The sequence below is a fragment of the Streptomyces sp. NPDC058697 genome, from assembly GCF_042715345.1.
Taxonomy (GTDB): Bacteria; Actinomycetota; Actinomycetes; order Streptomycetales; family Streptomycetaceae; genus Streptomyces; species Streptomyces liliifuscus.
The window spans coordinates 228609-285873 of sequence record NZ_JBHXSU010000011.1 but is presented as its reverse complement, the minus strand read 5'-3'; the positions used below and the strand labels follow the sequence as shown (position 1 = coordinate 285873).

General features: G+C 71.2%; 47 protein-coding genes and 1 pseudogene (2 of these 48 only partly in view). 18 read left to right on the top strand and 30 right to left on the bottom strand.

Annotated features, from left to right (window positions below; all coding sequences use genetic code 11):
* On the bottom strand, positions 1–164 hold the 5' end (the start) of the coding sequence (locus ACFWXQ_RS26305) for an SDR family oxidoreductase (RefSeq protein ID WP_383953473.1). It extends 658 nt beyond the left edge of the window; only the first 164 of its 822 coding nucleotides appear in the window; the start codon lies at positions 162–164; its stop codon lies off the left edge, out of view.
* 337 nt (positions 165–501) lie between these two features.
* Here ACFWXQ_RS26305 and ACFWXQ_RS26300 point away from each other — a divergent pair, with 337 nt between their 5' ends.
* Positions 502–750: a hypothetical protein gene (locus tag ACFWXQ_RS26300; RefSeq protein WP_383955113.1), complete on the top strand. Its 249-nt coding sequence runs from the start codon at positions 502–504 to the stop codon at positions 748–750.
* Between the two features lie 222 nt (positions 751–972).
* Here ACFWXQ_RS26300 and ACFWXQ_RS26295 read toward each other — a convergent pair whose 3' ends face one another.
* The 5 genes from ACFWXQ_RS26295 to ACFWXQ_RS26275 form a co-directional block, all read right to left on the bottom strand.
* Positions 973–2814: a hypothetical protein gene (locus ACFWXQ_RS26295; RefSeq protein ID WP_383955111.1), complete on the bottom strand. Its 1842-nt coding sequence runs from the start codon at positions 2812–2814 to the stop codon at positions 973–975.
* A 5-nt stretch (positions 2815–2819) separates the two neighbouring features.
* Positions 2820–3707 carry a carbohydrate ABC transporter permease gene (locus ACFWXQ_RS26290; protein ID WP_055613697.1) on the bottom strand — a complete coding sequence of 296 codons (888 nt, stop codon included), beginning with the start codon at positions 3705–3707 and terminating at the stop codon, positions 2820–2822.
* Positions 3708–3732: 25 nt separating this feature from the next.
* Entirely contained in the window at positions 3733–4710 is a 978-nt protein-coding gene (locus ACFWXQ_RS26285; protein WP_383955108.1) for a carbohydrate ABC transporter permease, read from the bottom strand.
* Between the two features lie 122 nt (positions 4711–4832).
* Positions 4833–6164 carry an ABC transporter substrate-binding protein gene (locus ACFWXQ_RS26280; protein WP_383955107.1) on the bottom strand — a complete coding sequence of 444 codons (1332 nt, stop codon included), beginning with the start codon at positions 6162–6164 and terminating at the stop codon, positions 4833–4835.
* Positions 6165–6431: 267 nt separating this feature from the next.
* On the bottom strand, positions 6432–7553 hold the full coding sequence (locus ACFWXQ_RS26275; RefSeq protein WP_383955105.1) for an ROK family protein: 1122 nt from the start codon (positions 7551–7553) through the stop codon (positions 6432–6434).
* 256 nt (positions 7554–7809) lie between these two features.
* Here ACFWXQ_RS26275 and ACFWXQ_RS26270 point away from each other — a divergent pair, with 256 nt between their 5' ends.
* The gene (locus ACFWXQ_RS26270; RefSeq protein WP_386269293.1) at positions 7810–8751 is read left to right on the top strand and encodes an N-acetylglucosamine kinase; all 942 of its coding nucleotides are present in this window, start codon (positions 7810–7812) and stop codon (positions 8749–8751) included.
* A 266-nt stretch (positions 8752–9017) separates the two neighbouring features.
* On the top strand, positions 9018–10880 hold the full coding sequence (locus ACFWXQ_RS26265; RefSeq protein WP_383950282.1) for a phosphatase PAP2 family protein: 1863 nt from the start codon (positions 9018–9020) through the stop codon (positions 10878–10880).
* A 125-nt stretch (positions 10881–11005) separates the two neighbouring features.
* Here the strand turns inward: ACFWXQ_RS26265 and tgmB are convergent, their stop codons facing one another.
* Together tgmB and tgmA are read right to left on the bottom strand one after the other, a co-directional pair.
* Positions 11006–11995: an ATP-grasp ribosomal peptide maturase gene (tgmB, locus tag ACFWXQ_RS26260; RefSeq protein WP_383950279.1), complete on the bottom strand. Its 990-nt coding sequence runs from the start codon at positions 11993–11995 to the stop codon at positions 11006–11008.
* A gap of 16 nt (positions 11996–12011) precedes the next feature.
* Complete coding sequence (gene tgmA / locus ACFWXQ_RS26255; RefSeq protein WP_033325990.1) at positions 12012–12203, bottom strand: putative ATP-grasp-modified RiPP; 192 nt, start codon at positions 12201–12203, stop codon at positions 12012–12014.
* Positions 12204–12713: 510 nt separating this feature from the next.
* Between tgmA and ACFWXQ_RS26250 the strand changes: the two genes are divergently transcribed.
* Together ACFWXQ_RS26250 and ACFWXQ_RS26245 are read left to right on the top strand one after the other, a co-directional pair.
* Positions 12714–13934: a serine hydrolase domain-containing protein gene (locus ACFWXQ_RS26250; RefSeq protein WP_383950277.1), complete on the top strand. Its 1221-nt coding sequence runs from the start codon at positions 12714–12716 to the stop codon at positions 13932–13934.
* A gap of 76 nt (positions 13935–14010) precedes the next feature.
* On the top strand, positions 14011–15810 hold the full coding sequence (locus tag ACFWXQ_RS26245; RefSeq protein ID WP_383950274.1) for a hypothetical protein: 1800 nt from the start codon (positions 14011–14013) through the stop codon (positions 15808–15810).
* 16 nt (positions 15811–15826) lie between these two features.
* Here the strand turns inward: ACFWXQ_RS26245 and ACFWXQ_RS26240 are convergent, their stop codons facing one another.
* The 6 genes from ACFWXQ_RS26240 to ribA all read right to left on the bottom strand — a co-directional run bounded on the left by ACFWXQ_RS26240 (position 15827) and on the right by ribA (position 23186).
* A complete protein-coding gene (locus ACFWXQ_RS26240) occupies positions 15827–17953 on the bottom strand; it encodes a tetratricopeptide repeat protein (RefSeq protein ID WP_383950271.1) in 2127 nt (708 codons plus the stop codon).
* 75 nt (positions 17954–18028) lie between these two features.
* Positions 18029–19207: a saccharopine dehydrogenase family protein gene (locus tag ACFWXQ_RS26235; RefSeq protein WP_383950269.1), complete on the bottom strand. Its 1179-nt coding sequence runs from the start codon at positions 19205–19207 to the stop codon at positions 18029–18031.
* Entirely contained in the window at positions 19200–20261 is a 1062-nt protein-coding gene (locus ACFWXQ_RS26230; protein ID WP_383950266.1) for a saccharopine dehydrogenase, read from the bottom strand. The genes ACFWXQ_RS26235 and ACFWXQ_RS26230 overlap by 8 nt, the downstream gene beginning before the upstream one ends.
* Entirely contained in the window at positions 20258–21412 is a 1155-nt protein-coding gene (locus ACFWXQ_RS26225) for an NAD(P)/FAD-dependent oxidoreductase (RefSeq protein ID WP_383950264.1), read from the bottom strand. The genes ACFWXQ_RS26230 and ACFWXQ_RS26225 overlap by 4 nt, the downstream gene beginning before the upstream one ends.
* Complete coding sequence (locus ACFWXQ_RS26220; RefSeq protein WP_383950261.1) at positions 21409–22386, bottom strand: ornithine cyclodeaminase family protein; 978 nt, start codon at positions 22384–22386, stop codon at positions 21409–21411. The genes ACFWXQ_RS26225 and ACFWXQ_RS26220 overlap by 4 nt, the downstream gene beginning before the upstream one ends.
* A gap of 140 nt (positions 22387–22526) precedes the next feature.
* Positions 22527–23186, bottom strand: coding sequence for a GTP cyclohydrolase II (gene ribA, locus ACFWXQ_RS26215; RefSeq protein WP_383950258.1), 660 nt, complete (start codon positions 23184–23186; stop codon positions 22527–22529).
* A gap of 39 nt (positions 23187–23225) precedes the next feature.
* Between ribA and ACFWXQ_RS26210 the strand changes: the two genes are divergently transcribed.
* Complete coding sequence (locus ACFWXQ_RS26210; RefSeq protein WP_383950255.1) at positions 23226–24017, top strand: creatininase family protein; 792 nt, start codon at positions 23226–23228, stop codon at positions 24015–24017.
* Between the two features lie 203 nt (positions 24018–24220).
* On the opposite strand, the pseudogene ACFWXQ_RS26205 reads toward ACFWXQ_RS26210, so the two are convergent.
* The 5 genes and pseudogenes from ACFWXQ_RS26205 to ACFWXQ_RS26185 all read right to left on the bottom strand — a co-directional run.
* Positions 24221–25261: pseudogene (locus tag ACFWXQ_RS26205) on the bottom strand (lysylphosphatidylglycerol synthase transmembrane domain-containing protein); the annotation flags it as partial.
* A 14-nt stretch (positions 25262–25275) separates the two neighbouring features.
* Positions 25276–26355, bottom strand: a complete 1080-nt coding sequence (locus ACFWXQ_RS26200) for a class I SAM-dependent methyltransferase (protein WP_383950252.1) — start codon at positions 26353–26355, stop codon at positions 25276–25278.
* Entirely contained in the window at positions 26352–27452 is a 1101-nt protein-coding gene (locus ACFWXQ_RS26195; protein WP_383950285.1) for a glycosyltransferase family 4 protein, read from the bottom strand. Before ACFWXQ_RS26195 ends, ACFWXQ_RS26200 begins: the two co-directional genes overlap by 4 nt.
* A 23-nt stretch (positions 27453–27475) precedes the next feature.
* Positions 27476–27874 (bottom strand): 6-carboxytetrahydropterin synthase, encoded by a 399-nt coding sequence (locus ACFWXQ_RS26190; RefSeq protein ID WP_189839644.1) that lies wholly within the window; start codon positions 27872–27874, stop codon positions 27476–27478.
* A 172-nt stretch (positions 27875–28046) separates the two neighbouring features.
* Positions 28047–29069, bottom strand: a complete 1023-nt coding sequence (locus ACFWXQ_RS26185) for a zinc-binding alcohol dehydrogenase (protein ID WP_383950249.1) — start codon at positions 29067–29069, stop codon at positions 28047–28049.
* A 144-nt stretch (positions 29070–29213) separates the two neighbouring features.
* Here ACFWXQ_RS26185 and ACFWXQ_RS26180 point away from each other — a divergent pair, with 144 nt between their 5' ends.
* Positions 29214–29999 (top strand): CDP-alcohol phosphatidyltransferase family protein, encoded by a 786-nt coding sequence (locus ACFWXQ_RS26180; protein ID WP_383950246.1) that lies wholly within the window; start codon positions 29214–29216, stop codon positions 29997–29999.
* A 147-nt stretch (positions 30000–30146) separates the two neighbouring features.
* Here ACFWXQ_RS26180 and ACFWXQ_RS26175 read toward each other — a convergent pair whose 3' ends face one another.
* A complete protein-coding gene (locus ACFWXQ_RS26175; protein ID WP_383949799.1) occupies positions 30147–31025 on the bottom strand; it encodes an oxidoreductase in 879 nt (292 codons plus the stop codon).
* A gap of 172 nt (positions 31026–31197) precedes the next feature.
* Here ACFWXQ_RS26175 and ACFWXQ_RS26170 point away from each other — a divergent pair, with 172 nt between their 5' ends.
* Positions 31198–32109, top strand: a complete 912-nt coding sequence (locus tag ACFWXQ_RS26170) for a helix-turn-helix transcriptional regulator (protein ID WP_383949796.1) — start codon at positions 31198–31200, stop codon at positions 32107–32109.
* Positions 32110–32173: 64 nt separating this feature from the next.
* Here ACFWXQ_RS26170 and ACFWXQ_RS26165 read toward each other — a convergent pair whose 3' ends face one another.
* Positions 32174–33634 (bottom strand): MFS transporter, encoded by a 1461-nt coding sequence (locus tag ACFWXQ_RS26165; protein WP_383949793.1) that lies wholly within the window; start codon positions 33632–33634, stop codon positions 32174–32176.
* Positions 33635–34000: 366 nt separating this feature from the next.
* On the opposite strand from ACFWXQ_RS26165, the gene ACFWXQ_RS26160 reads away from it, so the two are divergent.
* The gene (locus tag ACFWXQ_RS26160) at positions 34001–34579 is read left to right on the top strand and encodes a TetR/AcrR family transcriptional regulator (RefSeq protein ID WP_383949790.1); all 579 of its coding nucleotides are present in this window, start codon (positions 34001–34003) and stop codon (positions 34577–34579) included.
* Positions 34580–34585: 6 nt separating this feature from the next.
* Here the strand turns inward: ACFWXQ_RS26160 and ACFWXQ_RS26155 are convergent, their stop codons facing one another.
* Positions 34586–35686 (bottom strand): fatty acid desaturase family protein, encoded by a 1101-nt coding sequence (locus ACFWXQ_RS26155; protein ID WP_383949787.1) that lies wholly within the window; start codon positions 35684–35686, stop codon positions 34586–34588.
* Between the two features lie 174 nt (positions 35687–35860).
* Complete coding sequence (locus ACFWXQ_RS26150; protein WP_383949784.1) at positions 35861–36064, bottom strand: cold-shock protein; 204 nt, start codon at positions 36062–36064, stop codon at positions 35861–35863.
* Between the two features lie 487 nt (positions 36065–36551).
* Here ACFWXQ_RS26150 and ACFWXQ_RS26145 point away from each other — a divergent pair, with 487 nt between their 5' ends.
* The gene (locus ACFWXQ_RS26145) at positions 36552–36824 is read left to right on the top strand and encodes a hypothetical protein (protein ID WP_383949781.1); all 273 of its coding nucleotides are present in this window, start codon (positions 36552–36554) and stop codon (positions 36822–36824) included.
* Positions 36825–36910: 86 nt separating this feature from the next.
* A complete protein-coding gene (locus tag ACFWXQ_RS26140) occupies positions 36911–38104 on the top strand; it encodes a N(5)-(carboxyethyl)ornithine synthase (protein ID WP_383949779.1) in 1194 nt (397 codons plus the stop codon).
* Positions 38105–38173: 69 nt separating this feature from the next.
* Here the strand turns inward: ACFWXQ_RS26140 and ACFWXQ_RS26135 are convergent, their stop codons facing one another.
* Both ACFWXQ_RS26135 and ACFWXQ_RS26130 read right to left on the bottom strand, forming a co-directional pair.
* Entirely contained in the window at positions 38174–39385 is a 1212-nt protein-coding gene (locus ACFWXQ_RS26135) for an LCP family protein (RefSeq protein ID WP_383949776.1), read from the bottom strand.
* Between the two features lie 29 nt (positions 39386–39414).
* Positions 39415–41421: a bifunctional polysaccharide deacetylase/glycosyltransferase family 2 protein gene (locus ACFWXQ_RS26130; protein WP_383949804.1), complete on the bottom strand. Its 2007-nt coding sequence runs from the start codon at positions 41419–41421 to the stop codon at positions 39415–39417.
* A 472-nt stretch (positions 41422–41893) separates the two neighbouring features.
* On the opposite strand from ACFWXQ_RS26130, the gene ACFWXQ_RS26125 reads away from it, so the two are divergent.
* Positions 41894–43297, top strand: a complete 1404-nt coding sequence (locus ACFWXQ_RS26125) for an SWIM zinc finger family protein (protein ID WP_386269284.1) — start codon at positions 41894–41896, stop codon at positions 43295–43297.
* A complete protein-coding gene (locus ACFWXQ_RS26120) occupies positions 43294–45987 on the top strand; it encodes a DUF6493 family protein (protein WP_383949773.1) in 2694 nt (897 codons plus the stop codon). Before ACFWXQ_RS26125 ends, ACFWXQ_RS26120 begins: the two co-directional genes overlap by 4 nt.
* A gap of 107 nt (positions 45988–46094) precedes the next feature.
* Here ACFWXQ_RS26120 and fusA read toward each other — a convergent pair whose 3' ends face one another.
* From fusA to ACFWXQ_RS26105, 3 genes are all read right to left on the bottom strand, one after another.
* Positions 46095–48242, bottom strand: coding sequence for an elongation factor G (gene fusA / locus ACFWXQ_RS26115; protein WP_383949770.1), 2148 nt, complete (start codon positions 48240–48242; stop codon positions 46095–46097).
* Between the two features lie 274 nt (positions 48243–48516).
* Entirely contained in the window at positions 48517–49392 is an 876-nt protein-coding gene (locus ACFWXQ_RS26110) for a DUF429 domain-containing protein (RefSeq protein WP_383949767.1), read from the bottom strand.
* Between the two features lie 51 nt (positions 49393–49443).
* Entirely contained in the window at positions 49444–49866 is a 423-nt protein-coding gene (locus tag ACFWXQ_RS26105; RefSeq protein ID WP_383949764.1) for a PPOX class F420-dependent oxidoreductase, read from the bottom strand.
* Between the two features lie 218 nt (positions 49867–50084).
* Between ACFWXQ_RS26105 and ACFWXQ_RS26100 the strand changes: the two genes are divergently transcribed.
* A complete protein-coding gene (locus tag ACFWXQ_RS26100; RefSeq protein WP_383949762.1) occupies positions 50085–50447 on the top strand; it encodes a DUF952 domain-containing protein in 363 nt (120 codons plus the stop codon).
* A gap of 7 nt (positions 50448–50454) precedes the next feature.
* Here ACFWXQ_RS26100 and ACFWXQ_RS26095 read toward each other — a convergent pair whose 3' ends face one another.
* Both ACFWXQ_RS26095 and ACFWXQ_RS26090 read right to left on the bottom strand, forming a co-directional pair.
* Positions 50455–51510 (bottom strand): Gfo/Idh/MocA family oxidoreductase, encoded by a 1056-nt coding sequence (locus ACFWXQ_RS26095; protein WP_383949759.1) that lies wholly within the window; start codon positions 51508–51510, stop codon positions 50455–50457.
* A gap of 117 nt (positions 51511–51627) precedes the next feature.
* The gene (locus ACFWXQ_RS26090; RefSeq protein ID WP_383949757.1) at positions 51628–52410 is read right to left on the bottom strand and encodes a TIM barrel protein; all 783 of its coding nucleotides are present in this window, start codon (positions 52408–52410) and stop codon (positions 51628–51630) included.
* A 246-nt stretch (positions 52411–52656) separates the two neighbouring features.
* Between ACFWXQ_RS26090 and ACFWXQ_RS26085 the strand changes: the two genes are divergently transcribed.
* The 4 genes from ACFWXQ_RS26085 to ACFWXQ_RS26070 form a co-directional block, all read left to right on the top strand.
* Positions 52657–53709, top strand: a complete 1053-nt coding sequence (locus ACFWXQ_RS26085; RefSeq protein ID WP_386269279.1) for a LacI family DNA-binding transcriptional regulator — start codon at positions 52657–52659, stop codon at positions 53707–53709.
* Positions 53710–53945: 236 nt separating this feature from the next.
* Positions 53946–54398: a pyridoxamine 5'-phosphate oxidase family protein gene (locus ACFWXQ_RS26080; protein ID WP_383953368.1), complete on the top strand. Its 453-nt coding sequence runs from the start codon at positions 53946–53948 to the stop codon at positions 54396–54398.
* Positions 54399–54587: 189 nt separating this feature from the next.
* Entirely contained in the window at positions 54588–56984 is a 2397-nt protein-coding gene (locus tag ACFWXQ_RS26075; protein WP_383953364.1) for an ATP-binding cassette domain-containing protein, read from the top strand.
* Between the two features lie 18 nt (positions 56985–57002).
* On the top strand, positions 57003–57265 hold the 5' portion of the coding sequence (locus tag ACFWXQ_RS26070) for a molybdopterin-binding protein (RefSeq protein WP_383953362.1). Its footprint extends 130 nt past the window's final position; 263 of the gene's 393 nt are visible here — the first part of the coding sequence; its start codon is at positions 57003–57005; its stop codon lies off the right edge, out of view.

Here is a 57265-nt window from a genome sequence, read left to right as displayed (position 1 = left end):
GCGCACGTATCCGCATTGCGTGAGCTGATGACGACGCGGGCGCCCGCCTGGAGAAGGCCGCGCGCAATCATCATCCCAATGCCCTTGGTGCCGCCAGTGACAAGTGCGTACTTCCCACTCAGATCGAAAAGTTCTGTGTGAGTGGTGAATTGGTTGTCCGTCATTGGTATCCGTCCCTTCTGTCGTGTCGGAATGTGCCGACGCGGTCACGCATTCGGGGCAGCAGCTGAATTGAGCTGATGGAGGTAAAGCTGCAGTGCGTGTCCATGGAGTGCTGTCGGCGCTTTCGACTCACGCCAGGTTGACAGGCGTTTTGGACGTCGGGGAGACCCTGGTGATACAGGTACTGTCAGAACCCCCCTTCCCTGGTGCGCTGAGTCCGGATCACCCCGGCTTGATGCCGGTGGATGGTTCACCCAGAAACGAAGAAGTGCCTTGCGAACTGCGATGATGGGGTTTTTCTAGGACCACATCAGGCACGATCGACAAGGCACTTCCGAGATGCAATCTTCCCGTGCCGCGGCGGCGGTCTCATCCGCGTTCGATGACCCGAACCTGATCGCGTACGGCGGGCTGGAGCCGGTGGTGCGGCCGGCCGAGCGGTGCGGTCTGCCCAAGCTGGCCGGCGAGCACGTCCGGCTGCCCGCCTCGAAGGACGGCACCGGCGCCTTCCCTGCGGCGAAACTGATGTGGACTTCACCCAGCTGTTCAGCACGGTGCATGCACCGCCGGCCCTCTGACGCTCCCTGACCGACCTGCCCGAAAGGGCCCGAGACCTGTGGACAGAGTGGAAGAGATTGGCAGACCAGCGGCCACCCCATGCCCGAGTCCGCAACTCAGCCCCAACACGGCCTGCACGACCCCGAAACGATCAACCGGGAATCAAGCTGGTGGACCCGGGCTGAGACAGGGACGGGAATGGGTAGGGGCGGCGGGGGCGAAAACCCTCCCCGGGCACATCCGCCGAGGAGGTCAGGTCGCCGCGGGAGTCAAAGAGAGCCGCGGCTCGCCGTGCTCATCGGCTTCGCCGAGCACCGCGGTGAAGGAGCCCGTACGCAACACCAGCCCCTCCTCCGCCCGCTCACAGACCAGGTCGAGCGGCTCGGCGGCCGCGGCACCGTAGCGCACCGCGAACACGTCGAGCCCCTCCGGCGCGTCCGGCGCGGGCCCGACCTCCAGCGCGGTCGTCGTCCGCACGTGCCGCCACCCGGCGTCAGGGTCCCCGTACCCACGCGGATCCGCGGCCAACGCGAACGCGGCCTGCTGCTGGGTGACTTCGGCGCGGGCGTCGAAGGAGTCCGGGCTGCCCTCCGCGGGGTGCGTCAGGCGCAGCTCACCGGCGGCCGCGACGAGCGGGAAGTCGCCGACCCGCCTGAACCGGTCGCCGTCCGCGGCGACATACGGCATCCCGGCGAGCAAGTACCGCTCCCCGTCGAGCCGTTCGACGACCACGGTGGTCCACAGCCGCGTGCCGTCCGTGACGTACAGCGACTGAAGATGCCGCAGGACATGGTCACGTCCGACGACGGGCTTGCTCACGAGCTTGGCCGCGAGTCCGCCGGCGCGCACGTCCGCGACCCGCACCGCCCCCATCGGACGGCACAGCAGGAAGTCGTCCGTGACGGGCCCGAATCCGTGCTGCCGGTTGACGGCGGCGGCCACGAGCGCCGTGCCGCCCACCTCGATCACCGACGGAGTCATCCGGTCGTCGAACGACACCGTGACCGTGCCGGACCGCAGTTGATGGCGGGCGGGCTCCGTGCTCGGGGTGCGGTGCCAGCTCGTGGTGTCCTGGATCTGCCAGACGAGCATGTACGCGAAGTGCCCGTCCACGCCTCCGTCGGCCCCGACCGCGTGCCGGGCCCAGCGTGTGTCACCGGCGTAGCGGCCGATGTCGGCGCCGATGCGATGGCCGAAGTACCGCAGCCCGAGGACGGATTCGAAGGCGGAGTGCTGCTCGCTGTAGCGCGGCCCGCCGATGTCGAAGCCGCTCGCGCAGACCCGCGCGTCGATGTACCTGGCGAGCGTGTCGCCGTCCTCCGCGAAGACCTCCTCGCCGCTGACCCGGTGGGCCTGGGCGAGGAAAGAGAGGGAGATCGGGCCGTAGTTGTTGTCGTAGGCGCCGCCGTGCTCGGGAGGCAGGGGCGCGCCACGGTCCCGTACACGCCGGGCGCGGATCTCGTCCGCGTACAGCCGCAGGGCCCGCTGCCGGACCGACTCGCCCTCCTCGGGCGGGAGATGGCGGGCGAGCATCAGGCCGCCGACCACGCAGCCGATGGCCTGGTTCCCCGCGTCCTGCGGGTTGAAGAACGTGGCCTCGGTGAGCCAGCGCCAGTATCCGCCCGCGACGCCCAGGAGTTCGCGGTACTGCTCCTCCTCGACGAGGCCGTCCGCCGCGTCGAGGACGTTGACGGCCTGGAGCAGCGCCCACACCGTGCTCGGCCAGTCGCCGATGGGGTGGGCGCCCGCCTCCAGCGTGTAACGGGCGTACGGCAGACCGGAGTTGCGTGCCGTCAGGTTCGGGTAGCCGGGGTTGTCCTCGGTGTAGACGCGCGAGCCCAGATGGAAGGCGAGGCTGCGGCGGACCGCCTCGGGCAGCCGCGGGTCCTTGGTGCGGTGCCAGGCCAGCGCGAGCAGGGACGTGATGCCGAGCGAGGTGTCGCCGATGTCGTCGACGGCGGCCGGGTTCTCGAGGCTGCCCTCGGGGGTGAGACGGGCCAGGGCCGTCTCGGCGACGGCGGCCAGCACCGCGTCGTACGCGGCCGGGTCATCGGGGAGGTGGTGCAACTGGCCGCGCTGGTGGGGAAGATGCACGGGATTCAGCCCTTCATGCCCGAGGTCGCCAAGCCTTCTACCAGCCTCTTCTGGAAGATGAGGAAGCAGATGAGCGTGGGCAGGAGGGCAAGAGTCGACATGGCGAACATCGCACCGTAGGAGGAGCCGCTCGTCTGGTCCATGAACAGGGTCAGGCCGAGGGGGACGGTGAACTTGTCGTTCTGCTGGAGGTAGACGAGCTGGTGGAGGAAGTCGTCGTACGTCCAGATGAAGGTGAAGATCGTGGTGGTGATCAGGGCCGGCTTCATCAGCGGCAGGATGATCTTCCAGTAGATCTGGAAGGGGTTGGCGCCGTCCATCATGGCCGCGTGGTCCAGCTCGCGCGGGATGGAGCGGATGAACTGGACCATCAGGAAGATGAAGAAGGCGTCCACCGCGAGGAACTTCGGCACGATCAGCGGCAGATAGGTGTTGATCCAGGTCAGGTTGTAGAAGATCGTGTACTGCGGGATCAGCACGGCCTGCGTGGGCAGCATCAGCGTGCCGAGCATCAGGCCGAACCAGATCTTCTTGCCGCGGAACTCGAAGCGCGCGAAGGCGTAGGCGGCCAGCGAGCAGGAGATCACGTTCCCGATCACCGCACCGATCGTGACGATCAGCGAGTTGGTGATGTAGAGGGAGAAGGAGTTGCCCGAGCCGCTCCAGCCCTCGGAGTAGTTCTCCGGGCGCACCGAGCTGGGGATGAGCCCCGGCTGGGTGAAGATCTGGGTGTCGGGCTTGAACGAACTGCTCAGCATCCACAGCAGCGGGTAGAGCATGACGATCGCCACGCCGATGAGCACGGTGTGGATGAAGATGCGGCGCGATCCGGTGGCCGAACGCAGTTTCTGCAACGGCGACTTCGGCGCGTGGGCCGAGGTGATGGCGGACATGGCTGAAGGACTCCTCGCTCAGACGTCAGTCGTCGTAGTGGACCCAGTAGCGGCTGGCGATGAAGTTGACCGCCGTGAAGCCTGCGATGACCAGGAACAGCACCCAGGCGAGAGCCGAGGCGTATCCCATTTCGAGGTCGGTGAAGCCCTTCTTGTACAGGTAGAGGGAGTACAGCATGGTCGAGTTGAGCGGTCCGCCGGAGCCGTTGCTGATGACGAAGGCGGGGGTGAACGTCTTGAACGCGTCGATGATCTGCAGGACCACGTTGAAGAAGACGATCGGGGTCAGCAGCGGCAGGGTGATCCTGAAGAACCGGGTGACGGGCGAGGCGCCGTCGATCGCGGCGGCCTCGTACACGTCCTTCGGCAGCTGCTTCAGACCGGCGAGGAAGATGACCATCGGGGTGCCGAACTGCCAGACGGCCAGCAGGATCAGCGTGTAGAGCGCGGTGTCCGGGCTGGAGATCCAGTCCTGGCCCTTGATGCCGAACCAGCCGAGGAAGTCGTTGAACAGACCGTCGCCGCCGAAGACCTGCCGCCACACGATGGCGATCGCGACCGCCCCGCCGAGCAGCGACGGCAGATAGAAGGCGGCCCGGTACAGGCCGATGCCCTTCAGGTCGCGGTTGAGCAGCATCGCCACGCCGAGCGCGAGCGCCAGCTTCAGCGGCACCGACACGACCACGTACAGCAGCGTGGCGTGCACCGAGTCCCAGAAGACCGGGTCGTCGGTGAACATCTTGCTGTAGTTGTCCGCCCCGACCCACTGCGCCGGAGTCAGCAGGTCGAAGTCGGTGAAGGACAGATACAGCGAGTCCAGCATCGGGTAGATCGTCAGGCCGAAGAGGCCGATGAACCAGGGGGCCAGGAAGGCGTACGGCCACCAGCCCCCGCCCCGCCGTCTGGCGAGGCGGCGGCGCATACGGTCGCGCTCCCGCTGGTCGGACGGGGTCGCGGGAGCAGGCTGCTCCTTCACGACCTCGTCTGTCTTCGCGGTGGTCATACTCATCTCCCTGGCCCTCTCCCGGTCTTGCAGTGGTGCGGCGCCCCGTCAGGGGCGCGGGGAACTGCGCGACCAGCCACAGCCGGCCCGCAGATCCCGACGACACGCCGGCCTCAGCGGAGCTACCCGCCCAGAATCCCCGACGCCTGATCGAAGAACTCACCGAGCTGCGCCTTGATCGACTTCTTGCCGAAGGCCACCGCGAGGTTCGACTGGAACAGCAGGTCCCAGATCTGGTCGGCCCCCTGCGGCGGCGGCACCGGCGCGGGCAGCGCGTTGGTCGCCTTCCCGACACGCTGGGAGATGTAGTCGGCGTTCTCCATGTTCAGCTTGTCCGTCGGGGTCAGGCCCGAGGCGATCAGATTGCGGGCCTTCTCCGTCGGCGGGATGCCGCGCAGCAGCTGCATGTCCTTGATCGCCGTCTCGTCCTGCGCGAAGAACGACATGATCTTGACGGAGTCGGCGACCTTCTTGCTGGCCTTGGTGGCGCTCAGCAGGACACCGCCGTTGACGAAGTTGCCTTCGCGGGCGCCGGACCAGTCGCCCTGCGGGGTGGGCAGGAAGTCCAGCTGCGCGTCGGTGATGGAGCCGCCCGCGCCGTAGATGCCGGAGTCGAAGCTGAACAGCGCCTTGCCGATGACGACCGCGTTCTTGGTGAGGTCGTTGTGCGCGGCCGAGGTGATGGCCGGCGGCGGGGAGGCGTTGGCCTTGCGCATGTCGGCCCAGAACTCCCACCACTCCTGGAGCGTGGCGGGGGTGAAGCCGAGCTTCTTGCCGTCGTCGGAGAAGAACGTCTCGCCCTTCTCGCGGGCGAAGACCTCGAAGCACTGGAGGGTGGAGCCGCCGCCGTCGTCGACGCCGTAGATCTTGCCGCCGCTCTTCTTGTAGACGTCCTGGGAGATCTTCTTCAGGTCGGCCCAGGTCCACTCGCGGTCGGGCAGCTTCAGGCCGAGCTTCTCCAGGCCGGTGCGGTTGACCGTGAGCTGGTTGACGCCGATGCCGGACGGGACGCCGTAGAGCTTGCCGTCGACGGTGCCGGCGGCGAGGAGCGTCTTGGAGAAGCCGGTGAGGTCAAGGCTCTTGCCGACGTAGGAGTCGATCGGAGCGAGGACTCCCTTGCGGGCGTACTGCGCGACCAGGGCGGTGTCCATCTGCAACAGGTCCGGGGCACTGCCGCCGGCGATGTTGGTGTTGAACTTGTCGAAGTACCCGTCGTACCCGGAGTAGGTCTCCCGGATCTTGATCTTCGAGTTCTTCTTCTGGAAGGCGGCCAGCGCCTTCTTGTAGGCCGCGTGCCGGTCGTCGCTGCCCCACCAAATCATGGTCAGGTCGCTGCTGGTGCTGCCGGCTCCGGTTCCTCCGCTGCAGGCGCTGAGCGCGCTGCCAAGCGCGCCTGCGACGGCGATACCGCTCGTGGTCCGGAGCAGAGTTCTGCGCGAGATCTGGTGACCCACCGGGTCCTCCTGGATGTGCGTTACGGATCCCCTGGCCGAACGAGCGGCTCGGGTCTTTTCCCTGGAGTACGCGTTCCTGCGCTCGGCCTCGCCCGGCCGCTGCGCACTGACGGATGGGGGTCCCCGGCCACTGAGGGCCGCAGTCGTACGAGCGCGCCCTCGTACGGCTGCCGTACGTCACGTACAGCGGGACGCCTCATCCAGAGCCGGGTCCCACCGGCCATGGAAAGCGCTTGTCCGGACATTGGCAGACCTACACGTAAGCCGTCAATGCTTCGCCCCCGTACCACCGGTCACGGTTTGACGTCCACGGGCCACGGCGAGTCGGCTCGCGCCCACCACCGTGCCGCTGTCGCCGACCGTGCTGCTGACCACCTCCGTGGGCCAGCTCAGCCGGCCCAGTTCGGCCCGTACACCTGGCAGGAGCTGCGGAAACGCGCCGGTGCCGCCACCCAGCACGATCAGTCCCGGGTCCAGTACGGCGGCCACGGCGGCGGCGAGCCGGCCCACCTCGGCGGCATGCAGAGCGACCACGGTGCGGGCCGTCGCATGGCCCTCCTCGGCCAGCGCGAAGAGGCGTTCGGCGGTAGCGGGACACGGGCCGTCGGCGCTCTGCCAGGCCTCCGCGGCCCGGCGCAGGAGGGACGGCGAACCTATGCGCTCCTCCAGGGCCTCGTGGCGCGGTTCGCGGCCGTCGTCCCAGGGGTAGGGCAGCCGGGCCACCTCACCGGCGGCGCCGTTCGCCCCGCGCAGCACCTGGCCGCCGATGACGACGCCCAGGCCGATGCCCACGCCGATCCGCAGATAGCCGAAGGTGTCGCGGCCCCGGGCGGCGCCCTCGTGCAGTTCGGCGAGCGCGGCGCAGTTGACGTTGTTCTCCAGGTGCACGGGAACACCCGGCGGCAGCGCGACGGCCACGGCGTCGAAGACCGGGCCCGCCTTCTCGGTCGCGGGGCGCATCCCGGCGCCCTCCCGGTCCTGTGCGGTGACATCGCCGACGGCGACGACGATGGCGCGCAAGGGCACTCCGGCCGGCAGCGTGTCGAGGACCTTGCGCACGGTGTCGGCGGCCTCCGGCCGGGTGCCGGTGCCCTCGGCCAGCAGCGTGCCGTCCAGGGCGCAGCCCCGCACCCGGGTCTGGGCGGGGCCGAGGTCGACGGCCAGCACGGTGCCGGCGGCAGGCCCGAGCCCGTAGACCGCGGCGGAACGGCCGGTGCCGCCGGAGACCGTGCCGGAGTGGGTGGCGAGGTCGGCGGTCTCCAGCTCCGCCACGGCCGAGGAGACGGTCGGCTTGGACAGGCGTGCGCCCGCCGCCAGCTGGGGGCGGGTGGCGGTGCCCGACTCGGCCAGCACGGCGAACACCGCGCGGGCACTCTCACTCAGGTTCATGGGCTCCCTCAGGTCATGCCGCGGCGATCCGGTCGCAATGGTTGTACGGCACCGGGATTCCGTACCCCTTGACGCACCCTACTTCGTTAGTTAACTTCCTAACGAACTCAAGCGGTACACGCCTGCCGCGCTCATCAGAAGCCCGTCCCGGGGCTTCCCGAGAACTCGTCCGAAGACACGATCGCTCGTGCCAAGACACGGTTCGCCCGCCGTTCGCTCCGCATGCGCGGTATCGCGCAACGACGAAAGAGGCTCCGTGCAGGACTCCACGCCCATCGCCGTCGGCATCGACGTGGGCGGCACGAAGACGCATCTCCGTGCGGAGGCCGGGGGAAACCCCGGCCCCGGGCAGAGTGCGGTCGCCGATCACCTGCGTATGAGCGTCGCCGATCACGTGCGTACGAGCAGGGGCTGGCGGCCGCACGATTCCGTGTCCGCCGCCGCGTGGCTGGCCGCACTGATCGACGAGGCGCTGCCCCAGGGCGCGCGCCCGAGCGCGGTGGCCGTCGGCGGGCACGCCTGCGAGACGCCTCGCCAGTGCGAGGAGATCCGCTCCGCACTCCACACTCTTCTCGGTGTCCCCTGCCTCGTCGTGGGAGATGCCGAACTCCTCGTGCCCGCCGCCGGTCTGGACAAGGGGGTCGGCCTCGTCGCCGGCACCGGTTCGGTCGCGGTGGGACGACTGCCCGGCGGCGACAGCGTCCAGGTCGGCGGCTGGGGCGCGGTGCTCGGCGACGAGGGCGGCTCGGCCGGTCTCGTACGCGAGGCCGCGCGGGCCCTCTGGGCGGCGCACGACCGCGGCGATCCGCCGGATGCCCTCGCGGCCCGGCTGACCGCCGCCTTCGACGTTCCCGAAGTCCCCGCGCTGGGCGCGGCGCTGGAGAGCGCGACCCAGCCGTCCGCCGAGTGGGGACGGCACGCGCCCAGTGTGTTCGCGGCGGCCGAGGACGGTTCGCCGCTCGCCCGTCGGGTGATCGCCGAGGGCGGCCGCGCGCTGGCGTCGCTCGTCATACGGCTCGCCGGGCGCGGGGTTCCCGTGGACGACGTGGTGGTGGGGGGCAGCACGGTGCTCGTCCAGCCGGCGCTGTACGAGGCGTTCACCGACGCGCTCGCCGAAGCGCTGCCGTCGGCGCGGCCCCGGCCGTTGCGCGTACCGCCGGTGGAGGGCGCCGTGGCCTTGGCCAGGTCCCTCCAGTGAGCCGACGCGGGCCGATCTCTTTCCCAGACCGTTGAGTTGACCGCTCCAAGGTGCACCCACGCGTTCAACTCTCGTTCAGAGACCCGGGTTCAGCTCACGTGATCAGTGCGAGTTCGTCGCATTCAGGTTCATCGCATTCAGGTTCATCGCTTTCGAGTTCATCACTTCGAGCTCGTTCCTCCCGTTGTGACTCCAGAAGGAGAGGCACCTCCATGCCCGGTGCGCACCCCCGTCCCCCTCGTGGCAGATCCGGTATCGACAGACGCATGTTCCTGCGGACCTCCGTGGGCGTCTCGGCCGGACTGGTCGCGGGCCCCGCCGTGGTGGCCTGGCCCGCCGCCACGGCCTCGGCCGCCACGAACGCGTCCGCTGCGTTCGTGGACTCGTACACCACGAACGTCATCGGCAACCTCACGTCCGAGACCAACGCGGCCGTGCACATCCTCGACGGCTTCGCGCGCATCTGGAAGACGGGTGCGGCCTGGAACACCGGCACGCCGCTGATGCCCGAGGTCCTGCGCGCCAACATGCGGTACTGCGCGCGCGTCACCCGGCGCCGCACGGACGCGGAGGCCCGGACGGCCTTCATCCAGGACCGCCAGCACCAGAGTTACGCGGTGATCGCCGGCCTGGGCCCGCTCGCCGGCCTCTACAGGAGCGGGGCGAAGGCCGTCACCGGGATCACCTCGGCGCCGGACGGCATCCCGGCGGGCAAGATCAACGACACCCTCCCGGCCGACGCGCCCGCGGGCTCCGCGCTGGGCGCCGGTTCCTACACCTCGGACCTGGGCAAGGTCGCCGAGCTGGTCGACACCGTGCGCGGCCCGTTCGCGTCGAGCAACCCCTCCAAGGTCGCCTACCAGTACCCGCGTCCGTGGCGCATGAACGAGGACAGCGAGGTCGTCCCCACCGGGCAGACCGACGAACAGGGCTTCCCCGTCTACGAGTCCGACGTCGTGGTCGTCCCGCAGCTGCTGAGGCAGCGCGGCTCCGACCCGGCCGACGACGGCGGCTTCTCCAGCGGCCACACGAACGCCTTCTATCTGGCGGCGCTGGCCATGGGGTACGCGGTCCCCGAGCGGTTCCAGGAGCTGGTGGCCCGCGCCTCCGAGCTCGCCCACACCCGCATCGTGGCGGGCATGCACAACACCGTGGACGTTATCGGCGGCCGGGTCCTCGCCACGGCCCTCGCGGCGGCGGCCCTCACCGACCCGAAGAACGCCGGCCTCAAGGCGGCGGCACGCGCCCAGGCCTCCGCGTACTTCCGGGCGAAGACGGACACGACCGCGGACACGCTGTACGCGTACGCGCACTCGGCGGGCCGGGACACCGACCCGTACGCGGACCGGTCGGCCAACTGGGCAGCGGTGGAGCCCCGGTTGACGTACGTGCTGCCCAAGCGGCACTCGCACGACCGCATGACCGTGCCGAAGGGCGCCGAGGTCCTGCTGGAGACGCGTCTGCCGTACCTCACGGCCGCCCAGCGGCGCGAGGTGCTGCGGACGACCGCGCTGCCCGCCGGTTACGTCCTGCTGGACGGCTTCGAGAAGTGGGGGCGGCTCAACCTCTTCGCAGCCGCCGACGGGTACGGGGCCTTCGACACGGACGTGCGCGTCACGCTGGACGCCGCCGCCGGTGGTTTCGGTGCCGCCGACACCTGGCGCAACGACATCGGCGGCCGGGGGGCGCTCGTCAAGCGCGGCAGCGGCACGCTGACGCTCACCGGCGACAACGAGTACTCCGGCGGCAGCACGGTGGAGGAGGGTGTCCTCGCGACCGGTTCGGCGGACGCGCTCGGCTGTGGTGACGTGCGGGTCAAGGGCGGGGCGCTGCGGGCGACTTCGCCGCTTCACGTGCGGGGGGTGTACGCCCAGGCGTCCGGCGCTGTTCTCGACGTGACGCTCGACGGGGATCGCTCGGCGGCTCTGAAAGTGAGTCGGCGTGTGCTGCTCGACCGGGGCAGTCGGCTTGTTGTTCGGCTGGACGGCTCCTATCGGCCGCGGCGGGGGGCCGTTCTTCCTGTGGTCGAGAGCCGGGTGCTGCAGGGGCGGTTCGAGAGCGTGACTGTGGACGGGGTCCGGGCCGAGCAGGTGTTCACGGGGCGTGGGTTGTCTGTGCGGGTTCCGTAGTCGCTTTTGGCGGAGCGCTCTGCCAGAGCGCTACGCTGGGACGTGGTGATTCATCTGCGGGCCGGTGGGGGCTTGTCGCGCAGTTCCCCGCGCCCCTGAAGGGGCGCGCCCCCGGCCCCGGTGTGTCAGTGGCCCTCCAGGAGCCAGGCTCTGCTGCCGTTGGTCGGGGGTGTGGGTGGGGCGGGGGCTGAGAGCCAGTCGGCGACCGTGCGGGCGATGGGCTGGCCGGAGTCGATCTGTATGAATCCGAACTGGCCGGACTGGTTGCACTCCAGGAACCACCACATGCCCTCGGCGTCCTCGGCGAAGTCGAAGGCGCCGTAGGCCAGTTGGGCGTCCCTGAGATAGGTCACCACGGAGGCGGCGATGCGTGACGGCACATCGACGGGGCGCCAGGGAGCGTCGGAGGTGGCGAACCGTACGTCCACCTCGTCGGGGTCGGCGTCCGGGTCGACCGCCTTTCGGGCGGCGTGGATCCGGTCGCCGACACAGGTCAGCCTGATGTCGGCCCGCTTGGCCACCCGCCGTTGGAGCAGGGTCGGGCCGTAGGCGACGGCCGCGAAGTCCGCGTCGGGCGCGACCCTGCTGGTCGGGACCGCCCGGGGCGGTTCCTGCGGGTGCGCTCCCGAGACGGGCTTGACCACCAGATCCGGGAAGCGGTCCGCGAAGTCACGGGCCGCCTGCGGGAACGTGGTGATCAGCGTGGCGGGTACGGGAAGACGGCTGAGCTGGGCCAGGTGGAGCTGCCAGGGCTTGTGCCGGGCCCGCCGGGCCGCGTCGGGGTGGTTCATCCAGCGCGCGTCGGTGGAGCGCAGCATGCCGTAGAGCGCCTGGGCGGACTCCTCCGTCAGCCAGTCGGAGGGCTCGGCGACCCGGCTCGCGGGCACACCGGGCCTGCGGACCCAGACGGACCGCAACCCGTTCATGCTCACCAGCCGGCCGCCGACGGACAGATGCCCGCGGAAGACGCCGTGCACGTACTCCCCCGACAGGGCCACGGCGCCCGGCAGGTCCGCGGGGTCGAGGCGGACGACAGGCACCCCCGTCCCGTCGAGTTCGGCCACCACCATGTCCGCGGTCACATCCTGTTCGCACGTCAGGATCAGAACCGTCATCGTTACGGGTCCGGCTTCAGTCGTCGAAGTGGGTCTTCGAGCCTGCCGTGGAGGTGGTGGCCCCCAACTCACGCAACACGGCGTAGTCATGAGCGGCGAGCCGCCCGTCCGGGAGCACGTTCAACTGCAGTCTGGAGTCATAGGCATACGGAACGCTGACCTCCAACTGCTGGGCCGGACGGGCGTAGTTGAGCGCGAACGGTCGCATCGGTTCTCCTTGCTCGGTGCGAACCCGGTGAAGCGGATCGTGACGCTCCGGCGTCACGTCGCCTGACAGGTTTGCAGGGCTTCCACGGAGATATACGAATCGAACAGGCGAATGGTTGCCTCACGCAGCGTAGTCATCGGACCAGTACGGTCCGTGACGTGATCCGACCGGGCCGATCCTGCGTGCATGGGGCAGCCATTCGCCTCTTATGACGCACGTCCGGGGGTTACGGATCCGGGGTCGAGCCGCAGTTCAGCGCACTGGCGCACACCTTCACCCTTCGAACGCCTCGCGCGCCCTTGAGGTGCCCCGGGTCCGGCGGCGCCTGGGCGCGCCGGACCACGGGTCGTCGAACATGTCCGGCCGTGGCCATGAAATCCATTCGGAGGACACCCCCCTCACGGCTACTCTCGTAGCGCTTTCCGATCTCCCCGCCCTGTTGCCGACCTCTTGCCGCAGTCCCCTTCCAACCCGTTTCCGCCCTTTCCGACTGTCAACCGGAGGCAGACCATGGATCAGTTGCAGCAAGAAGTGGATCCGGTCGAGGTCGGTCTCGATCCGATGGCGCTGGACCGTCTCGACCGGTTCTACGCCCGTCGCGTGGACGACGGCCTGCTTCCCGGGTACCTCGTTTCCGTGGCTCGTCACGGCCGTGTCGCACATCTCACGTCGTACGGTCTGCGCGACCGGGAGGCCGGCGTTCCGGTCACCGCGGACACCGTGTGGCGGCTCTACTCGATGACCAAGCCGGTGGCGTCCGTCGCCGCGCTGATGCTCCACGAGGAAGGCCTGCTCGACCTCGACGATCCCGTCTCCCGCCATCTGCCGGCCTTCGCGGACCCGCAGGTCTACGAGAGCGGCACGGGCGACGACATCAGGACCCGCCCGGCCGAGGGTCCCGTCCTGGTCCGGCACCTCCTGACCCATACCGCCGGCATGACCATCGGCGCGTACCGCACGCACCCCGTGGACGCCCTCTACCTGGCGGCCGGCATCGAGACCACGGCGCCGAAGGACGCGGACCTCGCCGAGGCCTGCGAGGTGTACGCGGGTCTGCCGCTCCAGTTCGAGCCGGGGACCGAGTGGAACTACTCGCTCGCGACCGATGTGGTCGGGCGGCTCATCGAGGTGGTGACGGGCCGGCCGCTCGACGCGTTCCTCTCCGAACGGCTCTTCGCTCCGCTCGGGATGACGGACACCGGCTTCTGGGCCTCCGGCGAGCGGGCGGACCGGCTGGCCGTCCTCTACCAGGAGAACGAGGACGGCGGGATCGCGCCGATCCCGGGCCCGCCGGTGCACGAGCGCCCGCGGCTGCTCTCCTGCGTCAGCGGGCTGGTGGGGACGGCCCGCGACTACCACCGCTTCATGGAGTTCCTCCGCCGGCGCGGCGAACTCGACGGCGTGCGGCTGCTGTCCCCCGCGACCGTGGACGACATGACCGCCAACCACCTCCCCACCGACCTCCACGCCTTCGGCAGCAAGCCGATCCACGGCCAGCCGGGCAACGCGGGCCTCGGCTTCGGCCTCGGCGTCTCGGTCGTGATGGACGCGGACCGCACGGAGTCCCCGGAGAGCGAGGGGTCCTACGGCTGGAGCGGGGCGGGCGGTACGACCTTCTGGGTCGACCCGCGCAACGATCTCACCGTGCAGCTCATGACACAGGTGCGGCCTGCGGGGATGCTCTCCTTCCACGAACTGAAGGGGTTCGTGAACGAGGCGCTCGGCGGCTGAGGAGAGCCCGGCGGGTCATTGACTATCGTTGCCCGACCACACGGCCCAGGGGCCTGGGACTTCGGGAGGGCGCCAGATGGACGCGGGGCGGGACGGCTGGATACGGGTGCCGGTCGGGGACGACGCGGCTCGCTGGGCGACGCGGGCCGACAGCAGGCCCGTGCTGCTCGTCGTGCACAACGTCACCGCGGCGACGCGGCTCCTGGACGTCCTGCCGCTGTTCCACGACGACCTGCGGGTGCAGCTCCTCGCGACGACTCCCGGATCGTCCGCGTTCCGCGCGGGTCTCGCGGAGCTGTTCGCCAAGGTCGATGTGCCCGTGGTGCCGTGGGAACAGGCGGTTCGCCTGCCGGTGAAGCTGGCGATATCGGCCAGCTTCGGCGGCCACCTGGCCGTGCTTTCATGCCAATTGACCATATTGTCCCATGGGGTTGGCTACACTAAGAAACTGGCGACACCGGGAGCCGGGAGCCGGGAGCCGGGAGCCGGGAGCCGGGAGCCGGGAGCCGGGAGCCGGGAGCCGGGAGCCGGGAGCCGGGAGCCGGGAGCCGGGAGCGTGCCTGTGTTCGGGCTGTCCCGGGAGTGGCTGCTCGACGAGGACGGGGCGCCTGTCGTGGACGCGCTGGTGCTGTCCCACCCCGAGCAGCTGGAGCGGCTGCGGGCGGCCTGTCCCGAGGCGGTGCACACGGCGGTCCTCGCCGGAGACCCCTGCTTCGACCGCGTCCTGGCGGCGCGCGGGCATCGCGAGCGGTACCGGCGGGCCCTCGGCGCACACCCCGGCCAGCGGCTGGTGCTCCTCAGCTCCACCTGGCACACGGAGTCGTTGTTCGGTGACGGCCGTGACGACCTCCTGCCCGCGCTCCTCCCCCGGCTGACCTCCGACCTCCCCGCCGACGAGTACCGCGTCGCGGCCGTCCTCCACCCCAACATCTGGTACGGGCACGGCCCCGGCCAGATCCGTATCTGGCTGGACCGCGCCCGCCGGGCCGGCCTCACCCTGGTCGACCCCATCGACGGCTGGCGGCAGGCGCTGCTCGCCGCCGACGCGGTGATCGGCGACCACGGCTCGGTGACCTACTACGCCGCCGCGCTCGGCACCCCCGTACTCCTGGGCGCGGCGCCCCTGGCCGCGCTCGACCCCGACGCACCGATCTTGGACTTCGTACGGGACGCGCCCCGGCTCGACCCCACGGCTCCCCTGCGCCCGCAACTGGACACGCTGATGTCCGAGCACCAACCCCTCCCGGGCCCGGCGGAGTTCACCACCTCGCACCCCGGCGAATCGGCGGCCCGGCTGCGCCGTCTCCTCTACGGACAGCTGGGCCTGCCCGAGCCGGACGGACTCGCCCTCCTCGAACCACTCCCCCTGCCACCGTACGAACCCCCGTCCCGTACCGCCCCGTTGAGGGTACTGACATGGCTGCGGGGCTCGGGCGAGGTCGCGGTGGAGCGGTACGCCGACCCACGATCGGGGCTGCCCGGCGACGGCGAGGTCCACCTGGCCGTGCACGAGGACACCCGGGACCCGGCCCAACTCGCCATCGCCGACGTGGTGTTCCGCGAGGGCTCCGCCACCGATCCCCGTTTCGGCTCCCCGGACCGGTGGACGGCCGAGACCCTTCTACGTCACCCGCACAGCGCCCTGGCGGCGTTCGTGACCTCACCCACCGCATGCACGGTGCGCACCCGCGACGGCCAACTCCTCCGCCTCACAGGCGAATCGGCCGCCGACCCCGCCGTATACGCCTCCGCTCTGCACGCCTGGCTCGCGGCGGGCAAGGCGGTGGAGGAGCTGATCTCCGAAGGCCTGACCGTCCGGACCGGCGCGGCCGTCCACCCCGTACGGGTCACCTCCGTACGGGTCACTTCTGAATGAGTCACTCCTGTATGAGTCACTCCGGCCTGACGGCGGCGACGCACCGCTCCCGCAGCGCCCGCAGATACGCGAGGTGATACTCGGCCTTCTCTGCAGCGAGCGCGGCGATCGCCTCGTCGACGAGGGGCAGCGCGGCCGCGAACTCCTCGCCGTCCAGGCGGGTTTCGGCGAGGTCGGTGAGGGTGCGCGCCCTGTTGTAGGCCTCGCCGCTCTCCCGGAAGAACGCCAGCGCCCGCTCCAGCCTCTCGCGCGCCTCGGCCCGTCGCTGAAGCCCGCGCAGCGCCCGCCCCCGGTGCCGTTCCAACAGGGCCAGGGCACGCGGCAGATCACGGGCGCCCTCGTCCTCGGGACCGATCCCTCCGTAGATCCCGTACGACTCCTCGAAGCAGTCGTACGCCTCCTGGAACCGCCATTGCCTCAGCCGGAGCAGCCCCAGGAACTCGACGGCGGAGGCGTGTCCGCGCGGATGCCCTGCGGACCGCTCGTCCCGGGCCGCGGCGAAGGCCTCCCGCTCCGCCTCGTCCCAGAGACGCAACTCGGTGAGGGCGTGGGCGAGTTGGGCATGCAGCGCCCCTGCCTCGCGGGTGCCGGGGAACCGCTCGTCGGCCGCCCGTACGGCGATGCGCAGCGCGGGCAGCAGGACGTCGTGATGACCGGCCTTGAGCTGGAGCGGCCAGAGCGCCCTGCCGAGCCGTACGACGGTGTCCGCGTCCCCGAACTCGTCGGCGAGGCCCATCACGCGCACCAGGTTGCCCGTCTCGTCGGCGAGCGAGTCGAGTGCCGCGCCCCGGTCGGCGTACGGCACGGCATCCGCCCCGGCGGGCAGCTCCGGAATCCGCCAGCTCTCCGGCAGTACCGCCCGTGCCGCGCTCACGGCCGAGAGCAGGTAGCCCTCGATGGTCCGGTTCATCGCGGCCGAGCAGGCGACGATCCCGTCCTCGCGCGCCGCGGCGGCCTCGGCGTGTGCACGTACGCCCTCGCGGTAGCGGTAGCGTCCGTCGCCGACCCGCTCCAGGAGCATGACTTCGGCGAGTTCCGCCAACCACCCCTCCGCCTCGGCCGGTTGGAGGCCGGCGGCCCGTGCGGCTCCCGTCGCGTCGAGCGCGGGCAGATCGCACAGCGCGGCCAGCCGGTAGAGCCGTGCCGCACCGGGTCCCAGCAGCCGGTACGAGTCCTCGGCGGCGGCGCGTACGGGATCGGTCTCGGGGGACACGGCAGGGGCCTCCGGCGCGGTTGCGGAGAGACGGGGCACTGCGGCCTTGATGGCGTACGGCGAACCGGCGCACCGGGCCAGCAGGGACGGCACCGTGGCGCGGGCGGCCGCGAGGGCGGACTTGTCCACGAGGGCGGCCAGCAGCCGCTCCGAGTCCCGCTCGGTGAGGGGCCCCACCGGAATCGACAGGGCGTCGAGACCCGTCAGACGATGCCGGGCGCCGACGATCGTGAACACCTCGGGCGCCGAGCCGGTCACCGGCTCCACCTGGGCGGCGGACCGCGCGTGGTCGAGGATGACCAGCAGTCGCCGGTCGGCCGCGTACCGGCGGAAGAGCTCCTGCCGCTCGGCGAAGCCCGGCGGCAACTCCTCGTCCGGCAGGCCGAGTTGCCGCAGGACCTCGGCGAGCACGCGCGCCGCGTCGAGGGGCGTGCCGGTGCCGCCGCCGCTCAGGTCCACATGGATCTGGCCGTCCGGGAACCGCTCGGCCGCCCGTACGCCCCAGTGGGTGGCGAGTGTGGTGACACCCATGCCCTCCGGCCCGTACAGCAGGGCGAGCCGGGGCCGGCCGTCGGCCTTGCGCCGGGCCTCCTCGTCGAGCCGCTTCAGCGCGTCCCGCCGGTCGGTGAAGGACCGTATGGACGGGGGCAGACAGGGCCGCCCGACCGTGCCGCCGGGCGGCCGTACTCCGCCCGCGAACTCGGCCCAGGCGCGGGCGAGTCGGGGATCACCGAGCACCCCCTCGTGCACGACCCGTGCCACGGCCTCGACCTCGGCGGGGTTCGCGGGCGCGGCCACCTCACGCCCGGCGATCCTCCGTACGAGCCCGCCGGCCGACTCCCAGGCCCACTTCCCGGCCTCGTTGGCCATCCCGGAGCCCACAGCCCCGAGCACACCCGCCACGGCGGCCACCGACATGGGCTCCAGCATCCCGCACTCCCCGTTCCCGACGCCCTGAAGGATCAACCGTAGCGGCAGGTCGCGTCCGGAGTGCCCGCCCGGACGTCAGGAGGGCTCCCCCGTCCGCAGCGTGAAGTCGACGCCGTCGCTGGCCAGTTCGGCGAGCCAGTCCTCGGACCCTTCGGCCGTCTCCGCCGCCCGGTTGAGGCCGGGCGGCAGGTCGTCGCCGAGGATCCGGCGCACCCCGAGCGCCAGTGTCCGCGACACGCACCGCGCCATCGCGCTCTCCTCCGCGTCTCCCTCCAGGTCCAGCAGGTAGCGGCCCGACCAGGTGCGGTCCGAACCGTCGCGTACGTCCAGGGACACGGCGAGGACCACGCGGTCACGGTCGGCGTCCGTGGTCGGGTAACGGGCCGCCAACTCCTGGGCGAGGGCGGCGATTCGACGGTCGTCGCCCTGGCGGAGTTCCGCGAAGACCGGCTGCCAGGCGTCGAGCCAGCCGTCGAGGCGGAGGGTGCCTCGGACGAAGGTCTGGGGCTTCCAGGCCGGGGGCAGTCCGTACTGGTCGACAAAGGGGAGGCTGTCGCGGTTGGGGTAGACCTCGAACGGTTCGCCGTCCACCACATGGGGGCGCGTGACCTCCCAGGGACGCGGGGCCGTGGTCTCGGCGCCTGCCTCGATGTAACGGGCGGGCGAGCGCAGGGCGTTGAGGACGCCCGCCGGGGCCCAGCTGAAGCGGTACCTGAAATCGTTCGGGACGGCCGGGATGCCGCCGCAGTACGAGGTGAGGCTCACTTCGGCGACCGTGTCGGCGCCGATCTCCGCGCGGGCCCGGGCGATGAGGCTGTGGGCGAAGAGGTGGTCGATGCCCGGGTCGAGGCCCGCCTCGGTGAGGACGACGACACCGGCGGCCCTGGCGGCGGGGACCTGGTCCAGGACCGCTTCCGAGACATAGCTGGAGCAGGCGAAGTGGGCCTCGCGGCTCACACACGCGGCGAGCAGCCCCGCGTGTTCGGGGGCCGGCAGCATCGAGACCACGACGTCGCCGGGCGCGAGTTCCGCCGTCAGGGCCGGGAGCGTGTACGCGCGGGGCTCGGCGCGGCCGGTGAGGCCGAGCGTCTCCAGGCTCTGGGCGGCCCTCTCCTCCGTGCGGTGCCACAGACGTACGCGGTCGGCCGCGTCACACAGCGCGGCGAGCCCGCTGCCGGTGGACAGGCCCGCGCCGATCCAGTGGACGGTACCGGAGGCGGGGACGCCGGCAGGTTGGGCGGCGGTGTCAGGCATCGCGGAACTCCCCTTGTGTCAGGCCGAGTTCACGGCAGGTCTCGTGGAACCGGTCCAGGTCGCGTCCCCACGCCCCGGCCACCCCGAACTCCAGGAGCTGTGGCGTCAGCGCCGCAGAGAAGTCCGCGCTCGCCTCCTTGGGCAGCAGGGACGGCAGGTTGTCGATGGCGATGAGGTCGAGGGCGGGCCGCTCGTGCAGGCGCCGCACGGGGTCGGTCCAGTCCGTGACCGTGTCGTAGACCGGCAGGACGTTGTAGGGGGAGCCGACGTCACAGGTCACGTCGCACACCGTGCGCAGCCGGCGGCCCGGCTCTTCCAGGTCCTTGTCCGTGAGGAAGGGGGTGCTCGGCCCGGTGGTGAGCACGGTGTTCACCATCAACTCGTGCTCCAGCAGGGCCCCTCGGTCCAGGTCGCGGGTCTCGGCGAGGTCCCAGCAGGTGGGGTCGAGCCCTGCCTCGGCGAGCGCCACGCGCGCACCGCGTCCGGAGCGGCCGAGCGCGCCGATCACCAGCGAGGCGAAATCGGAGTCACCCAGGGCCGGTTGGAGTTCGGCGTCCAGTTCCTCCTTGGAGGTCGGCCGCAGAGGAGCGCTCAGCCTGCCCCGGTGGTGCAGTACCGCGAGGGCCGCGCCCACATAACCCGCCCAGTAGCCGAAGGCGGCGAGCCTGCGGCCGTTGTCGTCCACCAGGTACTCCAGGTCGAACAGCGCCCCTCCCCCGGCGACGAACCGGCGCAGCAGCGCCTCCGCTCCGGGCTGCGCCTTGTACGCGTGCCCGAAGAAGACATGGCGGTGCCTCAACTCGTCTGGCCCGTCCGGGAGTTCCTTGAGTCCGACGATCACCGCGTCCGCCGGGGCGCCGACCCAGGAGCCCGCCTCGACGACACGGCCGCCCGCCTCCTCGTACGCCCCGGTCGGGTAGACCCGCTGCGGGGAGTCCTCGACGGTGAGCGTCACGCCGTTCTCGACGAGCCGTCGGGCGTCGGACGGCACGATCGGGGTGCGCCGCTCGGTCGTACGGGTCTCGTGGCGCAGCCACAAGTGGAGCTCGGTCATACGCAGTTGACCTCCGGTCTCAGGGCATCGGCGGCGAACCGTTCGGCACGCAGCGGGGTGATGTCGACGAAGGGATCATGCCCCAGGAAGAGATCACGGACGACCTCGCCCACGGCGGGCCCCTGAAGGAAGCCGTGCCCCGAGAACCCGGTCGCGTACAGGAAGCGGGAGACCGAACTCGCCTCGCCGATCAGCGCGTTGTGGTCGGGGGTGATCTCGTACAGGCCCGCCCAGCCGCCCGTCCTGCGCAGGTCGAGGAGGGTGGGTGCGCGGTGCTCCATGGCCTCGCAGAGGCGGGGGATCCAGCGGTCGTGGGTCTCGGTGGCGAAGCCCGTGGTCTCGTCCGGGTCGGACATGCCGACGAGGAGGCCCGGGCCCTCGGTGTGGAAGTACAGGCTGCTGGTGAAGTCGATGGTCATGGGCAGGCCGGGCGGGAGGTCCGGGACCGGTTCCGTGACGGCGATCTGGCGGCGCAGCGGCTCCACCGGGAGGTCCACGCCGGCCATCGCGCCGACGGCCCGGGACCAGGCGCCCGCAGCGCAGACGACGGCCGGCGTGTCGATCCGGCCCAGCGCGGTGACGACGGCCGTGATGTCGTCGCCGCGCGTCTCGATGCCGGTGACCTCGCAGTGGCGTACGACCTCGACGCCGTGGCGGCGGGCGGCGGCCGCGTATCCGTGCACCACGGCCTCGGGTGTGCAGTGGCCGTCGTCCGGGGAGAAGGCGGCGGCCAGCAGTCCGTCGGTGGTGATCAGCGGCGAGAGGCGGCGCGCCTCGGCCGGGTCCAGCATGCGGCTGGGCACACCGAGTCCGTTCTGCAGCCGCACCCCGGCCTCGAACGCCTCGACCTCCTCCGGTGTGGACAGCAGGAAGAGGTAGCCGACGCGGTGCAGTCCGATGTCGTGGCCCGTCTCTTCGCCGAAGCGGGCGAACGCCTCCAGGCTGCGCGCGCCCAGCTGGATGTTGAGCTCGTCGGAGAACTGTGCGCGCACTCCGCCCGCGGCTCGCGAGGTGGACCCGGACGCGAGTTCGTCCCGCTCGACGAGCACCACGTCCGGCACTCCGGCCCGTGCCAGGTGGTACGCGATGCTCGTGCCCATCACCCCGCCGCCGATGACGACGACCCCCGCGCGTCCGGGAACACCGGTCATGAGCGCACCCCCTGGTCGCGGGCGGCGTCGATGACGGCCCAGGCCGCGGCGGCGTCCTGGATGCCGATGCCGACGCTGTTGTAGTAGACGATGTCCCGCTCGGTCGTACGTCCCTCGCGGCGGCCGGTGAGTACCTCGCCGAGCGGGATCAGGTCCTGGCGGCCGAGCGTTCCGGCGCGCAGTGCGTCCACTACCGGTCCGGCGTGTTCGGCCGCGGTCTCGGGGTCGTCGACGACGACGGCGGCGGACCGTCGTACGACCTCGGTGTCGACCTCGCTGCGGCCGGGTTCGAAGGATCCGACGCTGACGACCGTGCAGCCCGGCGCGAGCCACTCGCCCCGGACGACGGGCGTGCTGCTGAGCGTGCAGGCTGCGACCATGGGCAGCCCGGCCACGGCTTCCTCGGCCGAGTCGACGGCCTTGACGGGGATGCCGAGTTCGGCCGCGAGGAGCCGGGCCGCCCGTGCTCTGCGGTCCGGGGACGGGCTCCAGATCCGTACGGCTCTCAGGTCCCTGACCCGGGCGACGGAGCGCGCGTGCGCGAGGGCCTGGGTGCCGGAGCCGATCAGGCCCAGTTCGGCGGCGTCGGGCGTGGCGAGTGCGTCGAAGGCCACGGCACTGGCCGCGGCCGTGCGCAGGGTCGTCACCGTCGTGCCGTCCATGACGGCGACGAGCTGCCCGGTGACCGGGTGGAGCGCGTTGATCACGGCGTGGATCGTCGGCAGTCCGGCGGCCGCGTTGCCCGGGTTGACGCTGCCGATCTTGGCGACGGCCCCGGTGTCGGCGGACAGCCGCGCGAGGTAGGCGAACACGACACTGTCGTCGAACCCGCTCGGATGCATGATCTTGCCGGGCAGCTCGGCGGTGCCGTCGCCCAGCGCCGTGAAGGCGGCCCGCTGGGACCGGATCGCCGTGTCGGTGTCGAGCAGGGCGGCCACCTGGTCGCGGGAGAGGTGGAGGACGTCGTCGGTCATCCCTCTTCCCTTCCCCTGTCCGCGCGGATGTCACCGCGGCCGGGGCGTCCGGGTGACGCTCCTCCTGATCACACCGCTGCCCGGCCCCGCGCGCCACTGGGGACGCGTGGCGCGCGGGACGGCCAGGTCATTCAGGCGGATCAGACGCGGTGACCCACGACTGCGTCCAGGTGCGGCAGGTCGTGGTCCAGGCGCTCCCGCTTGGTGCGCAGATAGGTGATGTTGTCCTCGCAGGGCGGGATCAGCAGCGGGACCTGCGCGTCGACCTTGATGCCGTTGCGGAGCAACGCCTCGCGCTTGCGCGGGTTGTTGGACAGCAGTCTCACGGAGCGGACGTCGAGGTCGTGCAGGATCTCCGCGGCCACGCCGTAGTCGCGGGCGTCCACGGGCAGCCCGAGCGCGAGGTTCGCCTCGACGGTGTCGAGGCCCTCCGACTGGAGCTTCATCGCCTGGAGCTTGGCGAGCAGGCCGATACCGCGGCCCTCGTGGCCCCGCAGATAGATGAGGATGCCGCGACCCTCGGCCACGATCTCCCGCAGTGCGGTGGACAGTTGAGGACCGCACTCGCAGTGCCGGGACCCGAAAGCGTCACCGGTGAGGCACTCGGAGTGCAGCCGGGTGAGCATTCCGTCTTTCTGGATGTCACCGAAGACCAGAGCCACTTGTTCGTCTCCGCGGGTACGGTCCAGGTAGCCGACGGCCTGGAAATCGCCGTACACCGTGGGCAGCGGGGCATTCACGACCCGCTCGACACCGGCGGAGTGGGCTTTCCCGGCGAGTACGCCATCTATTTCTGTCATGATTCTGGTTCCTAAGCAGAGACGAAAGGTCGCGAGAAAATGGGCAATTCGGGCGGTTCGGAAATACGGCTCACAGTGTCAGGGCAGTTGCCGACAGACACCACGGAAGACGTACGCGCACGAGGTGCCGGTGCCGCCCGGCAGGTCGCCGTGCTTCCCGTGGGCAGCTTCGAGCAGCACGGTGCGTATCTTCCGCTGTCGACGGACACGCTCGTCGCGTGCGCGATAGCCCAAGAGGTCGCTGCCGCATTCCCCGTTCACCTCCTTCCTCCGGTGACGATCTCCTGCTCGCACGAACACGCGGCCTGGCCGGGAACGGTGAGCATTTCCTCCGTGACGCTCCATGCGATGGTGCGTGACATCGCCGACTCGCTGCGTCGGTCCGGTGTGGACACCCTCGTCGTGGTCAATGGACATGGCGGCAATTACGTATTGGGCAATGTCGTGCAGGAATCCACGGCCGCCGGTGCCCGGATGGCTCTTTTCCCGGCCGCGGAGGACTGGGAGGCTGCGCGCGAACAGGCCGGGATACAGACCTCGTTGCTCACCGATATGCACGCGGGGGAAATAGAGACCTCCATTCTGCTGCACAGGCACCCCGAATTGGTAAGGCCGGGTTACGAGACCTCCGACTTCGAGGCCGACGACCGCCGGCAACTGCTCACGCTGGGCATGTCGGCCTATACCAAGTCCGGTGTCATCGGGCGCCCTTCGAGGGCGTCCGCCGAGAAGGGGAAGGAACTCCTCGCCTCGCTGGCCGACTCCTTCGGAGCGTACTTCTCCCTGCTGACATCGGAGACCGGGCTTCCTGCGGTCGTCGATCGGCACTGAGTGTCCCCGTTTCCCTCCGCGCGGGCCGAGATCCGGGGCGCCGGTGACTCCAGGTGCGAGTCCGGGCCCGGCTCGGCGGCCGTGCTCTCCTGCGGGCGCCGCAGCCCCGCGTACCAACGCGCCACCAGTACGGCGACACCGGGCAGGCTCGCGGCGAAGCTGAGCACGCCGTAGACCACGGCCACGGTCAGGCCCTGGGTCGCGCCCAGGCCCGCCGCGCCGAACGCCCAGGCGGTGGCGCCTTCCCTGGGTCCCCAGCCGCCGACGTTCAGCGGCAGCCCCATGGCGATCAGGGCGAGCAGCGCCAGCGGCACCAGCACGGCGGCGGACGCGGTCGAGCCTGCCGCCCGGGCCGCGAGCAGGAACATCAGGACGTGTCCCGCGAGCACCACGACGGACGAGATCAGGACGCCCGGCCAGCTCCCGCGGGCCAGCAGCGCCCCGCGCGCCTCGGTGAGGGCGCCGCGCACGGCCCGGTAGCGGCGCGACGCGCGCGGCGCCCTGCCCCTGCTGCGGACCGCGCCCACGGTGACGACCCCGCACAGCGAGACGGCGGCCAGCAGCACGGCGAGGTGCCGGGTCTCGGTCAGTACCGGCGAGGGCAGGGTGAGCAGCACGGTCACGCCGACAACGGCCAGGACCGCCTGTCCCGCGACCCGTTCCAGGACGACCGCGCGCACTCCGCGGCCGACGTCACCGGCGCTCTGTCCGTGCCGTACCGCGCGGTGCACGTCACCGAGCACACCGCCCGGCAGGGCCGCGTTGAGGAACAGCGCGCGGTAGTAGTCCGCGATCGCCGGGCCCAGCGGCAGCCTGAGCTTCATCCCGCGGGCCACCACGCACCAGCGCCAGGCGCTGAACACGGTGGTCAGCAGGCCGATGCCGAGCGCCACGAGGAGCGTCGGGCCGTCGATCCGGCGCAGGCCGTCCAGGAAGACCCCGGTGCCGAGCCGCCAGGTGAGCACGGTGAGAATGACGACGCCGGCGATGGTGCCGAAGTGGGTGCGCAGGACGCGGGAGTTGAGCCGGGCCCGGACGGGACCCGTGACGCGGGCCAGGACCCTGCGCGGACCCGCGGTGGGCGTGCCCGCCGTCGCGTCGGCGGGAACCGACCCGGTCTCGCCGTGCTCTCCGTCATCACCGTCGAGGCGTGCTCGTCCGGTCTCCTGCCGCGCACCGCCGTCACGGACCGCCGACGACAGTTCGTCGTCCAGGACGGCCAGTGACTGTGCCTCGTCCGCCATCGCCGGCGTGCTCATCAGGCTCCCCCTGTCGGGCGGGCCAGCGCGAGCAGGTCACTGTGGTGCACCACCACGTTCAACTCGCCCGCCTCGCAGGCCGCGAGGCGTTCCTTGAGGTAGGCGTCGGCGCGCGCGGCCAGTTCCGGGCGCTGCTCGACGGCCGCGCCGACCCAGCCGCGCAGCCACTCCGCGGTCAGCGCGGACTCGTCCGGGCCCAGACGCCACGCGCTCGGGTGCACCCGGACCGTCGCGCCGTGCCGGGCGAAGGCGTCGCAGGCCGCGTTGATCGATTCGGGGCCGAGCAGATCGCCGCGCCGCTGATGGTCGTTGAACGCGTCGACGATCTCGTCGTCCAGCGGGTGGGCCGGGGTGAGTTCGACGCGTCCGACCACGGAGAGCGTCAGGAGCGCGGGGCAGCCGGCTCCGGCGCAGGCCGCGGCCAGGGCCTCGATCTCGTCCGGCGTGAGGACGTCAAGGAGTGCTGAGGCCGTCACCAGGGAGGCGCCGGCCAGGGCGTCCGCGGTCAGCCGGGCGACGTCGCCGCGCTGTGTCTCCACGGTGACGCGGCTGCCGTCGGCGGCCGACCGGGGCGACCCGACCGCCGCGAAGTGCAACAGATACGGGTCACGGTCGTGGAGCACCCAGTGCTGGGGTCCGTCGAGCCTGGGCGCCAGCCAGCGGCCCATGGAGCCGGTGCCGCAGCCGAGGTCGTGGATGACGAGCCCGCCACGCCCCGGCAGGTTCGCGAGCCGGATCCGCAGCGGGTCGAGGAGCTCGGCCGCGCGGGCGGCCGCGTCGACGGGCTCACGCAGCTCCAGCCACTCGGGGGCGTAGCGGGTCGTGTCGTCGGTGGCCTCGCCGCGAGTGCGGTCACCGAGCCGAATCGTTCCTGTGTCCCGTCCCTGGCCGGCCCGCCCCTGGCTCGGCACCGCGGGCTCGGTCTCGGTCGTCGTCATCTCGTCGTGTCCCCGCCCTGCCGTGTGCGTTCCCTCACCACGTCCCAGCGAGGCGGTGGTCGTCTCCTCGTCGAGGCCCGGTTCGGCCGTCGTCGTGCCGTGCCCCGGAATCCCGGGCGGCGTCGTGCTCGTACCGCTCATGCCGCCCCGATCCTTGCCTCGCTCTTCAGTCGCCCCAGGACACCCGACAGACTCCGGGCCGTGGCGGCCCAGCCTCCGAGGGAGGCCCGGCGGGCGCGCGCGGCGGCCTTCAGGCGACGGCGTACGTCGGCCTCGCCGAACCAGCCGCGCAGTTCGGCCGCGAGGGCCGCGGGGTTCTCCGGCGGCACGAGGAGCCCGGGCACCCCGCCGTCGGGCGCGCGCCCGACGGCCTCGGGGAGCCCGCCGACGTCCGTGGCCAGCACGGGGATACCGCGGGCGAGCGCCTCGGTGACGGCCATGCCGTACGTCTCGGCGTACGAGGTGAGGACCATGAGGTCGGCGGAGGCGTAGCTCGCGTCGAGCGCGGCGCCGGACTGGGGGCCGGCCAGGTGCAGCCGGTCGCCGAGGCCGTGCTGCGCGATCAGGGCCCGCAGCCCGGCCACGTACTCGGGGTCGTGGTCGAGGCCGCCGACGAGGACGCAGGTCCAGGGCAGGTCGGTGACCGCGGCGAGGGCCTCGACCAGTCGGTGCTGTCCCTTGCGCGGGGTGACCGAGGCGACGCACAGGAGCCGTGAGACGCCGTCGGTGCCGGAGGCCAGGGGTGCGATGTCGGCGCCGGGCGAGGCGACATGGACCCGGTCGGGCGCGAGGCCGTGGTGGGCGACGAGCCTGCGGGCCGCCCACTCGCTGGTGGCGACGACTGCGGGCACGGAGCGCAGCGTGCGGCGCTCCCGGGCGTCCAGGTCGGCGGCCAGCGCGGGCGTGAGTCCCGTCTCGTCGCCGAGCGGCAGGTGCACGAGGACGACCAGGCGCAGCCGTTCGGCCTCCGGGATGACGATCTCGGGGACCGCGCAGGCGACGAGACCGTCGAGGAGTACGACCGTGTCGTCGGCCAGGTCCGCGAGGGTGCGGGCCAGTTCGGCGCGGGCCGGGGCCTCGGGCTGGGGCCAGCTGCCGTCGATGGCGTGCTTGTGGACCTGCCAGCCGAAGCCGGGGAGGTCGAGGCTGACCCGGGCGTCGTAGACGTTGCCGCCGCTGGGCATGGTCGGGTCGTCCACTCCGCCGGGCATCACGAAGTGCATGGCGCGCAGGGACATGGGGATGATGTCGGCGTTGTGGTTCACAGGGCACGCTCGTAACTCGCCCAGGCGATGTGCGACTCGTGAAGGGTGACGGTGATGCCGGCCAGGCCGCGGGCTCCCTCGCCCAGCAGACCCTTCTCCACGCGCTCGGCGAGGCGGTCGGCGACGACCTTGGCCAGGAACTCCGTCGAGGTGTTGGTGTCGGCGAACACCGGCTCGTTGTCGAGGTTCCGGTAGTTCATCTCGGCCACCACCTCCCCGAGTTCCCTGGTGGCCAGTCCGATGTCGACGACGATGTTGTCGTCGTCCAGCTCGGCGCGGCGGAACGTGGCGTCCACGAGGAACGTCGCCCCGTGCAGGCGCTGCGCGGGTCCGAAGACCTCTCCGCGGAAGCTGTGGGCGATCATCAGGTGATCGCGGACGGTGATGCTGAACAACGGACGACCCTCCAGGTGCGGCGCGTCTGACCCCTCTTGCCGGGGCGTGCCGTGTAGTACGGCCGGTCCGTTCTCCGTGTTCAGGGGGTTCGGCTCGGAGTTTCGGACGACGCGCTCCGCTGGGTGGGGCGGTTGGGTTCGGTGTGGGTGGGGGTGAGTTGGTGACTGCGGGTCAGTGGGGGCTTGTCGCGCCGTTCCCCGCGCCCCTGAGGGGCGCGGTTGCGTCGTAGCGGACGAGATGGCACATCTCCGTCGAGTCTGCCGCAGCGAGCCCGGTCATCGTCTCCGGTAGCTCATCGAAGGAGGACTCGCCGGTGATCAGGGCGTCGAAGGCCGGGTCTGCGAGCAGGTCGAGGGCGATGGCGAGGCGGTCGGCGTAAGTGCGGCGGGCGCTCCTGGCCGGGGAGACGGTTCCGACCTGGCTGCTGCGTATCACCAGGCGGCGGGAGTGGAACGCCTCGCCGAGCGGCAGGCTGACCTTGCGGTCGCCGTACCAGCTCAGTTCGAGGACGGTGCCCTCCGGGGCGAGGAGTTCGAGGGAGCGGGCTAGCCCTGCCTCGGTGGCGCTGGCGTGGACGACCAGGTCTCGGTCCCCGGCCGCGTCCGCCGGGAGCGCGAAGTCGACGCCCAGGGCCTGTGCGATCTCGGCGCGTGCCGGGTTGGCGTCGACGAGTTGGACCCTGGCCGCGGGGAACCGCGCCAGGAGCGCGGCGACACTCGCGCCGACCATGCCGGCGCCGACCACGGTGATCCGGTCGCCGATCAGGGGTGCCGCGTCCCACAGGGCGTTGACGGCGGTCTCCACGGTTCCGGCGAGTACGGCGCGCGAGGCGGGCACGGTCTCGGGCACGGGAGTGACGGCGCTCGCCGGGACGACGAACCGGGTCTGGTGCGGATAGAGACAGAAGACGGTCCGCCCGAGGAGATCGGTCGGCCCCGCCTCCACCACGCCCACGTTCAGGTATCCGTACTTGACCGGGCCGGGGAAGTCGCCCTCCTGGAAGGGCGCCCGCATGGCCGCGTGCTGGCTCTCCGGCACGCCTCCCCGGAAGACGAGCGTCTCGGTTCCGCGGCTCACCCCTGAGAAGAGTGTTCGCACCACGACCTCGCCCTCGGCGGGTTCGGGCAGTTGGGCGTCCCGGATCTCACCGAGGCCGGGAGAGCGGAGCCAGAAGGCGCGGGCGGAACGGTCCATTCGGCATCCTCCTGAGTAATCCATGTGTATGGGCTGAGCAAATGAGCTGAACGATCGGGCGGCGAGCCACGTACCGACCTTTGCGAAGCCGCGCACAAGGTACGCGGCAATGATCGACTCTGTCACCTGGCCGGAGGATGTGCGGTGGCCCTGAACAACACGTACGACGCGAGGCTCTTGCAGCAGGAGACGGCCGTGGGAGCGGGTGTGCAGCTTCTGTTGCTCACCGTGCTCGGCACGGCGCTCGGCATGGGGCCCGCGGGCTGGCTGACGGGACTGGCGTTCGCGCTCGCGACGTGGGCGGTGCTCTCACGCGCCCTGCATCGCACGCGGCCCCGTTCCTTCGGACCCGCGAACCGCGTGACCCTGGGCCGGGCCACCCTTGTCGGCGGAGTGACCGCGCTCGTCGCGGACTCCTTCCAGAGCCCGCCGCCCGTGACGGTCCTCGTCGCCCTCACCGCGGTCGCGCTGATCCTCGACGCGGTCGACGGCAAGGTCGCCCGCCGGACGGGTTCCTCCTCCGCGCTGGGCGCGCGGTTCGACATGGAGGTCGACGCGTTCCTCATCCTGGTGCTCAGCGTGTACGTCGCCACGACCGTGGGCCCCTGGGCCCTGCTGATCGGCGGCATGCGCTACGCCTTCGTGGCGGCCGCCAGGTTCCTGCCCTGGCTGAACAACACCCTCCCGCCGAGCACGGGCCGCAAGACGGTGGCCGCCCTCCAGGGCGTCCTGCTCCTGCTCGCGGGCTCGGGCATCCTCCCGTACGCCCCGACGTTCGGCGTCGTCGCCCTCGCCCTCACCCTGCTGACCTGGTCGTTCGGCCGGGACATCGCGTGGCTGTGGCGCACGCGGGGCTCTGCCGAGCGGGGGGTGGCGGCGGTCGAGGTGGAGCTCCTCCACCGGGAGACCGCGGGTGTGGGCGCCCCGTAAGGGGCGGTTGCCTTTAGGGGCGCGGGGAACTGCGCGCTCAGCCCCCACAACCCGCAGCCGAGGAAGTACGTCGACTGCGGGTTGTGTGTGGCTGGTCGCGCAGTTCCCCGCGCCCCTAAATGCGACGGGGGTTGCCCCGTGCTTGAATCAGCGGCCGATCCTGTCCAGTTCCGTGATCTCGTGGGCCGGCAGGACCACATCCGCCGCCGCGATGTTGTCCCGCAAGTGGGCCCGCGAAGACGTGCCAGGGATCAGAACCGTGGTCGCGGAGCGCTGGAGCAGCCAGGCCAGGGCCACCTGCTGGGGCGAGGCGTCCAGGCGGGCGGCCACGTCGGTCAGCGTCTGCGACTGGAGCGGACTGAAGCCGCCGAGAGGAAAGAACGCGGCGAACGCGATGTTCTCCGCCGCGCACCGCTCGACTAGGGCATCGTCCTGGCGGTTGGCCAGGTTGTAGAGGTTCTGCACGGTGACGACCGGGGCGATGGCCTGCGCCTCGGTCAGCTGGGCGTCGGAGACGGCGCTGACACCGAGGTGGCGTATCAGGCCTTCCTTCCGCAGCTCGGCGAGTGCGCCGAACTGGTCGCTCAGCGGCTCCTCGTCCGTTCCTCCGTCGTTGGAGCCGACGCGCAGGTTCACCACGTCGAGGGCGTCCACGCCGAGGTGCTGGAGGTTCTCGCGGACCTGGGCCTTGAGGTCCTCAGGGTCCCGCGACAGGATCCAGCTGCCGTCGTCGCCGCGGCGGGCACCGACCTTGGTGACGATGCGCAGGTCGGCGGGGTAGGGGTGGAGGGCCTCCTTGATGATCTCGTTGACGACGACGGGCCCGTAGAAGTCGCTGGTGTCGATGTGGGTGATGCCCCGCTCGACGGCCTCCCGCAGGACCGCGACGGCCTCGTCCCGGTCCTTGGGCGGCCCGAAGACGTTGGGGCCCGCCAGCTGCATGGCTCCGTATCCCATGCGGGTGATCGTCAGATCGTCCTCCAGGGTGAGGGTTCCGCCGGAGACCGTGCCGGTTGCGTCCGTCATGGTGTGCCTTTCGCTGTGTGTCCATGGCTGTTCTGCGTCTGTCTGTGCGTGGACGGGTTCGTCCTTCGCCGATGCCGACTCTTCGCCCGATCGGCGGTGGTCGGCAGTACCCCGCTGTTCCTGGTAGTGACAGGGACAGTCACCGGCGCCGGGACGGACCTACGGTTGAGTCATGGACGCAACGAACGCCCTCGGAGAGTTCCTGCGGGCCCGCCGGGCGCTGATACGGCCCGAGGACGCCGGGATCCGTCGCGGCGGCGGTCTGCGGCGCGTACCGGGACTGCGGCGCGAGGAGGTCGCGATGCTGGCCGGGATCAGCGCCGACTACTACCTGCGTCTGGAGCAGGGCCGCGACCGCAACCCGTCGCTCCAGGTCCTCGAAGCCCTGGCCGACGTCCTGGACCTGGACGCCCCCGCCACCGCGCACCTGATCGGTCTGACCCAGGCACGCCCGTCCCAGACCCGTCGACCGGACCGCTCCGGCGACCGTGGACGCGCCGCGCAGAAGCCCGAGCCCGTGCCGCCAGGCATCCTCCAGCTCATCGACGGTTGGCCGAGCAATCCCGCGTACGTCGAGAACAGGTTCACCGACGTGCTCGCGGCCAACGCACTGGCGAGGGCCCTGTCCCCGACCCACTCCCCCGGCGTCAACATCCTGAAGGCCATCCTTCTCGACGAGAACGAACGGGAACTGCGCCGGGACTGGGAGGAACTGACCGAGGCGGGGGTCGCCGCCCTGCGGGCCAACGTCGGACCCGACGTCGACGATCCCCGCCTGGTGGAACTCGTGGGCGAACTGTCCGTACGCAGTGAGCGTTTCCGCCGTCTGTGGGGCCGCCACGACGTGCGGCCCAAGCTTGCGCGCGTCATGCGGCTGCGCCATCCGAAGGTCGGCGACCTCGAACTGCAGTCCAACAAGCTGGTCATCAACGGCACGGACGGCCTGATCCTCAAGGTCTTCCACGCCGAACCGGGCAGCCGCGACGCCGAACTGCTCGCCATACTGGGGAGTTTGACAGCGCCCACCGGCGAGAGCCGGAACCTGGCCGGCTCCGAAGAGCACCAGGCCGTCGACGAGCAGTGACGGCCGTCGCGCGGACCTCTGGTGAGGGTCCGGGCGACGGCCGGTCCGTCGGTCCCCGGTCGTGTCAGCCGCGCACGCCGGGTGTGACGGTCTCCTGATCCGTACGTGACACCTCGTGGTCGTCGGCGGTGGCCCGGGGCAGGCGGGACATACGGTTCGCCCGCTGGACCGGGACGAGGAGCGCGGCCAGCGCCGCGGCGAGGCAGAGCAGGGCGAGCAGCGTGAATCCGTGGGTGTAGCCGGAGGCGTACGGCAGGCCCGAGGGCTGCAGGTGGCCGGTCACCAGGACGCTGGTCACGGCGGCGCCGATGGATCCGCCGATGGTGCGGATGTTGGCGTTCATGCCGGTCGCGGCGCCGGTCTGCTCGGCCGGGACGCTGCCCACGATCAGGTTGGCCATGGAGGCGAAGGCGAGACCGATGCCGAGGCCGAAGACGCCCGACACGAAGGCGATCTGCCACTGCTCGTCGTGCCAGAGGGCGAGGAAGCCGCAGGCGACCGCACCGAGCGCGGCACCGGTGGTGAGCAGCTTCTTCGCTCCGAGCACCGGCTCCAGTCGGCCGCTCAGGATGCCCGAGACGAACATCGCGATCAGCATCGGCAGCATGAGCAGTCCGGACGCGGTGACGCTCGCGCCGAATCCGTACCCGGCGGAGCTGGGCGTCTGGACGAAGCCGGGCAGGAAGGACCAGATCGAGTACATGCCGGCGCCGAACAGCAGCGCGGCGGTGTTGGTGGTCCACACGGCGGGCAGCCGCATGACACGCAGGTCTATCAGCGGGGAGCGGGAACGCGACTCGGCCAGCAGCCACAGCGCGAAGAGCACCACGGCGGCGGCGAACAGCCCGATCACCCGGGCGGAGCCCCAGCCCCACTGGCCCGCCTGGCTGAGCGGCAGCAGGAGCGCCACCAACCATGCCGACAGCAGGACGGCGCCGAGCCAGTTGACGCGGCCCTCGGCGCGGCTGGGCGACTCCGGGACGTACCGGAGGGCGATCAGCGTGGTGACGGCGACGATGCCGACGGGGAGCCAGAAGAGCCAGCGGTAGCCGAGTGCGCTCACGACGGGACCGGCCGCGACCATGCCGACACCGCCGCCGGCGGCGATCACGGCGGACAGGTTGCTGATGCTGGGGCTCACCCGGTGCGCGGCGAACTCGTCCCGGATGATGCCGAAGGACAGCGGGAACAGCGCGCCGCCGATGCCCTGGACGACCCGGGCGACGATCAGTACGCCGATGGTCGGGGCGAGCGCGGCCAGCAGACACCCGAGCAGCACGGCCACCAGGACGGCCACGAGGGTGCGTTTCTTGCCGATCAGGTCGCCGACCCGGCCGAGGATCGGTGTGAAGACCGAGGCGGACAGCAGGTACGCCGTCATCACCCAGGTCGCGGTGGACTGGGAGGTGTCCAGTGCGTGCTGAACGGTCGGCAGGGCCGGTGCGATCAGCGACTGGAGCATGGAGAACACGCCCGCACCGGTCGCGAGGACCGCGAACGTGAGGCGGGTGGACTTGCGGGGCATGGAGAGCCTCTCCGAACTGGTTGCGGCCGAGAGCCTCGCACCGCGGCCGTACGGGCCCGGCGACTGCCCGGGGGCAGCACAGGGCACGGCGACGGTCACGGGGTGGCGGCCCTCCCGGCTTCGGGCGCGGCCGGGCGCCGGGAGGGGGTCGCGGAAAGTGTCAGGGGACGGGCGATGCGCTCGGGCGCAGGACCCGCACGGGTACGGGCCGGGGCCCGCCCGTGTGCGGGGTGGCGTCGCGTCGTCGATGCGTGCGGCCGCACGCGTCCACGCCGTACGCACCCCGCACTGTTAAAGTGGAGGTACCCCTCCATTGTAGCGGAGGCACCCCTCCGCTTCAACCTCGTCCCGCCCCGGGAGGCAGCAGTGACCGCCCAGTCGTTCCCCGTCAGCGAGATCGTCGCGTCCCGGCGGCCGCACCGGAAGGACGCGGCGCGCAACTACGACGCCCTGCTCACGGCCGCCCGCGAGGCCTTCACGGAGCACGGCGCGGAGGCCTCACTGGAGGACGTCGCCCGTCGCGCGGGCGTCGGCATCGGCACGCTGTACCGGAACTTCCCCACCCGCAGGCATCTCTTCGAGAGCGTCTACGCGGACGAGGTCAACGCCCTGTGCCGGGTCGCGGAGGAGGTCGCCGAGCTGGAGCCGTGGGAGGCGCTGACGACATGGCTCGACCGCTTCGCCGACTACATGGTGACCAAGCGGGCCGTCCGGGAGGCGCTCAACGACGAGTCGGAGATCTTCACCGCCTGCCGCGAGTCGATGTACGCGGCCGGCGGCCCGCTGTTCGAACGGGCGCAGCAGTCCGGCGCGGCACGCACGGACATGGACTTCGTGGACCTGCTGCGCATGGTCGCGGGCATCACCGCGACGGCCTTCGACGACGACGCCCAGCGCGACCGGATCCTGGCTGTCGCACTGGACGGCGTACGCGCGTCCCGCTGACCGGGGTCAGTACTCCAGCTCGGGGCGCAGCCGCAGCGGCCCGGCGACGTCGTGGAGGTGGCGCAGCACCTGGCCGTAGGAGTCGAGGAGCCCGGTCTCGTGGTACGCGATGCCGTGGCGGGCGCAGTACGCGCGCACGAGTTCCTGGGCGTGGCGCAGGCTGGGCCGCGGCATGGAGGGGAACAGGTGGTGCTCGATCTGGTAGTTGAGCCCGCCGAGCGCGAAGTCGGTGAACCGGTGGCCACGGATGTTCCGTGAGGTCAGCACCTGCCGGCGCAGGAAGTCAATTTTGTCGTCCTTGGCGAACATGGGCATGCCCTTGTGGTTCGGGGCGAACGAGCACCCCATGTAGAGCCCGAACAGCCCCTGGTGCACAAGGAGGAAGACCACGGCCTGGAGCGGGGTGAGGACCAGGAACAGGGCCCCGAGATAGCCGCCGATGTGCGCCGCCAGCAGGCCCGCCCCGGCAAGCCTGCTCCGCCGCGGGTTCGCGTCGCCGGTGCGGTCGAAAAGCGCCCTTACGCCGGCCACGTGCAGGGCGAAACCCTCCAGGAGCAGCATCGGGAAGAACAGCCAGGCCTGGTGACGGGCCAGCCATGCGTAGGCTCCGCTGCGGACGCGGGCCTGATCCTTGGTGAAGGCGATCGCGCCGTCGGCGATGTCGGGGTCGCGGTCGACGTGGTTGGGGTGGGAGTGGTGCCTGTTGTGCTTGGCGATCCACCAGCCGTAGCTGAGGCCGATCAGCAGATCGGCGTGGACGCGGCCGAGCAGCGTGTTGACGCGCTTGGAGGAGGAGATCTGGTGGTGTCCGGCGTCGTGCCCGATGAACCCGGTCTGGGTGAACATCACCGCGAGGAAGGCGGCGGTCAGCAGCTGCCACCACGAGGGCCCGATCAGGGCGAACGCGGTCCAGCCGGCGGCCAGCAGAAGCAGGTTCGCGCCGACCTTGACGCTGTAGTAGCCGGGGCGTCGCTTGAGCAGCCCGTGCTGCTTCACCTCACGGGACAGCGCTGCGTAGTCGCTGCCCCGGGCGCCGGGCGGGGGTTTCGTCGTCTCGGCGTGCTGGGCCGCCGGATCGGTGCCCCGGCTGATGAAATCAGTGCTCACGGCTTTCCTTTCGGGTTGCGCGGGCCGATGGCGCCGACGCGGGGGCTGGGCGCCGAACGCGGAAGCCCGTACGGAAGCTGATGGATGCGGAACGGTGCGGACAGGTGGAGACCGATGCACACGGATGCAGCACAGGACAGGCCCGCGGTGCGGGCCTGTCCTGGCGAGATGTCCTCAGAGGGCGCGGACCTGGTCGGCCTGCATGCCCTTGGGGCCCTGGCTTGCGGTGAACTCCACCCGCTGGTTCTCCGCCAGGGAGCGGAAACCCTCGGTGTCGATCGCCGAGTGGTGCACGAAGACGTCGGCGCCGGTCTCATCAGGGGTGATGAAGCCGAAACCCTTCTCCGCGTTGAACCACTTCACGGTGCCCTGAGCCATGTGATGTCTCCTTCGAGATGACGAGCCGGTCGGAAAGCCGCGCGCTCGCGCGATCCCGGGCTGTTGGTCGTCAGCCGTCGAAGAAAACCCCCGAAACGACAAAACGCCCGCTGTCGGAACTCCGCGGGCGCTTCCACGTTCGCAAACTTCAACTACAACCACTCCTCACAACGTCCGGGACGCCGGCAGCGTTCCCGGGGTGTGGGATGCGGCACGTGGCGGGTCCGGAGGGGAGTACGGTGGCAGGACCGAGCGCACCTCGCATGCCGTCATCCGTTTCGGCGTCGCCCTCGGGGAACGGCACAGGCCGGCGCACCTCGGATCCGGCCGGAAATGGGCCGCACATGCCTTCTGGCTCGTACCGTCTCGTCACCTTCCGTATCCGTTCCCGCGCAGCGCGGTAGCGAATTTCCCGCCCACCGGGTTGCCTCCGAGGCATTCCGGCGTCCTTCGTACGGCTTCGAACCGATCAAGAGGATGCGGATACATGTATTCACAGGACTCGATCTCCGGCCACCGCCGCGGCCGTCCCGAACCGACCGCCGAGATGCTCTCCGGGCTGGCCTGTCTCATCTGCGGTACCGACTACCGCAACGCGCCCGACCCGGAGGCGGTGGTGGTCTCCCACCGCGACGGCAAGCAGCTGCTCGCCTGCCACGGGACGTGCGCACGCATGGCGTGCGGGTCGGTGAACGGTCTGGACGAGACACCGCTCCCGCTGACCGAGCGCGTCCGCGGGCACCGGCCCGGCGGCTCCTGACCGGAGACCCCACAGCCGCACACAGCACGACGAGAACGACATGGCGCGAACGCCATGACACGAACTGAATGATGATGAGGAAGCGCATGAGCCTGCTGAGTCTCGGAGTAACCGCCTCCTCCCACAAGGAAAACGAGTTCCGCCTGCCGTTGCACCCGGCCCACCTCGGCCGGATCGCACCCGACGTACGCGAGAAGATCTTCCTCGAACAGGGCTACGGCGAACGGTTCGGCGTCGCGGACGATGCGCTGCGGCCCCAGGTGGCGGGCCTGCTCCCCCGCGAGCAGCTCCTCGACGAGTGTGACGTCCTGCTGCTGCCGAAGCCGATGCACGAAGACGTCGCCGCGCTGCGCCAGGGCCAGGTCCTGTGGGGATGGCCGCACTGCGTGCAGGACGAGAAGATGACCCAGCTCGGCATCGACCGCCAGCTGACCCTCATCGCTTGGGAGGCCATGAACCACTGGACGTCCACGGGCGCCTTCAGTGTCCATGTCTTCCACAAGAACAACGAGCTCGCGGGCTACTGCTCGGTGCTGCACGCCCTGCAGCTCGGCGGGCTGACCGGCAGCTACGGGCGGCGGATGCGCGCGGTGGTCATCAGCTTCGGCGCCACGGCACGCGGAGCGGTCACGGGTCTGGGCGCCATGGGCGTTTCCGACGTCACGGTGCTCACCCAGCGCGCCGCGGCGGCGGTGGCCTCGCCGATGCCGTCCGTCGTGATGGGCCACTTCGAGGAGCGGCCGGACGACCCCACGCGTCTGCAGGCCCTCACCGGGCTCGGCCCCGTACCGCTCGCGGAGTACCTGTCCGGCTTCGACATCATCGTCAACTGCATCCGGCAGGACACCGACGCGCCGCTGACGTTCGTCACCGACGAGGAGCTCGCCCTGTTCAAGCCGGGGACCTTCTTCGTCGACGTCGCCTGCGACGAGGGCATGGGCTTCACCTGGGCCCGCCCGACCACCTTCGGCGATCCGATGCCCATGGTCGGTCCCGGCTGCCACTACTACGGCGTGGACCACAGCCCGTCCCATCTGTGGAACTCGGCCACGTGGGAGATCAGTGAGGCGCTCCTCCCCTATCTGCGCAAGGTCATGAGCGGCCCCGCGGAATGGGAGGCGGACGCCACGATCAGCAACGCCATCGAGATCCGGGACGGCGTCGTCCTGAATCCGAAGATCCTCTCCTTCCAGCACCGGGCAGCGGAGTTCCCCCACACCCGCGAGATGCCGGACCCGGTCCTCGCCCCGGCGCTGGACTCCTCCGCCCAGCCGGTCTGACCCACCTCCGGCCGTCCGGCCCGGCACACACTCCGGTCGGCCGGACCGACGCTCCCCGAACCGGGCAGGTCACTTCCCGGTCGGGACCGTCACCGGCCGGTCGTCCCGCAGTTCCGCGAAGAGCTGCTGTGCCCGGCGGTCGTCCCACTTCACGGCGCTGCCCTTGGAGGTGGCGAAGCCCGGGTCGGAGACGGGCACGTTGATCTGCCTGCCGTTGCCCGCCGAGACGCTCTGCATCGCCTGGAACAGCGACATGAGGTCCCGCAGGCCCGTGTCCTTGTCGACCACGAGTGTGTCGAGGCCCGCGCCGAGCGTGGGGAAGGACCTGGCCGGGTTGAGGAGCGTGCCCGGGGTGACCGCCTTCTCGGCGAGCGCGGTCAGGAACTTCTGCTGGTTGCGGGTGCGGCCCAGGTCGCCCTCGGCCTCCTGCTTGCGCTGCCGGACGAACGCCAGCGCCTCGGCGCCGTCGAGGGTCTGGCAGCCCTGGCGCAGGTCCGCGCCGGACTTCTCGTCCTTCACGGCGCGCTCCAGGCACATGTCCACGCCGCCGACCGCGTCCACCACCCCGACGAAGCCCGCGAAGCCGATCTCCGCGTAGTGGTCGATGTGCAGCCCGGTGTTGCGTTCCACGGCCCGTACGAGCAGGTCGGGGCCGCCCAGCGAGAACGCGGCGTTCAGCTTGTTCGGCTCGGCGGAGAAGCTCTTGCCGGTGTCGGGGCGTACGTACGGCGGGACCGTCACCCAGGAGTCGCGCGGCAGGCTCATCATGGTGGTGCCGTTCGAGCCGGTGTGCAGCAGGATCATCGAGTCGGTGCGGCGGCCCTCGGCCGAGCCGGTGCGCAGGCTCTTCCTGGCCTGTTCGGACAGCCCGGCGCGGCTGTCGGAGCCCACGATCAGGTAGTTGGTGCCCTGTCCCTCCTGCGGGCGGTCCGGCAGCGCGCCGAGGTCGACCTCCTGGTCGAGCTTGGTGTCGGCCCAGACGTACGTCCCGGCGGCGGACGCGACCAGCGCGACGGCCAGGAGGACCGCGAGGCGCGTGACCTTGCGGCGCCGGCTGGGGGGCGGCTTGGGGGACCTGCCGCTTCCCGCGTCCCCCGGTGGCCGCCGTCCGTGCCCGGTGCGGCCCGGGGTGGCGGGTGAGGGCATGCCCGGCAGCGGTGCCGTACGCGTCGAGGGCGGGGACGCGTTCCCGCGTGCCACCCGGCCCGTGACGCCACTCGGCGGTTGAGCCGCACCGCCGCTCCGGTCATGGCCCACCGGCAGGTCGGTCCCTTCGCTCATCGGCCTGTCCAGTCCCTCATCGCATGGGGTCATCTCGTCGGCACGCTCTTATACGGCGTCGGACCCTCGATCTGTTCAGCGGCCGTGCCCGAACGCTTCATGCGCTGCCACTTCAGGCGGCTGCCGAGGAGCACGGCGACCACGGACTGGATGACGACCAGGTACATCAGCTGCCGGTAGACGACGAGTTGGAACGGCATCCACCACAGGGTCCGTACGCGCTCCCCGTCGAGCTTCAACGCGTAACCGGCGCAGACCAGTTGGATGCCCATGAAGCCGAACCACACCCCGGCCGACGTGAGCGGGTCGAGGAACAGCACGCCGTACAGGGCGAATACGTCGATGACCGGCGCGAGCAGCGGCAGGGCGACCTGGAAGAGCGCGAGGTAGGTGAGTCCGCGCCGGCCGAAGCGTCCCGCGACGCCCATCTCCAGGACGGCACCGCGGTGCTTCCACATCGACTGGATGGTGCCGAAGCACCAGCGGTAGCGCTGACGCCACAACTGCCGCAGCGAGGTGGGTACTTCGGTCCAGGCGACGGCGGACTCCTCGTAGAGCACCCGCCAGCCCGCCCGCCACAGGGCCATCGTGAGGTCGGTGTCCTCGGCGAGGGTGTCGTCGCTGACCCCGCCGACGCCGATGACCGCGTCCCGGCGGAACGCCCCGATGGCGCCGGGGACGGTGGTCATGCACTCCAGCACCTCGAACATCCGGCGGTCGAGGTTGAAGCCGAAGCAGTACTCCAGGTGCTGCCACTTGGCGAGCAGTCCCCGCCGGTTGCCGACCTTGGTGTTGCCGCTGACCGCGCCCACGGCGGGGTGCGCGAGCGGCTGGACCAGGTGGTGGATGGCGTCCGGTTCGAAGACGGTGTCGGCGTCGACCATGACCAGGATGTCGTGACTCGCGTGTCCCAGACCGGTGTTGAGGGCCGCCGCCTTGCCTCCGTTGGGCTTGCGGACCACCAGCACGCGCGGATCCTCGATGCCTTCGGCGAGTTCGGCCGTACGGTCCGTCGAGCCGTCGTCGATGACGACGATCTGCAGTTCGGGGTAGTCGGAGGCGAGCAGCGAACGGACGGTGGACTCGATGCCGGCCTCTTCGTTGTAGGCGGGCACCAGCACCGACACCGGTTCGGTGACCTCCCGCAGCCAGGGCGCGCCGGGCCGGGAGCGTTCGAGCCTGCGGACGTGCGCCCGGGCGAAGAAGACGAGCAGCACAAGGCGCAGCACCCCGAGAGCCCCCGCGATACCGAGTATCCAGGTCATCGCGTTCGAGAACGCGCGCCCGAGAGTGGTGACCCATACGAAGGCGGTGCCGCGCCATCGCTCGACGGCCGAGACCGGCTCGTACGGGGTCAGGCGGAGGCCGGCCGAGACGGTGGTGAAGCGGTCGACGCCCGGGTTCTTGAGCAGCTTCTCCGTCTCCCGGTACGCGGTCGCCGTCTGACTGAGTTGCCGGACCAGGCCCTGAGCGGGTTTCCGGGATCCCTTGTCGGCGGCGACGAGCACGTATCCCTGGGCGGCGGCGCGCCGCGCGGCGGTCCACTCGCGGCCACAGAGGGTGTCGGGCGAGGTGGTCTTCGGCATCCGCAGCAGATTGGTGCGGATGCCGGTGGTGCCCGCCAACGCGGCCTGGGTCAGGTCCAGTTCGGCGGAGAAGCGGACGGACGACGCCTCACCGAGGGCGCCCCCGGTGTAGGTGTTCGAGCCGATCTCGTGCCCCTCTGCGCGGATCCGCCGCACGAGGTCCGGATGGCGGGCCGCCTGGGAGCCGAAGAGGAAGAAGGTGGCGCGCGCCCGGTGCTGTTTCAGCAGGTCGAGCAGGCGCGGGGTCCACACCGGGTCGGGGCCGCCGTCGAAGGTGAGAGCGACCGTGCGGGCGGGCATCGAGCCGGTCTGTATCCCGTTGTCGTTGATTCCCACCACGGGGCCGCCGCCGGCCACGGCGTCGGGTGCGGGCGAGGTGCAGGCGGACCGCGTGGTCGCGGCGTCCACCTCGTGGTTGGTCCAGCCCTCGAAGAGCAGGGCCGCGAACATGGCGGGCAGGACGAGTATCAGTAACAGCCAGTGTGCGCGCGGGTCGCGGGACTGCTTGTGCCGAGCCTTCACGGGCCGTCGTCTCCCCTCTCGGCGGCTGTGCGGCGGGGCTCGCGCGTGGCGTGTTCTCCATGTTCGGCGTGTGCCCCGGGCGGGTCGAGACGCGTCCGGCCGCCTCGGGGGTCCGTGTGCCGGGTAGTTCTTCTCCAGCCGTGAACTTCGGCGCGCGATGCGCGAGGGGAGGTCGTCTTCCACTGCCGGATGGGGCTGGCGCTACGCATGGGGCGCGAGTCTAGTCACAGCTTTGCGACTGCACGGCCGCAACAGCGAGCCTCACAGAAAAGCGGCGAATCCTGTCACGGCCGTGAGTGCGCGGCACCCGGTCCTCGTCAAGAGCCAAGCGGGGCAAGCGTTTTCGGGAGGCGGCGGGGCGAGGACCGCTCTTGTCAGTGGCCGGCCTTAGCGTGGCCGCGTGACATCACTCATACATTCGTACACCTACTTACAACCCTCGGCCGTGAGCGAGTCCACGGCCGGACGCAGCTTCGCGCTGGAGACCTCGGGCGGCGCGACCCCGGCCGGCGAGGTCGCCAACCCGCGGTTCTTCCACGGGTTCCTGACCGCACCGGCCGCCGCCGCGGCGGCGTTGCTGGCGGTCGCCGACGTGGCGGCGACCCGCTACTACCAGCCGGCCGCGTCCGCCTCGCTGGACCCGGTGGTGACGGCCGACGGAGACCGCCTGCGGATGGAGTCCTTCTCCGGCTGCTGCGGTGTGTACGCGCGCCTCGACGTGCTGGCGCCCGGCCTCGACGGTGACGACGTCGGCCACGGCACCACCAACGTCGACATCAACTCCCCGCTGCGCAGGGCCCTCGCCAGGATCGGCGGACTCGACCCCCTGCAACTGACCGTCGGACCCGGCGAGTTGGAGGTCGCGACGCTCGACGGGCGGTTCGTGGAGAAGCAAGTCCCGCTGCCCGAGCGCTGGTTGCGGGGCTTCGCCGAGGCCCAGGTACTCGCGGCGGGCTTCACCCCGCGCGCGGAGATCCCGGCCGCGGAGGCCTCCGCCTTCCTGCGGACGCTGCCACGCCCCACCCTCCGGTCCGGTGCCCGTACGACGCGCTGGGTGGTGCCCGTGGGCGGCCGCACCCTGCGCCCCACCAGCAGACCGTCACGGGATGCCGTGTGCCTGCCGGGCCCCGAACGGCTGCTGGCGCTCCAGCAGGTGCTGCGGCACGCGACGACCGTGCGGGTGTACGCCCCGGTTCGCGCGGAGTCCGGTGCGGAGCCTGGTGCGGAGTCCGATGCGGCCGCTGTCGTCTGGGAGGTGCAACTGCCCGGAATGCGGCTGACGTTGATGCTCTCCCAGAACGCCTCGCGGGGATTCTCCGGCGAGGGCGGCGTACTGCACGATCTCGCCACGGGTGCGGCGGCGGACGACGCGGACCTGGTCTCGGCGCTGCTCGCCTGGGAGCCGAGGATCGACGTGGCCGAGCTGTCCCGGCAGGCCGGCCTGCCCGCGGAGCGGGTGCGCGCCGCGCTGACGGTGCTGGGGACCTCCGGACAGATCGGCTACGACCTCGCGGAGGAGGCCCACTTCCACCGGCACCTGCCGTTCTCGGCGGGCGGCGCGGAGGCACGCAATCCCAGGCTGCGCGGGGCCAGGGCGCTGGTCGCGGACGGGGCCGTACGGCTGGACGGCACACTCGCGTCGGTCGGCAAGGGCGACCACACCCACGTTGTGCGCGCCGACGACACGGGACGACTGAGCTGCACCTGTCTGTGGTGGGCGAAGTACCGGGGAGGACGCGGCCCGTGCAAGCACGCGCTCGCGGTGAGCATGGTCAGGGACACGATGACGAAGGCGGCACGATGAAGCTGACAGAGCTCGTGGAAGCCGGCGACGTCGCCGGAGTGGTACGGGAGCTGGGCGCGCTGACGCCCGATCAGCGAGGGGCGTGCGCCGCCGAGTTGACGACCCTCTTCGAGGTCATCGCCCGGCGTGAGAACACGCAGGAGCAGAGGATCGCCCTGTTCGCCGCCCGACTGGGGTGTCAGGTCACCCCCGAGGCCACGGCGGCCTGGATCCGGTCGCACGCGTACTTCACGATGGACACCTGGACGGTGGACCTCCTGAACCTGTACCCCGTCGCATGGCGGACCGAGTTGGTCGCGCACCTCGGCGAACGGGCGACGACCGCAGGCGCGGTGTTCGCGGTCACCGAGCACCTCGTCCGCGACACCGGCTGTCCGCTGCCGACCTCGCACGAGTTCGTCCTGGCGTGGCTGTACGACCGAGCCGACAGCCCGGAGCGGCAGCTGGGGGTGCTGGGCGGAGCAAAGGGTGCCGACTTCCTGGAGCGGCTGCGCGCGGACGACTTCACCCCGAAGCTCCTCCCCCTGGCCGTGGCCCGGCCGGGGCGCCTCGTCTTCGCCTGGCACACATCGGAACGGCCGCTGGAAGCGCTCGTCGGCTTCGCCGCCGAAGGCGTCGTGGACCGTGACGAACTGATCCACAACCTCTTCACGGACATGGTCGGCGACCCGCCGCACGGGGCGCAGGTGATGGTCACGCTGGAGGCACTCGCGCTCACCCCCGCCGAACACGCCGGGGTGTCCCGCGAACGCGCCGCGCTGGTCGACCATCTCCTCGGGCGGCTCCTCGAAGACGGTACGCGCATGGAGATCGCGCCCTTCCTGGAGTTCCTGCGGGCCCTGGCCCCCACACCGGCCGAGAAGGCGCTCGTGGTGCGGGACCACCTGGCCCTGCTCGACCGGTCGTTGCCGGTCGCCACCTACGCCCAGGAGGTCCTGACCGGACTGGACGAGGCGGGGCTGCTGGAGCCCGAGTCGCTCACCGAGGCGTGCGAACGGATCCTGCTCCGCCCGGAGAAGAAGCTGGTGCGCGCCCAGCTCGGCTGGCTCGACCGGGTGGCGCGGCGGGATCCGGCGCGGGCGGGCCGGGCCCTGGCCGACGCGGCGACGACGTTCGGCCACCGCGAGATGACACTGCAGGAGCAGGCGCTCAAGCTGGTCGCGAAACACCTCAAGGCCACCGACGACCCGGTGCTGCGGGAGCTGCGGACGGCCGCCGAACAGCTCAGCCCCGGACTGTCGGCACGAGCCGCCGAACTGCTCGGCACGGCCCAACCGCCCGGCACACCGCAGGACGCCGTCACCGAGCAGCCGTACGCCGACGTACTGCCCGCCGTGCCCGAGCCCCGCCCGGTACCGGGCCCCATCGCGACAGCCACCGAGGTGGCACAGGAGGTCGCGGCGGTCGTCGCGAACGACCAGGACGTGGTGGCGTTCGAGCGCGCACTGGACGGACTGGTACGGCACGCCCACCTCGACCGGACCGCGCTCGCCGAGGCGCTGAAACCGGTCATGCGCAGGGAACCGAAGAGCAATGTCGACTGGGTGCAGTCCGACCTCTACGACGTGGCGCGCGCCGTGCGCGGCGACGAGCCGAGGGGACGGGCCCGCCTGATGCACCGGGCCGTCCACATCAACCGGACCACCCCGAGCGGCAGTTGCTCCCTGGCCGGCTCGATGCTCGCGTCACGTCTGGCCGAGGCGATGGACGTCATCGAGTCCGGCACCCAGCCGTTCCTGCTGGCCGTGCCGACCCTCGCCACCGGCGCGCTGGACGCCGCCGTACTGGTGGAGCGGGTCTCGGCGCTCGACGAACTCGGTGTCACCCCCGCGCCCGTGGACCTGGCGCAGGCTCTGCTGCGGGTCACCCCGACATCGGACCAACAGGTGCTGCGCGCGGTGGAGAAGCTCGGTTCCGACGCCGGACGGCGGCTGGCGCGCTGGCTGCGCGAAGGCGGCCCGGCACACCAGGACTCGGAGCCGAAGGGGTGGCCCCATCGCAAGCCGCCGAAGCCCGCGTCGCAGGGGTGGTGGACACCCGAACGCCCGGGGGTCGTCATGGATCCCCCGCTCCCGCAGGTCGCCTCGTCCCTGATCGGGCCGTACGTCGGCAACTCGGGCCTGGCCGACCCGATGGCTCCCTTCTGGGTGGCCCAACTGCCTCATCACCGCGAGGAGTTGATGGCACGCGACTACTTCGAGTCGCGCATGTCCCAGCGAGGGTGGCCCCGCAACCTGCCGTTCGTCGCGGAGTCCGGCGGTCCCGCGGGCTACTCGGTGCATCTCGCGCTCGCGTTCGGACTGATCTGGCAGACGGAAACCGACGCGGTGGTGGACGCCGTGCTGGTACTCGCCGCACGGAAGCAGCTGGACACGGACCTGCTCGGACGGCAACTGGAAGCACTGCTGAACCACGGATGGGCCTTCGCGGACAAGGCGAGCGCCTCGCTGCGGGCCGCCGCCGAGACAGGTGCGTACGCCACCGTGTGGTCCGTGCTCCAAGCCGCCCTGCCCGGTCTGCTGGGCGACACCCCCGTCCGGGGCGCGGCAGCCATGCTCGCCCTCGCCGTCGAGTGCGCCTCGCGCTGCGGGGCCAAGGGAGAGATCGCCGAGGTCACCGCACTGGCCGACCGCAAGGGATCGAGCCAGGCGGTGAAGAACGCGCGGTTGCTGCGCGACACGTTGCGCTGACGGAACGCGGACGCCGGTACGCCCGACGGGTCCGACGAGTCCGACAGAGTGACGGCCCCGCCCGCGTACAGGCGGGACCGTCACCGCGGGCGGGACCTCAGCTCCGGCTACCGGGCAGGTGTCCCGCCGGACGCCAGGCTGGATGCCGAGGCCGGAGACGGGGCGTACCCGGTGGGCCGGGTGGTGAAGACTCCCCGGCCCTGCGTCCGGCTGCGCAGCCGGGTCGCGTAGCCGAACAGCTCGGCCAGGGGCACGGTGGCGGTGAGCACCGCCGTGCCCGCACCCGTCCCCGCTCCCCCGCGCGTGGTCGAGTCGGTGACCCGTCCGCGCCGCGCAGCCAGGTCGCCGAGCACCCCGCCCACTGAGTCCTCGGGCACGGTGACCGTGACCTCGACCACCGGTTCCAGGAGGACCATCGCGCAGGCGCGCAGTGCCTCCCGGAGCGCCTGCCGTCCGGCCGTCCGGAACGCCATCTCCGAAGAGTCCTTCGAATGGGTCGCGCCATCCGTCAGGACCACCCGCAGCCCGGTCACCGGATGACCACCGAGCGGCCCTTCACCCAGCGCGTCCCGGCAACCGGCCTCCACGGCCCGCACGTATTCCTGCGGTACGCGTCCGCCGACGACGACCGACCGGAACTCGAAGCCCGTCGCACTGTCACCGGCCGCGTCCGAGGAGGACGGCAGCGGTTCCACGTCGAGGACGACATGCGCGAACTGCCCCGCGCCACCGTCCTGTTTGACGTGCCGGTGGACATGTCCGGTGACCCCGCGTACGACCGTCTCCCGGTAGGCCACCTTCGGCCGGCCGACCCGGACGTCCAGCCCGTGGGCGCGCCGGATCTTCTCCACCGCCACCTCCAGATGCAGTTCGCCCATGCCGGACAGCAGCGTCTGCCCGGTCTCGGGGTCGGTCCGGACGACCAGCGAGGGGTCCTCCTCGACCAGCCGCGCCAACGCCGACACCAGACGGTCCGTGTCCGTACGGGCACGGGCCTCGACCGCCACGGAGACGACCGGTTCGGCCGTGGTCGGCGGTTCGAGGAGCAGCGGAGCCCCGGGCGCGCACACGGTCGCACCGGCGCGGGCGGTCTTCAGCCCGACCACCGCGACGATGTCCCCGGCCACCGCCCGGTCCAACTGGGCGTGCCGGTCGGCCTGGACGCGCAGGATCCGCCCGATCCGTTCGGTGCGCGGCGCGCCGGCGTCCCGTACGGTCACAGCCTCTCCCTTCCGGATCGTTCCCGAGTACACCCGCAGACAGGTCAGCCGCCCGGTGGCTGTGGCGTTCACCTTGAACGCCAGCGCCGCGAACGGAGCCGCGGGGTCGGCGGCCCGCTCCTCCTCTCCCCCGTTCCCGTCCCCGTCCCGGACACCGCGCACGGCGGGTACGTCCAACGGCGAGGGCAGGTACGCCACCACGGCGTCCAGCAGCGGTTCGATCCCCCGGTTGCGATATGCCGAGCCGCACAGCACGACCACTCCGTCACCGGTACGGGTCAGGTCGCGCAGCGCGCCTTCGAGGGTCCGCGCGGAGACGGCCGACTCCGTGCAGAACTCCTCCAGCGCTCCGGGATGGAGTTCTGCAACCGCCTCTTCCAGCACCCGGCGCCGCCTGCGGGCTTCGTCCACCAGCGCATCGGGTACGGGCCTCTCCTCGACCGAGTCACGGCCGTCGGCCCAGACCAGCGCCCGCATACGCAGCAGATCGACGACCCCGCCGAACCCGTCCTCGGCGCCGATCGGCAACTGCACGACCAGCGGGGCCGGGTGCAGCCGCTGCCGGATCGACTCGACCGCCGCGTCGAGGTCCGCGCCGGCCCGGTCCAGCTTGTTGACGAAGGCGATGCGCGGAACCCCGTACCGGTCGGCCTGCCGCCACACGGACTCGCTCTGCGGCTCGACTCCCGCGACGGCGTCGAACACCGCGATCGCCCCGTCGAGCACCCGCAGCGAACGCGCGACCTCGTCGGAGAAGTCGACGTGCCCCGGAGTGTCGATGAGGTTGATCCGATGCCCGTCCCAGCCACAACTCACGGCCGCGGCAAAGATGGTGATCCCACGGTCCCGCTCCTGGGAGTCGAAGTCGGTGACGGTCGTGCCGTCGTGGACCTCGCCCCGCTTGTGCGTGGTCCCGGTGACATACAGGATCCGCTCGGTGACGGTGGTCTTCCCGGCGTCCACGTGGGCGAGGATGCCCAGATTGCGGACGGTGGTCAGCGGGTTGACGGGATTTCGGTGGGGTTCGGTACGCACGGCCCATGGCCTTTCAGGATGCTCCAGAAGGGGTCGGCGCAATTCCCTGACGAACGGGCCATGATCTATGGGCACAGGGCGTGCGGAGATCAGGCGTTCGTCAGGGCCATCCGGTCCCGGCCGCGCAGCCGACACCGGACACCCGAAGACACGAGGATCACCTCGTACCGCGACGGGGGAACAACAACAGCGGTGCGGTAACGCATGGCCGGGCTCCCCTCAATTGGTCACGGGGCGCACCGCGGTGGTGTGCGGCGCGCGTTGTGGGGTGAGTCTAGGGAACGGGGTGGGGCGGGGCATCGGGTTTTTCGGGGGTTCGGTTCGCCTCGTCGCCCCGCCGCTGTTCCGGGCGGGCGGGCGCGATGATGGTCGGGGCCTGGCCGGGCGGGGCGAGGCTGTCCGTTCCCAGTACCTGGCAGCGTGTCAGGCCGTGTCGGGACCACAGTGCGGCCGTCCAGGCGCAGAGGAGTGCGTCGATGAGGTCTTCGCGGTGCTTGTAGAGGGCGTCCCGCTCCGGTGATGGCTCGGTCGTGAGGTGGCGGGAGACCGGGTGGGAATCGAGGAGCAGCGGCGGATCGGCCTCGGCGAGGGCCGCAAGACGCGCGATCAGTTCGTCGCACGTGTCCGCCCGTGTCGCACGCCACCCCTGCGGTGGTCTCCGTCCCGGCCGCTTGTACCTGGGGCGTTCCTGGTCGTAGCCCAGCTCCGCGGTGCCGACCAGGGTCGTGTACGGATAGCACTCGGACATGACCAGGCCGTCGGTCGGGGGCCCGGCCCTGCCGTCGTCGTAGGCCCAGCCGGTCTCCTGCAGTTTGGTCCGCAGCAGGACGCCGGCCTGGCGGGGAGAGCCCTGGTTGGTGCTGTTCGCGCTCACCTTCCAACGCCCGTACCGTCGGCCGACGTCACGCTCGCACGGTCGCTGGCCGGCCGGATTGTCGACGACCAGCGGCGCGTCGACAAAGACCAGGGTCGATCCGTCGACGGCCGTCCTCGCGAGCCACGCCATCGTCTCCTCGACGCCGCGCGTCCAGCCGCAGTCGATCACCGTGCCGTGACCGTCGATGGCGGCCACGCCGGTCTCGTTGGGCTTGACCCTCGCTCCGCCGTGCGACCAGGCGAGGTCGATGCCGATGAACCGCTCCATCCCCATGCGTCGGTGGTACCAGACATCGAACCCCGTCGCGTAGGGGGCGGCCCCTGGCTAGCCCATCGCCTGGTTGCTGTCCCGGTGGCTGCCCCAGCCGTGCCAGCGGTCGATCTCGATCCACGCGCTGACCCGCCCGCGTTTCCGGCTCGTGTACGCGTGGCCCAGGTATTGCGTGGACAGCCGGTCGATGTCGGCCAGGCCCTCGTCGTCACGCAGTTCGGCGACACGGCCGATGAGGGTCACGTGGGTGTACCAGCCGGACTCGTCGAGCACCGTCAGGGTGACCCGCGGGTCGTTGCGGATGTGGTCGAGGCGCTTGCGGCCCTCGTCCATGTTGACCAGCACACGCCCGTCGTCCCAGAGGTACCAGGTGGCCGCGGACACCGGCTGTCCGTCGGACCTGAGGGTGGCGATGACGGCGGGGTTGGGCTTCCTCAGCATGGCGACCACGGCCTCGGGAAGCGGCGGCTTCGACACGGACTCTCCTCTGCGTCATGGCTTCACGTTCTGTACGGCACCGAGCGGCCCCACACATCTGGCTCCGTGCGTCCGGCCCGGCGCCAACAGGGCACACACCCACGCTGCCACATCCCGGAGCCGAACCCCCGACGCCTCCCGGGGCGCACGCGGCGGAACCGGGTCGGGAGGGGCCTCCGACATGCCCGTACACCCGCCCGCCGTTGTATAACCGGCCCATGATCTACCACGCCGTGACACTCGGTGACTGGACCGCCCGTCCCGACCAGCCGTACGCCCCCGCCTCCCTCACGGAGGAAGGTTTCGTCCACTGCTCCCCCGACGAGACGACCACGCTGGCCGTCGTCAACGCCTTCTACCGGGACGCGCCGAGGCCCCTGCTGGCGCTGCTCCTCGACGAGGGCCGGCTCGCCGCGAGGTGCGTATGGGAAGCGGCGGATCCCACCCCGCCGCCGGGGGTCGACGAAGGCGTCCTGTTCCCCCACGTGTTCGGCCCCCTCGACCGCGACGCCGTCGAACGCGTCCTGGAGATCCAGTGGGACGAGGAAGGCCGGGCGACGGGTCTGAAGGACCTCAACTGACGGATCATCAGACCCTCACTCGGCCCTGCTCACCCTTGAGTTCGGCGATGCCGACCGGGACGCCCGTGGTGACCGACCGGACGGCCGCGAGCGCGATGGACAGTGCGGCCCGGGCGTCCTCACCGGTGGCCGAGGGGGTTCGCCCGGTACGGACGCTGTCTGCGAAGTCGGCGAGTTCGGCCACGTACGCGTCGTGGAACAGGTCCTGGTCGTACGTGACGCAGTCGGCGGCGGCGCCGTCCGGGCCGTACGAGGTGAGATGGGTGCGGCGGATGTCGCCCATGGTGAGCATTCCGGCGGAGCCGAGGACCTCGCCGCGCACGTCGTAGCCGTACACGGCCTGGAAGTTGGCCTCGGCGGTGGCGAGGGCGCCGTTGTCGAAGCGGATCGTGACCACGGCGGTGTCGAGCAGGCCGCGGTCCTTGAAGTCGGGGCGGACCAGGGCGTCGGCCCAGGCGAAGACCTCGACCGGTTCGGCGCCGGGGTTGAGGAAGCGCAGGGTGTCGAAGTCGTGGATGAGGGTTTCGAGGAAGATCGTCCACGGCGGGATGCGGGACGGGTCGTTGAGTTTGGGGTCCCGGGTGAGTGAGCGCAGCAGTTGGGGTGTGCCGATGTCACCGGCGGCGATCTTGTCGTGGGCGGCCCGGAAGCCGGCGTCGTAGCGGCGGTTGAAGCCCACCTGGAGCGGCACGCCCGCGTCACGGGCCGCGGCGACGGCCCGGTCGGCCTCCGCGAGGGTGACAGCCATGGGCTTCTCGCAGTAGACCGCCTTGCCCGCCCTGGCCGCAGCCACGACCAGGTCGGCGTGGGTGCGGGCCGGGGTGGAGATCACCACCGCCTCGATCCCCGGGTCGGCGAGGAGCTCGCCGATCTCGGTGTACGCCGTGGGAGAGCCGAGGTGGTCCGCGAGCCGGTCCGCCAGCTGGTCCGCGGCGCCCGGCGCCGGGTCGGCGACCGCGGCGAGGCGGACACCGGGGAGGCGGCGGGCGAGCGTCTCGGCGTGGAAGGAGCCCATCCGTCCGGCACCGACGAGGCCGACGGCGAGGGGCTGGTGTGTGGTCATCCGGGTTCTCCGTACGTCTGCGGGCTGGAGTTGGCGGGAAGAGGCGCACCTGGAAGGCGGGGCCCTGTGGAATGCGCGCCGTGTGGAACTGCGGCGCCGTGGGGAACTGCGGCCCCGTCAGGGCGTGAAGGCCGTGCGGAACCGCTCCAGGGCGAGGTCGCTGTCGGTGGAGGCCCATGCCTCCATGGCGACGGTGCCCTCATAGCCGAGGTCGGCGAGGGCGCGCGCGACGGCCGGGTAGTTGATCTCGCCCGTCCCCGGTTCGCAGCGGCCGGGTACGTCGGCGACCTGGATCTCGCCGATCAGGCCCAGGCCGTGGGCCCGGCGGACCAGTTCGACGAGGTTCCCCTCGCCGATCTGCGCGTGGTAGAGGTCGAGGTTCATCCGCAGCCCGGGACGGTCCACGGCGGCGACCAGGGCCAGGGTGTCGGCGGCCCTGGCGAACGGCACCCCGGGGTGGTCCACGGCGGTGTTGAGGTTCTCCAGGGTGAAGGTGACCCCGGCGCTCTCGCCCAGCTCGGCGAGGCGGGTGAGCGTGCGGTGGGCGGCGATCCACATCTCCCCGGTGGGCTCGCCGGCCACCGGCACCACGGGCAGGCCCTCGCCGTCCAGGCCGGTGCCGTGGAGGTTCAGCCGGGGGCAGCTGAGCTGCTCGGCCGCGCGGACCGACTCCTCGGCGGTACGCAGGAGTTCGGCGGCCCCGTCCTCGTCGGTGAGGCTGCCGCGGATGTAGCCGGTCATCGAGGAGAACTCGGCCGGGGTCCGGGCCAGGGCGTCCAGGTCGTGCCGGGTCCAGTCCCAGATCTCGACCTGGAATCCGGCATCGTGAACGCGCCGGGCCCGCTCGGGTATCGGCAGGTCCCGGAAGACCATCTCGGCACAGACCGCCAACGTGAACATCGCTGCTCGCCCTCTCTCGATTCGCCACGGGACCCATCCGACTAGAACGTTCTAGAGTCGGCCGGGAGCAGCAGTACGCCAGCCGCCGGGGCACCGTGTCAAGCTCCGGGACGGCCCGGAGCTAGAACGTTGCAGTTCTCCCCGACCAGCGCGTTCACCCTTGGTCTACGATCGTCGGCGGAAGCGGACACCTCGGCGGGGCATACCCCTCGGCCGAGTCACACACCTCGACCAGGGAGGCCTGCGGTGCCAGCGACCCCCGTGGTCCCGGACGGAAAGCGGCCGACCCTCGCCGACGTGGCGGCCCGGGCCGGTGTGTCCACGGCGCTGGTCTCCATCGTGATGCGCGAGGCCAAGGGCGCGAGCGCGGCCACCCGCGAGCGGGTGCTGGAGGCGGCGCGGGAGATCGGCTACCGGCCCGACTCCCGGGCGCGGTTGCTGCGCAGCAACCGCTCGCGTCTGCTCGGGGTGCAGTTCGGTCTCCAGCATCCCTTCCACACCGACCTTGTGGAGGGCATCTACGCGGCGGCCGAGTCCGTCGGCTACCAGGTCGCCCTCAGCGCCGTCGCCCCCAGCCGCGGTGAGCGGCAGGCGGTGGAGACGCTGCTCGGCGACCGCTGCGAGGCCCTGATCCTGCTCGGCCCGCAGGCCCCCGCCGCACGGCTGGCGGAGCTGTCGGCGCACCTGCCGGTGGTCTCCGTGGCGCGGCGGCTGCGACCGCACGCCGCCGGTGTGGACGTCGTGCGCACCGCCGACGACGAGGGCGCGCGCCAGGCCGTCGACCATCTGGTGGCCCTCGGGCATCGCGACATCGCCCACATCGACGGCGGAAAGGCACCCGGCGCCGCCGACCGGCGGCGCGGCTACCGCACCGCCATGAACCGCCACGGTCTCGCCGACCGTGCGCGCGTTCTGCCCGGCGGGCTGACCGAGGAGGACGGGGCCACGGCCGCCCGCGCGCTCCTCGACGCCCGGCCGCGGCCCACCGCCGTCCTCGCCTTCAACGACCGCTGCGCCACGGGCGTCCTCGACGCGTTCCTCCGTGCCCGGGTGTCCGTCCCCGACGAGATCTCCGTGGTCGGCTTCGACAACAGCCGTCTCGCCCGCCTCGCCCATATCGACCTCACCACCGTCGGCCAGGACGTCTCCCGCCTCGCCGAACTCGCCGTCGGCCGGGCCGTCGCGCGGCTGGAGGGCGAGGAGCGGTCCGGCACGGAGACCGTCATCGCCCCGCATCTCGTGACCCGCGGCACCACGGGGGCACCACCGGACGGCATCCAGCCGGTCGTACGTGGCTGAGAGGCCGTGTCGGTCGTACCTTGTGAAGCAGCCGAGCCGGTCATGCCTGGTGAAGTGCGTGAACGCATCGGTCAGGAATCGAGAAGCGTCGCCCGCGAGCCGCGGCTAGCGTGACGGACATGTGCTTCACCAGCCAACCGGGCTTCCCCCCGCGCGACAACACGGACGCGTCTTCGGACGCCTCAGGAGTGACCATGACCGGAGCCACCGGAGCCACCGCGAAGGAGCCGGCGCCGATGAGCGCGGCCCCCCGCTCCCGCGCACAGCGTCGTCGCGACACCGAGCACCGGCTCGCCCACGACGTCGATCTGTGGGTGGCGAGTGCTTCGGCGGACGGTACGCCCTACCTCGTACCGCTGTCCTTCGACTGGGACGGCGAGACGCTGCTGGTGGCCACGCCGACGAACAGCCCCACCGGCAGGAACCTGGCCGCCACCCGGACCGTACGGCTGGGCCTTGGTCCGACCCGGGACGTGGTCATGATCGACGGCGAGGTCGAGGTCCTGGAGATCGACGAGCTGCCGAAGGAGAGGGGCGACCGGTTCGCCGCGCACACCGAATTCGATCCGCGGACGCTGACGACGCCGTACCGCTGGTTCCGTATCTCTCCTCGCCGCATCCAGGCCTGGCGCGAAGTGAACGAGCTGGACGACCGCGAGCTGATGCGCGACGGCCGCTGGACGGTCTGACAACTCGGCCGGACGGGCTTCGGGTCGGCCCGGCCGACACCGCCGATCAGGAATGACGGCGTCCCGTTGCCGCGACCGGCGCCGACGAAGTAGAACCAGACATGCTGCTCGAAGCCGGTCGGATCGATCGAGCCAGGCGACGCCGACGGAACACCGTGAGAGCGGTCCCGTCCCACGGAGGGAGACACGATGAGCAAGGCCACGAGGACGGACGCGCAGTCGCCTGCGACGCACGATGCCGACAGCCACGACATGATCCGCGTGCACGGCGCGCGCGAGAACAATCTCAAGGACGTCAGCATCGAGATCCCCAAGCGGCGGCTGACGGTGTTCACCGGTGTCTCCGGCTCGGGCAAGAGCTCCCTGGTGTTCGACACGATCGCCGCGGAGTCGAAACGGCTGATCAATGAGACGTACAGCGCCTTCTTGCAGGGCTTCATGCCGACAATGGCGCGGCCGGAGGTGGACGTACTCGACGGGCTGACGACGGCGATCACCGTCGATCAGCAGCGGATGGGCGGGGACCCGCGCTCCACGGTCGGTACCGCCACCGACGCCAACGCGATGCTGCGCATCCTCTTCAGCCGGCTCGGCAAGCCCCACATCGGCCCGCCCAGCGCGTACTCCTTCAACACCGCCTCGGTCCGGGCGAGCGGCGGCATCACCGTCGAGCGTGGTGCCGACAAGACCAAGACCGTGAAGGCGACCTTCAACCGCACCGGCGGTATGTGCACCCGCTGCGAGGGCCGGGGCAAGGTCTCCGACATCGACCTCACCCAGCTCTACGACGACTCCAAGTCGCTTGCCGAGGGCGCGTTCACCATCCCCGGCTGGAAGTCGGACAGCCAGTGGACCGTGGGGCTCTACGCCCAGTCGGGCTTCCTCGACCCGAACAAGCCGATCCGCAGGTTCACCAAGAAGGAGATGCACGCCTTCCTCTACGGCGAGCCGACCAAGGTGAAGGTCAACGGCGTCAACCTCACCTACGAGGGGCTGATCCCCAAGATCCAGAAGTCGTTCCTGTCCAAGGACAAGGAAGCGATGCAGCCGCACATCCGGGCGTTCGTGGAACGGGCGGTCACCTTCGCCACCTGTCCCGAGTGCGACGGCACGCGGCTGACCGAGGGCGCCCGCTCGTCGAAGATCAACCGGAAGAGCATCGCCGACGCCTGCGCGATGGAGATCAGGGACCTGGCCGAGTGGGTCCGCGGCGTCAAGGAGCCGTCGGTTGCGCCGCTGCTCACCGCGCTCCAGCAGACCCTCGACTCCTTCGTGCAGATCGGTCTCGGCTACCTCTCGCTCGACCGGGCGTCGGGCACGCTGTCCGGCGGTGAGGCGCAGCGCGTCAAGATGATCCGCCACCTCGGCTCCTCGCTCACCGATGTCACGTACGTCTTCGACGAGCCCACCGCGGGCCTGCACCCGCATGACATCCAGCGGATGAACAACCTGCTGCTGCAGCTGCGGGACAAGGGCAACACCGTGCTCGTCGTCGAGCACAAGCCGGAAGTGATCGCGATCGCCGACCATGTCGTCGACCTGGGCCCCGGCGCCGGCACGGCGGGCGGCACCGTCTGCTTCGAGGGCACCGTCGAAGGGCTGAAGGCCGGTGACACCATCACCGGCCGCCACCTCGACGACCGGGCCTCCCTCAAGGAGGAGGTCCGCAAGTCCACCGGTGCGCTGGAGATCCGCGGCGCGACGGCGAACAACCTGCGGGACGTCGACGTCGACATCCCGCTCGGGGTGCTCAGCGTCATCACCGGCGTCGCGGGCTCCGGCAAGAGCTCGCTCGTGCACGGGTCGGTCCCCACCGACGAGGGTGTGGTGTCGATCGACCAGAGCCCGATCCGCGGATCGCGGCGCAGCAACCCGGCGACGTACACCGGGCTGCTCGAACCGATCCGCAAGGCGTTCGCCAAGGCCAACGACGTGAAGCCCGCGCTGTTCAGCGCCAACTCCGAGGGCGCCTGCCCCACCTGCAACGGCGCCGGGGTCATCTACAGCGACCTCGGCATCATGGCCGGCACCTCCACCACCTGCGAGGACTGCGGCGGCAAGCGGTTCGACGCGTCGGTGCTCGAGTACCGCCTCGGCGGGCGCGACATCAGCGAGGTGCTCGCGATGCCGGTGACCGAGGCCGAGGAGTTCTTCGGCTCCGGCGAGGCGGCCACGCCCGCCGCGCACCGGATCCTCCAGCGGCTCGCCGACGTCGGGCTCGGCTATCTCACCATCGGCCAGCCGCTCACCACACTGTCCGGCGGCGAGCGGCAGCGGCTCAAGCTGGCCACCCACATGGGAGACAAGGGCGGTGTCTACGTCCTGGACGAGCCGACCACCGGCCTCCACCTCGCCGACGTCGAGCAGCTCCTCGGCCTGCTCGACCGGCTCGTCGACTCCGGCAAGTCGGTCATCGTCATCGAGCACCACCAGGCGGTCATGGCACACGCGGACTGGATCATCGACCTCGGTCCCGGCGCCGGCCACGACGGCGGAAAGATCGTCTTCGAGGGCACTCCCGCGGACCTCGTCGCCGACCGTTCCACCCTCACCGGCGAGCACCTGGCGGCGTACGTCGGTGCCTGATCGCCTATCTTGACGCCTATGCAGTCCTACACGATCGGCCAGGCAGCGAGGCTGCTCGGAGTCAGTCCGGACACCGCTCGGCGGTGGGCGGACGCGGGCCGGGTGGCCACGCACCGGGACGAGGGCGGTCGGCGCCTCGTCGACGGGCGGGACCTGGCCGCCTTCTCCGTCGAGCTGGCGAAGAGCGGCGGCGAGGAGGACGTGTCGTACACCTCCGTCCGCAACGCCTTTCCCGGCATCGTCACCGCCGTGAAGCTCGGCGATGTCGCGGCCCAGGTGGA

Excerpts from the sequence above, each read along its gene's own strand:
- ACFWXQ_RS26195 (WP_383950285.1), bottom strand. The coding sequence starts at position 27,452 with ATGTCCCTGCGCGCCATGCACTTCGTGATGCCCGGCGGAGTGGACGAC.
- ACFWXQ_RS26185 (WP_383950249.1), bottom strand. The coding sequence starts at position 29,069 with ATGGACCGTTCCGCCCGCGCCTTCTGGCTCCGCTCTCCCGGCCTCGGT.
- ACFWXQ_RS26110 (WP_383949767.1), bottom strand. The coding sequence starts at position 49,392 with ATGGGGATGGAGCGGTTCATCGGCATCGACCTCGCCTGGTCGCACGGC.
- ribA (WP_383950258.1), bottom strand. The coding sequence starts at position 23,186 with ATGACAGAAATAGATGGCGTACTCGCCGGGAAAGCCCACTCCGCCGGT.
- ACFWXQ_RS26145 (WP_383949781.1), top strand. The coding sequence starts at position 36,552 with ATGTATTCACAGGACTCGATCTCCGGCCACCGCCGCGGCCGTCCCGAA.
- ACFWXQ_RS26235 (WP_383950269.1), bottom strand. The coding sequence starts at position 19,207 with ATGCCTGACACCGCCGCCCAACCTGCCGGCGTCCCCGCCTCCGGTACC.
- ACFWXQ_RS26170 (WP_383949796.1), top strand. The coding sequence starts at position 31,198 with ATGGACGCAACGAACGCCCTCGGAGAGTTCCTGCGGGCCCGCCGGGCG.
- ACFWXQ_RS26275 (WP_383955105.1), bottom strand. The coding sequence starts at position 7,553 with ATGAACCTGAGTGAGAGTGCCCGCGCGGTGTTCGCCGTGCTGGCCGAG.
- ACFWXQ_RS26100 (WP_383949762.1), top strand. The coding sequence starts at position 50,085 with ATGATCTACCACGCCGTGACACTCGGTGACTGGACCGCCCGTCCCGAC.
- ACFWXQ_RS26265 (WP_383950282.1), top strand. The coding sequence starts at position 9,018 with ATGTTCCTGCGGACCTCCGTGGGCGTCTCGGCCGGACTGGTCGCGGGC.
- ACFWXQ_RS26245 (WP_383950274.1), top strand. The coding sequence starts at position 14,011 with ATGGACGCGGGGCGGGACGGCTGGATACGGGTGCCGGTCGGGGACGAC.
- ACFWXQ_RS26140 (WP_383949779.1), top strand. The coding sequence starts at position 36,911 with ATGAGCCTGCTGAGTCTCGGAGTAACCGCCTCCTCCCACAAGGAAAAC.
- ACFWXQ_RS26250 (WP_383950277.1), top strand. The coding sequence starts at position 12,714 with ATGGATCAGTTGCAGCAAGAAGTGGATCCGGTCGAGGTCGGTCTCGAT.
- tgmA (WP_033325990.1), bottom strand. The coding sequence starts at position 12,203 with ATGCGACCGTTCGCGCTCAACTACGCCCGTCCGGCCCAGCAGTTGGAG.
- ACFWXQ_RS26135 (WP_383949776.1), bottom strand. The coding sequence starts at position 39,385 with ATGAGCGAAGGGACCGACCTGCCGGTGGGCCATGACCGGAGCGGCGGT.
- ACFWXQ_RS26080 (WP_383953368.1), top strand. The coding sequence starts at position 53,946 with ATGAGCGCGGCCCCCCGCTCCCGCGCACAGCGTCGTCGCGACACCGAG.
- ACFWXQ_RS26120 (WP_383949773.1), top strand. The coding sequence starts at position 43,294 with ATGAAGCTGACAGAGCTCGTGGAAGCCGGCGACGTCGCCGGAGTGGTA.
- ACFWXQ_RS26220 (WP_383950261.1), bottom strand. The coding sequence starts at position 22,386 with ATGACCGACGACGTCCTCCACCTCTCCCGCGACCAGGTGGCCGCCCTG.
- ACFWXQ_RS26300 (WP_383955113.1), top strand. The coding sequence starts at position 502 with ATGCAATCTTCCCGTGCCGCGGCGGCGGTCTCATCCGCGTTCGATGAC.
- ACFWXQ_RS26090 (WP_383949757.1), bottom strand. The coding sequence starts at position 52,410 with ATGTTCACGTTGGCGGTCTGTGCCGAGATGGTCTTCCGGGACCTGCCG.
- ACFWXQ_RS26285 (WP_383955108.1), bottom strand. The coding sequence starts at position 4,710 with ATGACCACCGCGAAGACAGACGAGGTCGTGAAGGAGCAGCCTGCTCCC.
- ACFWXQ_RS26095 (WP_383949759.1), bottom strand. The coding sequence starts at position 51,510 with ATGACCACACACCAGCCCCTCGCCGTCGGCCTCGTCGGTGCCGGACGG.
- ACFWXQ_RS26175 (WP_383949799.1), bottom strand. The coding sequence starts at position 31,025 with ATGACGGACGCAACCGGCACGGTCTCCGGCGGAACCCTCACCCTGGAG.
- ACFWXQ_RS26200 (WP_383950252.1), bottom strand. The coding sequence starts at position 26,355 with ATGAGCGGTACGAGCACGACGCCGCCCGGGATTCCGGGGCACGGCACG.
- ACFWXQ_RS26225 (WP_383950264.1), bottom strand. The coding sequence starts at position 21,412 with ATGACCGGTGTTCCCGGACGCGCGGGGGTCGTCGTCATCGGCGGCGGG.
- ACFWXQ_RS26240 (WP_383950271.1), bottom strand. The coding sequence starts at position 17,953 with ATGCTGGAGCCCATGTCGGTGGCCGCCGTGGCGGGTGTGCTCGGGGCT.
- tgmB (WP_383950279.1), bottom strand. The coding sequence starts at position 11,995 with ATGACGGTTCTGATCCTGACGTGCGAACAGGATGTGACCGCGGACATG.
- ACFWXQ_RS26150 (WP_383949784.1), bottom strand. The coding sequence starts at position 36,064 with ATGGCTCAGGGCACCGTGAAGTGGTTCAACGCGGAGAAGGGTTTCGGC.
- ACFWXQ_RS26290 (WP_055613697.1), bottom strand. The coding sequence starts at position 3,707 with ATGTCCGCCATCACCTCGGCCCACGCGCCGAAGTCGCCGTTGCAGAAA.
- ACFWXQ_RS26130 (WP_383949804.1), bottom strand. The coding sequence starts at position 41,421 with ATGTTCGCGGCCCTGCTCTTCGAGGGCTGGACCAACCACGAGGTGGAC.
- ACFWXQ_RS26165 (WP_383949793.1), bottom strand. The coding sequence starts at position 33,634 with ATGCCCCGCAAGTCCACCCGCCTCACGTTCGCGGTCCTCGCGACCGGT.
- ACFWXQ_RS26210 (WP_383950255.1), top strand. The coding sequence starts at position 23,226 with ATGGGCAATTCGGGCGGTTCGGAAATACGGCTCACAGTGTCAGGGCAG.
- ACFWXQ_RS26075 (WP_383953364.1), top strand. The coding sequence starts at position 54,588 with ATGAGCAAGGCCACGAGGACGGACGCGCAGTCGCCTGCGACGCACGAT.
- ACFWXQ_RS26230 (WP_383950266.1), bottom strand. The coding sequence starts at position 20,261 with ATGACCGAGCTCCACTTGTGGCTGCGCCACGAGACCCGTACGACCGAG.